Here is a 56,752-nt window from a genome sequence, read left to right on the forward strand (position 1 = left end):
TTCCGTGACACCCATCAGTCCTTTCTCAACCAGCTGATGGAATCCGTCGGCATCGTTCTCAACACCATTGCCGCAACGATGCGCACCGAGGGGCTGCTCAAGCAGTCCCAGCTGCTGACCTCGGAATTGCAGGCGCGGCAGACCGAGCTGACCAAGAAACAGGAAGAGTTGCATGCCACGAACGAGGAGCTGCAAGAAAAGGCGCAGCTGCTCGAGAACGAAAAAAAGCAGGTGGAAAACAAGAATCTCGAAATCGAGATGGCACGGCGCGCCCTGGAGGAGAAAGCCGAACAGCTGGCGCTTACTTCCAAGTACAAGTCCGAGTTCCTGGCCAATATGAGCCACGAACTGCGTACACCGCTCAACTCATTGCTCATTCTCTCCAACCTCCTTGCGACCAACCAGCAGGGCAATCTGAATGAAAAACAGGTCGAGTTCGCGCGCACCATCAATTCTGCCGGAACCGACCTTCTCAGCCTCATCAACGACATCCTCGATCTGTCGAAGATCGAGTCCGGTACCGTCTCGATAGATATCAACGATATGCCGGTGACCCATCTGCGCCAGCATATGGAACGCACGTTCCGCCAGTTGGCCGCCGACAAGGGCCTCGGCTTCACTATTAAGGTCGATCCCGCACTGCCCGAGACGGTCCGAACGGACGAGAAGCGCCTGCAGCAGATTGTCCTCAATCTGCTTTCGAATGCATTCAAGTTCACATCGCAGGGCGAGGTCAGCTTGAATTTCCGGGTCGAGAAGGCGGGCGGCCGCAACCGTTCCGGGCATGCGACGAAGGCCTTGGCGATCGCAGTGACCGACACCGGCATCGGCATCCCGGAAGATAAGCAGAAACTTATCTTCGAAGCTTTCCAGCAGGCAGATGGAACCACCAGCCGCAAATATGGCGGCACCGGGCTCGGGCTGTCGATCAGCCGCGAGATCGCTCGCCTGCTTGGCGGTGAGCTACGGGTTGAAAGCACCCCGGGCAAGGGCTCAACCTTTACGCTGGTCATACCGTTCGCCGGTCCCCGTGTGGCGGCCGCCCAGTCGGCCTTGCCTGCGCCGACCGAGGTTGCGGCCGAGCCGGCATCGCTCGGCAGCTCGCCCTCGGCGGAGCTGGTCGACGATCGCGATTCCATCGCGCCGACCGATCGGGTCGTGCTCATTGTCGAGGACGACCCGACCTTTGGCGGGCTCCTGCTTGGTCTCGCTCGTTCGGCGGGCCTCAAAGGCGTCTTGTCGAATGCGGGGTCCGGCACCCTGGCCCTGGCTCGCAAACTGGTTCCCGATGCCATTACGCTTGATCTAGGGCTTTCGGACATCGATGGATGGGTTCTTTTCGATCTGTTGCGCCATGATCAGAAGACGAAGGGAATTCCCATTCACGTCATCTCGGGTGCCGAAGCCATAGACAGTCTCGCCCGCAAGGGGGCATCCAGTATTTCCACCAAGCCTGTTTCATCCGACGACCTCATGCAGGTGTTTCAGGATATCCATTCCAGGAAGCTGCGCATTCAGCGGCGCGTGCTGGTCGCGGACCCCGACCCGGAGCGCCGGCTATCGCTAGTCGAAGCGATCCGCGACGGCGTGACCTCGGTCACTGCGGTCGGCCGTTTCGCGGCAAATGCCGACGATATCGGCACGGCTTCATATGATGCCATCGTGCTCGGTTTCGGGCGCTCGGCCAAGGACAATGCACAGTCGCTGGACGAGCTCGCCGACCAGTTCGACGGAACCCTTCCGCAGCTGTTGTTCTTTGCCCCTCATCCTGATGCGCTTGAACAGGTGTTGGCCTTGAATCCGGCGCTTGCGAATACGCCGCGGGCCGAGAATTTCGCTCAGCTGGCGCTTCATATGTCGGCGACGCTGCCAGGAGAGGACCGTGAGGAGCGCGCAACGGAAACCGAGCATGCGGGCAAGTCCGACCTGGCTGGGGCGAAAGTTCTCATCGTCGACGACGATATCCGCAACATCTACTCGCTCACCAGTGTCCTGGAGACGTACGATATTCAGGTTCTCCATGCCGAGCGGGGCCGCGACGGCATCGCACTGCTGGAGCAGGTGCCCGATGTCGACGCCGCTTTGATCGATATAATGATGCCGGAGATGGACGGCTACGAGACGATGCGGCGTATTCGCGCGACGCCGGCGATCGCTCACATCCCGCTGATTTCCGTCACTGCCAAAGCGATGAAGGGCGATCGGCAGAAATGTCTCGACGCCGGTGCTTCGGATTATATCGCCAAGCCGGTCGATCTTGATCTGCTGCTGGCATTGCTTCGTGTCTGGATAGGCCGTTCCCGAGGACGCACGGAGAACCCGGAACAAATGCTCTTGGCAGTGAACTGACGGCCGGTCCATGCAAAAGCCTTCGAGAAACAGGGTAAGAAAACTTGAGGCCGGGCAATTGGCCGAGGGACCGGCAAGGGCACGGATCCTCGCCGTGGACGACGATGAACGCAACCTTCTGGCGATCAGCGAAGTCCTTGCTTCGACGGGAGACGTCATCTGCGCCCAATCGGGCGAAGAGGCATTGCGCTTTCTGCTGAAGGAGGACTTCGCCATCATCCTCCTGGACGTCCTCATGCCGGGAATAGACGGCTATGAAACGGCTGCGCTTATACGCCAGCGCGAACAATCCAAGCATACTCCCATCATCTTCCTTACAGCCATCAACAAGGAGCAGGCTCACATGCTGCGCGGCTATGATGCCGGCGCGGTCGACTATGTGTTTAAGCCATTCGATCCGATCATGCTGCGCTCGAAAGTCGCGGTCTTCGTCGAACTCCACGAAAAGACCCTGGAAATTCAGCGAAAGGCAGCGACCGAGAAGAGACTGCTGGCACAGGCACTCCAGGCGCAGAAGGACAAGCTTCAGGCCGAGCAGGCCCTGCGCAACGCGGAGGAACGGCAGGATGCTATTTTGGGTTCCCTGCCGGTCTGTTTCCATGCGCGGGCAGCCGCGCCGCCCTTCGCGACGCGCTTTGTCACCGACGGGGTCGAACGTCTAGCTGGCTTTACATCCAAGACATTGATCTCCGATCCGTCCTTTGGCCTTAGCCGGGTCCACCCGGACGATCGCGCCAGGTTGGAGCAAGCGCTTTTGGTGGCAAAAACGACCGGCTCCTACACCTGTGAATTCCGCTGGCTGTGCGCCAATGGCGAGTATCGGATCTTTCTCGACCAAGGTGTGATGTCGAATGGCGTAGATGGCCGCGAACCGGAAATCTTTGGGACGCTGCTTGACGTCACCGAGCGGCGGGCTCTTGAGGACCAGCTGCTTCAGTCGCAGCGACTTGATGCTATTGGCAAGCTGACCGGTGGCCTGGCTCATGACTTCAACAATCTGCTCGCCGCAATCTTGAGTGGGTTGGGACTGCTCGAACGCGGTGCAACCTTGGATGACCAGGCCCGGCAGGTCCTTGAGCTGATGCGGCGCTCGGCCAAACAAGGCGCCGATCTCGTCACTCGCATGCTCGCCTTTTCGCGTCGGCAAACGCTGAAGCCAGAAGCGGTGCGTCTTGCAGGGTTCGGCGACACCATGAACGGGTTGGTAGCGCCAGTCTTAGGGGGCTTGATACGCTTCGATTGGCAGATCGACGACACGGTATGGCCGGTACATGTCGATGCCGGGCAGCTTGAACTTGCGCTGATGAACCTTGTTTTCAACGCACGCGATGCCATGCCGTCGGGTGGGACTATCAGCGTGCTTGCGCAAAATCGCTCCCTCGAGACGACGTCGCAAGATCTGGCGCCTGGCGAATATGTCGTCGTAACGGTCAAGGATACGGGTTCGGGAATCCCTTCCGACATACTGGCGAAGGTCATTGAACCTTTCTTCACGACAAAACCGGTTGGAAAGGGAACGGGGCTCGGGCTCAGCACGGTTTATGGCTTCATGAAGCAGTCCGGGGGTTCTCTTCGCATAGAAAGCGCCCCTGGTCGCGGAACGGCAATGGAACTGTGGCTGCCACGTTCTTTTGATGATTCATTTAACGATGACACCGCGGCCAAAGAGGAACCAGTAACCTACAGCGGCAAAGAAAACCCGTCAGTCCTTCTGATCGACGACAGCAGCGTGTTGCGGCAACTGACTGCCGAGTCGCTTCGTCAGCAAGGTTTTCCGGTGACCTGCGCGTCTGGCGGCGCTGAGGCGCTGGCTGCCATTGAACGGGCCCCGCATGATTTTGATGTAATCGTCACTGACTTTGCCATGCCGCTGGTCACCGGGATCGACGTTATTCGATTCGCACGCAACCTCCGCAGCGATTGGCCGGCGGTGATAGTGACGGGCTACGCCGAAGCGGATACGATTTCGGATCGCCCGTCGGATGTCCCTCTGTTGAGCAAGCCCTTCCGAGAAAAGGACCTCGTAGAGGCTATCTTTCGAGCAATCGCACCAGCCCCTAAAGCAACAAAGACAGGATAGGGCGGCTAAGTCCGTTTGATCCGATAAAGCGATGGACGGGGCATGCGCATAAACGCCTGACCAAGAATTGAACGAGCCAGGCTCGAAGACTGCATTGCGCCTCAGTCTATCGATCGTTAAGCCTCCGTAGCGGACAGCGGGCCGCACGTGCCATCGCAGGGTCGCGCGGGCCCGACACACTCAATACCCCTCGGGACACCTGGCAACATAGACGCGCCCTTGGCGATCCCTATAACGGCACTGGCCAGCCTCGCTGGCGTGTCCGATCACCGCCCCTGCGATGGCACCAGCAGCTCCGCCGACGACCGCACCTTGCACTGGGTTACCAGCCACGGCCGCGCCGATTGCCGCCCCACCCAGTCCGCCGACGGCAGCACCCTGTTCAGTGCGGGAACATGCAACAAGCGGAATGAGAAGGCTTAATACGAGCATTGTCTTTTTCATCAGTCGTCCTCCAGCAGCCCAAAGCGGGCCGGATACTAAATGCGCAGTTCCCGCTTTTGATCCATATCTCTCTAATTTAGATTTAGCTGTTGACGGGATCACATGCATGCCGACAAAGCCGGCGTGCACGTCGGAGACCAGGAACTCTCTGAAAGGGACCGCCTGGCTCGGAGTTGCGCTTATTGGGGAACGCGCCGGCCCTCTTGCGAGTTCGTCCGTCACTTCAACTGCTTCTCGGCCAGCTTACCGCCGGTGGGCCGTTATTTCGCTTTGGTGTTGAATTGACGGTTTGCAGCAAATCGATGGTGAAGGTGCCTGGAGGAGCGCGAACGCCCTCCTTCACATTAGAGATAGTCACTGTCGTGATCTGCCCTCTTTCGTCGGTGAGGCTCCATCTGCGTAGATCCAACGATTTCTTGTCAAAGACCACCGTGATGTTCGAGTTTCCGAAAGCCGACTTGTCAGCCAGCTTAATGATAACCTGGGCACCATCGTCTCTGATGCCTTTGACGCGGTTACCGGAAAATTCGACCTCGTCGTCCAGGACGAGTTTAAGCGGCGTTTTGGAGAGAGCATAGAGGCGTGAGGTCTTGAGCTTCTTGTTGTAGATTACGACGGATCTTCCATCTGCAATCAAGCTGATCCCGGATTGGCCTGCATAGTCGAATCGGAGCTTGCCCGGGCGTTGCAGAAAAAATCTCCCGCTGGTCTTTTCCGCCCTAGGACCAGACTGGACGAAGTCCCCTGACATGGACTTTATGGCTGAGAAATGATCGGCAATCGTCGCTGCATCTGCCGGCGCGGCCGCGACGGCAGGAGTAAGTTCGGAATTGATCGCGGTAGCGCTGACAACTACAAACCAGAAAGCCAGCAGTCTTCTGATCTTTTCCATTTACTTTCCAGGTTCGAGCGGCGTGATTAAAGGAGGTGGCGCGCCTTTTGGCCCCGCGTAGCGCACAATCCAGCACGCGAATTTGCTGTCGCCGCTACCGTAGCAGGCTCGGCTGCGCTGGGGTCCCGAGCTCCGACCAACCGCCAATTCGGTTTAGCTTTCGCCGATCATACATCGTAATGCGTGCCCGGCTCTCCAAGTGAGAGCCGGGCAAAAAGGAGGCGGTCAATAACCGCCATTCTCCTGCTGAATAACAACGTGGCGGTGACGATGGTGGTGCGATCGATCCATCGGGCTTCGGACAACAACCGCATCGGAGCGATGGTGGCGACGACCGTGATCGAAGAAAGTGATATCACCATGATGGCGGTGATGGAGGCGATGTCCTTCACGATAGATAACGACACGATCATTGTTCCAGTGGTGGTGTCGGTGGTGTCTATGGGTCTGAACTACGATCGCGTCGGCCGAGGCGACGCAGGGTACGAGTAGGCACAGGGCCAAAGCAGTAACAATGGCGACTTTCATTTGAGATCCTCAACGATTTAAGATGGCCCTTCGCCTGCTTAACATCGTGCGATCGCTTTGGTTCCGTTACCGCGGGACCCGTCAGGGACATTGAGAGGTGACCAATTGTCGGCCGACGGCCAATACTCCGGCACTCGTCATCGGCCCAGCATTAGCAGGGCGAGTGCGGCGCAGTGATAGATGCAATTTCGAAGGTAAAACGGATTTCTTTTGCCACGCCCTCAAAAGGATCTCGGGCGTCTATCGGCCATTCCTAAGGCCGGCACTGACGCTGCGGCACAAGTTGCCAACCCGCTAAAGCCGGCCCAACGGCGACGTCCTAAAAATACGGCCCAAATATGGAACATTAGGCGGTCCGAAATGTTGATTTCGACGCAATAACCGTACGGTAGGCAAAAGAGCGTGGCCTGCCTATTATTTTGGAGTCCGATCGATGCACAGCATAATCTACATTGTTGGGCTAGTCGTCGTTGTTCTTGCGGTGCTGAGCTTTTTTGGCCTGAGGAGATAGGCACGGCAAGTGGGGAGGCATGACGTTGGTTTCCCGGGCTAGCCAAGCCATCAATGCCGGAACTGATGATGGCCGCGTGGCCGCAGCGATGAGCTGAGGAACGCTGGGCCAATGTTGATGGTCGGTATGTTTGCAAGCCCGCGCGCATCGGGTCATCGCATCGGACCCCGTCTTTCCACATTGCGTGTTCCTGCCGACCACATCGAAACTAGCAGCGGCGCCCATCCGGAATGCCGGCAAATACTACGGGCAAACGATTGTGCTGTAACGGACGCCGCCCGGCCTGGAAGCTGGCTCAGCTTAGATCCCGTCCCGGGTCGAGACGGCTCCGCACGGCCAGATGAGTGGTAGACGCTTCAACGACGCGGTGACCGGCTATTGGCGCAACTCACTCGACGCCTCCATCCAGGCGCGGCAATTTTATCGCCGAGACGTCGCGCCTTCTTACCAAAAGCGAGCCGCACCGCAAAGACAGCCAGCACCTAATCACCGCTCATTGCAATGCTCCCTTCGCGGGATTCGGTTCTTGTCGGGATTGGAGAATGGAAGTTCGTGCGGGATCCGGGTCAGGCTCTCGCACGTCGGATGTCCAGGCCGGCGCATCTAGCAGCGATTCTTTATTGGGCTCTGGTTTGGGCGGCATGTCTGCCGGTCAGCAGAGGGGTTTGCCGACCTGGGCTGCGCACCAGTTTGTCTGGCAGGGAATGGTCTTCCTGGCCAACCGACCAGCCGTAGAGAATGTTCCATCTGCAGCGGAACTGGCACTGACGGGGGCGGTTATCGTTGATCACGGAGGACCAAAGGCATGCGTGACAACGAAAACCATCGCGAAACCGGGGCCACAAAATATCCGGCAAAGACCGGCGTCGACTCTTCGAACGCGTCCTCTCAGGACGCGGCCGCAAACAAGAAGCCCAAGCCTGGCGGTGGCCTGACGCGCCCCGTGAATGAGGTGGAAGACAAGACTCACCAATCAGACGGGCGGCAACCATCAGAAGAGGAAACCGATTCCAGGCCCTGATCCTCGCCATCCGGTGGGCGCGTTAACCCTTCGCAGAGAATTCGTGGCAAGGCAGAAAAGTGATGCCAGTCATTTTGCGGTCTTGCCCAAAGTGTCCGCTACGACCGCGCCACGTTTGCCCATGGGCAGGGGCAGGCCGGTAGTGGAATCAATCGCTGTCTGATGCTCCATCTCGGCATTGATCGCGGCGCCGGCGATAAGGATGATGACGGAAATCCACGTCCACATCATTAAACCGACTACGGCGCCGAGCGATCCGTATGTGGCGTTGTAGTTGGCGAAATGCTGCAAATAGAATGAAAACAGCCACGACGCCGCGATCCACGCAACGGTCGCAATCAAAGAGCCCCAACTCAGCCAACGCCATTTGGCACGTTCGCGGCTTGGTCCGAAGCGATAAAGCAGAGAAATTCCGGTCAGCATCGCGCAGACCAAGACCGGCCACCGGGCTGCTGCTATTAACGTCTCCGTCCACGCATCCAGATAGAAATAGCGCAAAAGCGCGGGAACGACGCCCACCGTGAGCAACAGCACGATGCCGATCAACAACGCGCCGACAGTAAACAGGATCGACATTAGGTTGAGCGTGATGAAGCTGCGTTTTTCCCGTTCCTCGTAGGCGATATTCATGGCATCAAAGAGTGCCTTCATGCCGCTGTTGGAACTCCAAAGCGCGATACCAAGGCCGATGAAGAAACCGATGCCGAGAGCGCCGGGTTTTTGCCTGGCCAAGGCTTGAAGCTGTTCGCGAATGAGGTCTAGCCCGCCCGACGGAAGCAATCCGCCGAGATAGGCAATATGGTCGGCAACCGAAACCGGGTCCGCGACAAAGCCGTAAATTGAAATGAAAGCGGCCAAGGCCGGAAACAGTGCCAGAAGCAGGTAGAACGTGGCGCCGGCCGCAACGAGCAAAACCCGGTCCTTGTTGAATTCTTCCCATAAGCGCCAGAAGATATCTTTCCAACCAAGCGCAGGTATCTGGGATGGCCAAGCCGCGTCGCGTCCGCGGTCTCCCTCCTCCGATCTCAGAGCTGCCTTACTCTCTTCCGTTGTTAAGGCCGCGCGACTGGCCGCTTCTTCATCGATTAAAGACGCCTCTGTGGCGGGCAGCTTCTGACTCCGTCTCGCTTTCGAAGTCACAGGGCTAACCCCATCGCTGTCCACCACATTCGACTACGCTCCAATGTGCGGCCAATGCTTCCCTTGACCGCTGTGGGTTGCCGACGAACGCTTCCGCAATGCGCTTCCTCATGCCCGGGCTTGAACCTCTCAACGCCTTGAACGGCGTAGCTGTTCCGTTGCCCCTGCGAGCTGGCAAGCCAGCCGAAAACCTGTCCATGGTTTCGACTGGCGCAAAAACCGCTCGAAACTGCCAGCCTATTTGGCGACGCGACACATCGCCGACATTCATCCAAAATCGGCGGCCTCACGAAGGTGCCAAGCAGACCTATCGGGACCCTTGATCGTGCAGGGACCGGCGTAGCCTCAGGCGCGGCATGAGTAACGAAAAGCACGGAGAACAGAACCCCCAAAGCAACGCGATACCAATAATCAAAGCCATTCCTGGACCTCCACCCACTCGAACGCGGAGAACGTGTTGCGAAATCAGCGTGCCCCAGCCCTGCGTCTAGTTCCTCCAGCGGTGATTTGATCGCGCGGCCAACGGCGAGGACCGCTATCGAGACGCCCGACGCTTTCACCAATCCTGAACGCTGCATATACGATGCCGATCTGGATCAACAATTTGAGCATGAATAGTCTCCTTGGCAGCAAAAACTTGGTCGCTGGCCACTGGTTCCGCTGGCGATTCCGTCACCAATTCATCTCCGCAATGTGGTTCGAGCCGTTACCCGGATCATCGATCGCTGCCTCAGTCTGAGAAAGCACTGCCCGACCTTGACCACCTGGCGCTATTCCGCGGATCCGTTGTTGGTAAATGGTGAAGCGCTGGGGATGCACTGCAAGGTCCAGCCCGACGGCGTCGGCTGCCTCTGGTATTCGGCGATGGCCGCCATGCATTGTTCACGCTTGTCGAAACTGCCAGGCAAGATTGCCATGCCACCCTGCGGACCGGCTATTACCAGGTACCAGATTAACGCTGCTGTCGAAGCCATGGTGTTTCCTCGTTGCAAGCGAAGCTATAAAAGCGGGCGGCTGGACCGCTTTATGACAGTGGCAGGAATGAGCTAGCGGCAAGCTGGTGAACATCGTCGTGCTCTGCCTACGGTTCGCAACGCGCGCTTTCAGAGCATGGGATTTTGCGAGATCTTGCATTTTGAAGCCCGCCGCCACGAGACGACGGGCTTGAGCCAGGAAGGTCAGTCGTAGACCTTGACGATCTTGTGGGTGCCTGGATCGACCAGAACAGTCCGGTTGTCGATCACGACATAACGGTATTTGACGTTGGGGACTTCGCGAAGCTCGACTGTATCGGGTAGAGCCGTGCCGATATTGAGTTCCACTCCGGGGACCTTTACCGACGCGAGCGGCTGCTTCTTCACATATTCGCGGATCACCGTGTCCTGCTCGGGCTGAATGATGATATCCTCGGCCGCCGCGACGCCGACGCCTGTGAGCAGAAGAAATGCCGCGGCTGCAGCAGACAGATGCAATTCCATATTGGGCTCCTCGTGAGAGTGGCTCCGACTGGTGGTGTCGAAGCTCAATAGCCAACTTGGCGCTGACGCAATCGTTCCCCTTGGTGGACTTCGGTCTGGGGTTCGGTTGGACATATGTCTGGCCACGTTCGGCAATGGTCTTGCAGACGGTGCGGCTTGGAACGGTCCCCTTTTGCGGAAGTTGTGAGCCGGAACTGAAGGAAAAATCTATTGATAGGAGCGTTGGTCAAGCGCGTTCTGTTGGCCATTATCTCCCTCGTGATCGGAATATCTCTTGGCTGAAGTCAACCATCGCGACTTTCCGAATCGGCGCAGTTATGTCCCTTCCTGCGCTGATAAGGGTTCGCTCGTCTCCCCGGGGGCGAGCGAACCCGTGGACTTCAGCTTGGCGCCGGAAGATTGGATGTTCAACGAGAAAGAAAATCGGTTCATTGAAGCTGGCTTGCTCCTGGCCGTGCCCATTTCCGTCGCCATCACCTCACTGATAGCGGTTTTCGCCTTGTGATTTCGACGGCGGGCTTGTTCAGACAGGCTTCCACGTTCATTAGGTTGCAATAGTGTTGTTCACCGCGCTGATGCGGTCGGTAACCTAGCACCGAATTGAGATCGCCGGGACTCCAAGCGGGCTGGGGCCGATTTTCTGAGAGGCGCGGGCGTGCATTCCTTCAAGGAAATGTCTCAACGCCTTGTGCAGTCTCAGGGTTGCATCTTCGATCAGTGCGCTTTCCGGGCTCCAAACAGCCGCTTTCTGACAGGTTATTGCCGCACCGCTGTGGCGCAAATCCCGCTATCGAACTGTGTGGCGGCAGCGCATGCCTCCAACGGAACATTCTTCGCCAACTGAAGTTCTGAATTTGCCTTGGTTTTGATCCCCGTGGGCCAAGGCGAGGAGGCTGTCTCCATCAGCTTCCAACCAGCCCGCCTCGGATGGGGGCAAAACTGTCCGGGGCGGGCTTCGGTCAGGCCTAAAGCGAGCATGGTTTTCCACCGTTAACTCTTTGGATCGAGTTTTCTTGCTGGCGCTTCGGCGACTCGCTTATTAGAGACTCCTTATGGAGAGGCGGCACGCAATCCGAAGGGTCAGTGATGGGCTCTGGGAGGTCTACGACATAGACAACAACAAGGTTGTGCGCGTGGGTGGAGTGCCCTTGACAAACTTGTTGGATGAAGACGCGCTCGACGCGTTGGACCTGATAAGGGATGGCTTCCTCGCCCCGGGCCGGTCCAGGAGGACAAAGGCCTAAGCAAGGTGCCAGGTCAGGGCGCCTGGCAGCATGGCATAAGCGCGCAAAAGGCCCCGGCGAAGCGGGGAGCGCCGAGGCCTTGGCCATGTACGAGCTACTTGCATTTCCGCTGATCATGATGCGCCAAACATGCTCAATTATCTGTAAATCCGCTTCACAACCTGGAGCTGATGGCAGGCAAGCGAAGGACATAATCCGCGCAGTTGCGGGGAGCCCTCAAAACGGAGACACCCAATGGCCAGAGATCGAGCGTTTTCTGATGCCGGCGGATGCCCTCCGCGAGACCATAGAAGCTCATGTCGCCAACCGGCGATACCACGGGCAATGATGCTCCGTTCATCGGATGGAACGGGCGACTTGGGCAGGCAAACATGCGCCCGAGGCCACCGCAAGGGCAGGTGCGGTCCTTGAGTAACGCTTTCACCGGCAATGCGGCCCGGCGCCTACCAGTAGGACGCCGGGCCTAAACGACGGGACGCCGGCTGGCTATACGCTAGTGCTAGTATAGCTGCATTCGACCTTTCGTGCAGGCTCAAAGGGCCCCCTGCAACCAGATCAGGGCTCGCGGGTTCTTAGTCTCATTAAACAGCGCCTCGTTTTCCTCCGAATTTGGTCAATCCATGAACGTCTCGGTTACGCCAACAACGGCCGACAGAATCAAAGCCGGTAAGAGTGGCCTGCTTATGATCTCTGACAATTACGATGCGTTCGCCGCGCGTGTCTTAGCGGCAAGGAGTGCGGCTCGCACTCTCGATCTCATGTATTATCTCTGGCATGACGACCTTACTGGGCGCTTGCTTCTACAGGAAGTTGTCCGCGCCGCGCAGCGGGGCGTACGCGTCAGAATGCTGCTCGACGACGTCAATCCGCGCAAGAGCGATGCAGCTTATTTGGCGCTGAGCAACCATCCAAACATCGAACTCAAATTGTTCAACCCGAGCGGCATCAGAGCACGCGGCGTGATGCGAGGCGCGGAAGTCCTCTTGCGGATTTTTGCATTGACCAGGCGGATGCACAACAAGGCGTGGATCGCCGACGACAACATCGCCATCGTCGGTGGACGTAATATCGGCGATGCCTATTTTGACGCGGCGGAGACGAATTTTCGTGACCTCGACATGCTGCTCCTCGGTCCTGCCGTCCAGCAAACCGCACAGATCTTCCAGACTTTCTGGGCATGCCAGGACGCCAAGCCAATAGGTGAACTCGGTGCAACCGCTCCGGGTTCGTATTCCCCTTATTTCGAAGGAAGCGAGGAGGAAACCGAGTCGACGCTCCTGAGCGGTATCGGAGACAAGGGCTCCATCGCCGGGTTCATAGCGGCCAGCAGCGACGTTCATTGGGTCGAGGGCGCGCGCGTGATCTCTGACCCTCCGGAAAAGGTGCGAGGCTGGAGACCGTGTGGTTGGCTGATGAAGGAGTTGCTCCCAATCATTCAGTCGGCGCGCAAGCGTGTGGAAATCGTGTCGCCATATTTCATCCCCGGCAAGAAGGGTTCAAAAATCCTCGGCGACCTCGTGGACGACGGGGTGCAGGTCGCTGTTTTGACCAACTCCTTGGCCGCGACCGATGTCGCTGCCGCACACGGGGCCTACGCCAACTATCGCAAGCGCTTGCTCAGAAAGGGCGTGCAGCTCTTCGAGCTTCAGCCCTTTAGAAGGCAGCCCAAAATTTCTGTATTTGGATCAAAGGGTGCCAGCCTGCACACAAAAGCGTTCAGCGTCGATAACAGGATCGGTTTCGTGGGATCCTTCAACTTCGATCCGCGGTCCGTATCGTTGAATTCGGAAATGGGAGTGCTTTTTGAAGACGAGACGTTGGTCGCGGAACTCCGGCACCGGTTCAAATCCGAGATAGCGCCGGAAGCAAGCTACCGGCTCGAACTGAAGAACGAGGTTCTGCGCTGGCATGGCAGCGATGAAGGCAGACCTCAAACCTATACTCGCGAACCCGAGGCAGCATGGTCCCGCCGTATCCTGGCCGCCCTGGTCAGGTACCTACCCATCGAATCTCAGCTTTAGCGGTATGTCGATACTGGGAATGTTGGCGCTCTCCCCCAGCCGCCATTCAAGCAGGTTCCCACCCGCCTGGACCTTGCCGAAAGGAATAGCTGGCCGAGGTTTCGAACCCGGAACGCGAAGACTGCCATGCCCGGCATTCGACGGAGATCCTCGGATGCTCGACGCGAATGATGTTAAACGAATTTGCAGCATGGCGTACCCGGGACGAAACCGCCGTCCCCGCTTGAATAAGCAGTGCCGCATAGCCGTCGATTAGGTAGCGCCGTGCGCTCGAACCGGCGCGATGAAGATGCTGGTGGCCAGACAATATGACGTCTACGCCGCTGCGCGAGAAGGCATCCATTGCCAGATCCGCGCGGCCAACGATTCCGTCGTCGTTTTCCAGGTCCAGTCCTTCGAAAGGATGGTGCGTCACCACTATCCGGGTAACGTTATTGGACATATTTGCCAACTTGTCCCTCGCCGCCTCTAGCTGGCGGACGTTGATCCTGCCGTCCTTGATTGTCAGGGATCGTGCCGTGTTGATCCCGACGACAGCGACTTCGCTATCGGCGTAGAATGGGTCCGTGTCCGCCTCGATGTAGCGCCTGTAACGTGCCAGAGGTGTCACGGCACGCGCAAAGACATTCCAGAGCGGCACGTCGTGATTGCCGGGCACCACGATGCGGGGGCCGGGAAGAGAGTCAAGGAAAGCCCGCGCCTGCAGGAATTCGTCTTTCCGGGCGCGCTGCGTCAGATCTCCCGACACGACGAGCAAATCAAAATCGACGGCACGAACCTCAGCCGCGATCGCGTCCACGAGCTGGCTCTCTGTTTTTCCGAAGTGCAAATCCGAAAGGTGGACGAGGGTCTTCACTGAATTTCTCCGCTTTCAGTTATGGCCACTCGTCTTTGTCGTTTTGGTCAGGCGCAAGGACCTGCAAGGCCGCCGGTCGAATCCGAAAATTCAGGGGCATGTCCATACGGACGGCTTCGCCGTCCAGAGAAACCAGCATGGCGCGGCGATGCGATGTGATTTGAAGTGAAGTAGCCCTATAGGTTTCCAGATCTCGGGTCGAATCTATCACGCCGAATGCGATTTTGAACGGAAGCAATGCCAGCCCAAACCAGGACTGTTGCTTAACGACATAAATGCATAGTTCTTTTGACGAGAGGCTGCGGCGGTGGCCAAGATTGGCGACGTCGTAGAAATTGTTGCCAACAAACACGCAAGGAGTCCGCAGTCTTTCGCGAGCGCCCTGGGCAGAAACGTGAACAGCCTGCCACGTGGCGAATCTCACCGTTCTCATGAGGGCGGGGCCGATGGCGGCAAGCTTGCCAAATCCGCGGTGCCGCTGCTCGGCTGAGCGCTTTGCCACAAAGAACGGATAGATCCCGATCGATGAATTGTTGAGAAACACGCGGCCGTTGACCTCGGCGACATCGACTGCGACAGGTGTGCCTGTCGCGATTGTATCGATCGCCGCCGTCAGATCGAGCGGCACACCCAAATCCTTGGCAAAGTGGTTCAATGTGCCGAGCGGAAGAACACCGAGAACCAGATTCGTCCCCGCCAGCGCCGAGGCAGCGGTGCCGAGAGTGCCGTCGCCACCGCCCACCACCAATCTCGATCCATGATCGGAAGTCGACTTATTGTCGGCAACGAAACGCCGAGCGAGTTCTCCAACCTCTCGCCCGTCTACCAATCGCACATCCACCTCGACGCCACGTTCGGCGAACGCATCCCGCACGGCTCTCGCTATGTCGCCCTTGCGCACCGCAGCGCCGGCACCCTTGTTGATGAGCGCCATAACCTTCAAGTCTTTGGTCCCCGCTTTGGTCTTTCCTGAAACCACAAAGCGACTATCCAACACAGGATCGCCCAGCCAGAGCCAACGCACCACCCTGCCAATACATCCGTTGGATAGTGGACTGCGAGGTAGACCCGGCTTATGCCAACGGCCACCGTCAGAAACAAGGCGAGCGCCATGAAATACACTTTGAGGCGCAGATCCTGACTTGCATGTGAAAGCAGAGCCCCTACGGTCAGGAACGTGATCGCCGAAAGCATTGCATGTCCACTCGGGAAGCTTGCCGTGAATACTCGCGTGACATGAGGGATCTCCGGCCTGGGCCGGTTGAAGCTCAGCTTGAGGATCGTGCCAAGCAGTTCGCCGCCGCCCACCGCTACCGCCATCCAAATGGCCAGAGCCCGCTTGTGGACCAGAAGCAGATAAACAGCCGCTCCCAGCAACACGAAGCCAAGAAACACCACGCTGCCGAGTGAGGTCACATCCCTGGCCGCTTCCTGAAGCCAGGGCGGACCGATCGGATAGGCGGGATCGGCTGCGCGAAGGGCCGACATAATGGCCAGATCAAATTTGGTTGTGTCGCCTTCCAGGACTTCCTCGGCGAGCAGCCCAAAGCCGAGAACGAGGCAGGCGACTAGCATGCCCGCAATAAGCCTGTTCTTGCCTTGTGCGGAAGCACTGCCGATCCGAGGCGGCGTGGGAGGGCAGTGATTCCCGAGGGGCCCGCGCTCGATGTCTGGAATTGGTTCTCTCAAGCCTGGGACCTCATTGGTGAGGCATAACGGGCTCGCGAGAACGAGGTTCCCCAGCCATCACCGCGCTGAGAACGTAAGAATTTGCAGCCGCACTGCGCTACAGCCCCGACAACATGACGGGTGGGAAAGGGGCCGTCACCCTCTCTTTTCAAGAGGGAACTATTGAAAATGCTATCCGTTAAGGAGGTCACCAAAGGCGTGTGGGGACAACGTGGATCAAGAGGACGCTTCACCAATATCATCTGGCGTGGAAGGCCTCGACTACGTCCTGCGAGGCGGCTATGCAAAATTCCGCTCACATCTTGTAGAGGGCAGGCCTGGTTCAGGAAAGACCACACTTGGTCTGCAGTTTCTGATCAAAGGCGCGACAGATGGCGAGAAATGCCTCTACATAACGCTGTCCGAAAGCAAGCGTGAACTGCACTCGGTCGCGCAACGGCATGGGTTTTCTCTTGAAGGTGTCGAAATCCTCGAGCTGGTCCCGCCGGAGCTGAGCCTCGATCCGTCGCAGTTACAGACTCTGGTTCATTCCTCCGATCTGGAACTCGGTGAAACTGTGCAGTCCGCGCTTGCCGAGATCGAGCGCATAAAGCCGGATCGCGTGGTGTTCGATTCCCTGTCGGAAATACGTCTTTTGTCACAGGGATCGTTACGCTATCGACGGCAGGTCCTGGCGTTGAAAAGCTTTTTCCTGCTCAACAATGCAACGGTGCTTCTCCTTGACGATCTCACTGCCGAACATGACGATCTCAACCTGCATTCCATCAGTCATGGCGTCATCCGGATGGAACAGCTTTCGCCAATCTATGGCGGAGAGCGGCGGCGGCTGCGCGTCATCAAAATGCGCGGCGTTCAAATTCGCGGCGGCTTCCACGACTTCGTCATTCGACCCGGCGGCGTGACGGTATTTCCTCGCTTGGTTGCCTCCGAACATGAGCTGGCCGAGCCTGGAACGCCCGCCATCGGCAACAGTTCTGTCGACACGCTCTTGGGTGGCGGGCTTGACCGCGGCACCAGCACGCTTCTGATGGGACCTTCTGGTGTCGGCAAGTCAACCATCGCGTGCAGCTATTGCCATGCCGCTCTCAAGCGGGGCGAACATGTGTTGGTGCTTTTGTTCGATGAAACCAAGCGGATATTCCTGGCGCGCGCGTCGGGCCTCGGCATGGATCTGGGCCCGTTCGCCGACAATGGCAGTTTGCTGCTGGAACAGATCGATCCGGCGGAATTGTCGCCCGGTGAATTGTCGTCGCGCATCCAGTCGGCTGTCGAGCGGTCAAATGCGCGGATCGTCGTCATCGACAGCTTGACCGGGTACCTCAATGCGATGTCGGAGGAACAGCATCTTGTGCTGCAGATGCACGAGATCCTGACATATCTCAATCAGAAAGGCGTTGTGACGATCCTGCTGCTGGCCAATCATGGAGTGATCGGTCAAATGTCAGCCCCCGTAGACATGACCTATCTCTGCGATTCCTTAATGCTCCTGCGCTTCTTCGAAAGCGGCGGCCGTCTGAGACGGGCTATTTCCGTGGTCAAGAAACGCGCCGGGCCGCATGAGGACACCATTCGCGAATTCAAGATAAGCGCGACCGGGCTGGCCGTCGGTGAACCATTGGAGGAGTTTCGGGGGATCCTGACTGGCGTGCCCACCTACGAGGGAAAGCAAGGCAACCTGCTGCAAGACAAGGCCTCGTGATGCCTTCAGACTGCAGTGTGCTCGTATTGGCACCAGTCGGGCGCGACGCGAAGGTCGCGTCGACAATCCTCGCGGAGAACGGGATCAAGTCTCACATCTGCGCCACCCTCGACGAAGCAGTACCGCTGTTGGACCAAGCCCAGTGCTTTTTGGTTACCGAAGAAGCCTTGATCAGTTCTGATCGAAATCAGTTCGCATCCTGGCTCAATCTTCAACCGGCGTGGTCCGATTTTCCGATCGTGCTGCTGACGATGCGGGGAACGGAGATCGACAAGCGCCTGGCCTTTCTGGACCGCTATCTGATCGTTCTCGAGAGGCCTTTTCTGGCGTCGAGCCTGGCAAATTCGGTACGCTCGGCTCTGCGCGCCCGCGCCCGTCAGCTCGAGGTCAAGTCGTATATTGAAGAGAAGCAAGAGGTCGCTGACCGGCAGAAACTGCTGATCAGGGAGCTCCATCATCGCGTCAAGAACACGCTGGCAAATGTCCGAGCTATGATGGGTGCGACCGCCAAGTCGAGCGGAAGCGTCGATGATTTCGTGCGCGATTTCTCCGCCAGGATCGTCTCTCTCGCCGACACGCACTCGATGCTCACCGATGACTATTGGCAGATGGCCTCCTTGCACAAGCTGCTGGAGTCGGAGCTGCGCCACTACGATACGAGCGACAGGTCGCGTGTTGTGCTTGAAGGGCCAAACGTCGCCCTGGTCGCCGATATCGCCATCCCGATCGGGATGGCCTTTCATGAACTTGCGTCCAACTCATCGAAATATGGTGCGTTGTCCCGCCCCACCGGACGTCTCGAAGTCCGGTGGTCGTTGAGCAATTCGCAAGACGAGCGAATCCTCAATCTGGAGTGGCTTGAAATGGGCGGGCCGAAGGTCGAGCCCCCAAGAAGGCGCGGCTTCGGGACGACACTGCTGGAGAAAGTCGTGACTGTGCAGTGCCAAGCCAAGGTCGAGTTGAACTATCGCCCTGACGGTCTGCGGTTCACGATGGCCTTGCCGCTACGCGATACGAGGCTGGTCCCGGCATATTGACCTCTTCTAGGTGGCCGCGCTTCGGCGGTGGCCTATCTGCTCCATCGCTGATACTGATGACCTATCCTTACGGCGTAGGCGTTAAAATGACATCGGATACAGGGAAGCCCGAGGCGGTCGAGCAGCTGCTCGATACGCCAGAACTGGCCACGGCGCTGGAGAGCGAACAGTTCAAGAAGTTCCTCGACCAGGTGCCTATTGCGATCGCAGTTTCAGACCTGATCGAAACGGAACGCGTCGTCTATGCCAATCCGGAATTCGAAAAGCTCTCCGGCCTGAAGGCCGCCAGTCTGGCGCGAAAAAACTGGGCAGCGCTGTCGGGGACTGGTATCCGTCAGCAGAAAGACAAGGCGCTGGCCGAATGCGTTGTCAACGAAACGGATTTTGTCGGTACTTTCCGCCTTGAACGCGGCGCCGACGGACCAGCAGTCGTTGACGCCTATTCAAATTTGATAGTGGACGATGATGGCAAGACCTGTTTTCGGCTGGTCGCCTTGGTGGACGTATCCTCTCACGGCGAGGAGGCGCCCTCGATCGAGGAGCGTGTCCGCGAGAAGGATACATTGCTGCGGGAACTGCAGCATAGGGTAAAGAACAATCTCCAGATGATCACCGCACTCATCCGACTGGAGACCCGCAATGCGGCGGAGCCTGATCAGAAACGGTTCGAGAGGTTGGCCGGGCGCGTCGACGCTCTTGCGATACTCTACCAGGCGCTGTCGAACGACGAGCAGGAAGATGAGGTCGATCTCGGCATCTACCTCAGCCAGATAGCATCTGCGGTAATGGCTTCGCATGCCGTCGAAGGCATACGCTTGGACATGAAAGTGGATACCTATCCCGTCTCCGTCAACGTTGCGATGCCGACTGGCCTGGTGGTGAACGAACTGCTGACGAATTCGCTCAAACACGGCTTCAAGGGACGAGAAGGCGGCACGATAACGCTTCACAGCGTGGTCGATGGCGAAGGATGCCGCATCACTATCGCCGATGACGGAGTTGGCTTGCCGCAGGGTGAGACTTGGCCGAAGCCCGGCAAGCTTGGCGCACTCATCGCGCACTCCTTGACCGAAAACGCCAAAGCGCACTTCGAAGTGAAATCCAGCGCCGACGAAGGGACCAGGGTTACCATCGTTTTCAAACGGTCGGCGGCGACCTGACGACCACCCTAGAGGTTGCGCTCGACCGGGTCGCTGTCACGGCGACGCCGACCCACCGCTAGTGCCTAAGTCCGGGTCGGCCACCGTCCTCGGCCTGGGAGACGTAAGAAAGTTTCGCACCCAGCGCGAACGTGCGGATCCGGCCCCCCACCCCAAGTTGCCCGAGCGGATCCAGCCGATCACGTTTCTCGACAGCTGCTGGCACGGTGGTGTGGGCGGTGGCAACCCAGTTCCAAACGTTTCTACGACTGGCCGTCAACTAGCGGAGGTGGACGTTCAAACGTTCTGCCTTAGCGCACTGCGCACTGATGCTGGTGAGGACGAGCGATGCGACTGGCCGAAAAGGGCGGACGAGCGCCGGTGATCGCGTCCAGCGACTGCGGTAATCCGGTTAGCGGCGAATGCACGATAGGCTTTTTTGTCGGGGGCAGGAACCGCTTCATGGTGGCGAAGTTCAATTCCTAGGAACACAGGAGTGAAATATCATGGACACGCCAACCACAGACGACTTTCCGGGACCAGGTAACGCCAACGAGAACGGCTGGGGCAATGAGGACGCCGAGCGTGCCGAGACCAGGAAAGAAGCTCTCGGCAAGCTTAAGACAAGTGCGGCGGAGACCGCGTCGCATCTGAAGAATGCCGCCGCCTCCGTTTCGAGTGATGCCAAAGATTATGCAGGGTCTGTCGCCGCTGATGCCGCGGGCGCCTTCAAGGAAGCAGTCGAGTCCAACAAGACGGCGGGCGCCGATGCTATTGCCAATATCGCCCATTCCGTGAAGGACGCGGCAGACGGCATCGAAAAGCAATCGCCCCAGGTCGCAAGCATGGTGCGCACGGCGGCCGAAGGTGTCGAGCGTATCTCTACCGATATCAGGGACCGCAACGTCGGCGAGTTGCTCGATTCCGTCACGAAATTCGCGCAGCGCCAGCCTGCCGCCTTTTTCGGGATCGGCATTCTAGCCGGCGTGGTCCTGACGCGGATCATGCGAAGTTCCGATCGGTCCTGAGAAGGATCATTGGCATGGATGATGGAACGGACCACCGGCCCTTCGGAAGCGTGTTCGGCCAAGCGGTAAGCCAATTTGGCTCGTTGATGCGCCTAGACTTGCGCCTCCTCGAGGCGGAAATGCGAGCGAAGTCCACCACGCTGGTTTCTTCGGGCGCATGTGGAATGGCGGCGGCCGTGTTTTTTGCGCTGGCGGCGTTCGCTCTGGTTCAGTGTCTCATCCTTGCGATGATCTCCTTCGGGGTAGGTCCGATGCTCGCCTGTCTGATCGTCGGCCTTGTTTTGATCGCGGGAGGTTTGATCTCCCTTTATCTGGCCAAGCGCGCGCTGACCGGATGGACCATTACGCCCGTCGAGACAGTCAATCAGGTGCGGACTGACCTCGCGGCCTTGAAGCAGGGAATACGCTATGGCTCAACCCAGCAATGAGATTAGGGACATCCTGGTGCAGAGCCGAACTGAACGGCAAGCACTGTTCGGCCCTGTAAGCGAGGTGAGCCGCCGGCTGCAACCCAGACATTTGGCCGACGTTTCCACACACTACGCCAAACAGAAAGTTGCCACGGCGCTCGGGGGCATCTCGGATGCGGTCCAGGAGAATGGCGGAATAGCGGCCGCCGTTGCATTGGGCGCAGTCGCCGTTTTTGATGCGGGACGAAGGAGTGCTGACGGAAAAGTCGCTGCTGGGCGTGTCGAAGTAACCACGGCGACGGTGACAAGCGACGGAGATGCCGATGCAAGGTCAAGCGGTTATCATGCTGGCAAGCGTCGCGCCGTTGCCAATCTCGATCGAGCCAAGATGATCGCCGGCTCGGCGGTAGGGGTGTTGGTTGGCCATATCATTGGCCGGGCCTTTCCGCCGACTGCCAAAGAGCACGCGCTGTTCGGCGAGGCTGCCGACGAAATTCGGGACGCGGCGGCCCAATTTGTCAGTGAGCATAAGCGCGGCGCAAAGATTGCCGCGGCTGAGGCCTTCGGCTTCGCGCGATATGGCGCCACCTTCCTGGCCGTGCTTGCGGTGGCAAGCGACTATTTCGTCAGCAAGGAAGACATCCGGGACCCTTCCGAGAAGTAATTGTCAGACAGTCAGGCGCACTTCTTATCTTCCGCGACCTCGACGCGAGCCGGAACGCCTGGCCGCCTGCCTAGGAGCGGGCGTAACTTTCAGCCTCGAATGGAATGTCAGTGTATTGCCGGATGCCGTTCCGCGAACGTTCCATTTCTTCCCTCGAATGCTTTCGACCGCATGGTCGGGCGATCCCATCATATCCTCACGATCACGAGGGTGAGGATGCGAAGATCGCGTCGCAAATCGTTTGAATGCAACAATTCGACATGGCCGTGTGCCGCTGCGTCTGAAACCGGCGGCGCTATCCTAAAAAAGCGCAAGGACAAATGGCTGTCCAACAAGCGCGACGCGCATTGCCGGCATCTGGCGCGAGACGACGGATGAGGGCGAAGCATTCTCGGCCCAGACATTGTCTCCAATCATGACCGGCAGATCGTCATCCTCGGCCGGAAAGACTGGGCTGCCTGGCTCGATCCATCGGTCTCCGCCAAATCTCTTGTCAAGCCTTTACCGGCGCGTACGCATTCCGTCGAGCAGGTCGGCTAATCCGACTTCAGGGCATACCCCTTTGCTCGCTGATAGTGGCGATGCGCCTTCGCACGATTTCCACAATCTCCCATCGAGCACCATCGGCGATTCTGCGCTCTGCTCTCGTCGACAAAAAGCCAGCCGCACCCTCTCTCATCCTGACACTGCCTGATTTTGCCAGAGCGGATCCCGGTCAGGAGCTCAGCAGCCGACAGGGTTATCGGAGTTAGAAGGCTCCCCACTCCCTTCGTCGCGCGCCAAGCGTAGTCGCCTGCCCGCCAAGCGAGGGTTGCGCCTACCCCACCAGCGGTCAGGAAATGGTTGAAGGCCTCAAGGTCCTTGGTGCGAGGCGTCTGGCCATCGATCCGCGCAATCAGCAGATTGTAGATCAGTTCGCGCAAAGCGATCGCGCTCTCATAAAGGGAGTTGGCAGCCTCGACATCGGATTTCCACGCCCGCTGCAACGCCGTTCGTTCGCCACGGGAAACCAGGTCGTTGGCGTGAAACCAGTCCAGCAGAGCTTCCGGGCTGGGGAGCCGTTCTTCAACGTCCGAACGCAACCTCCAGGCCGCCGTGTTCACGAAGCGGATCGCCAGATCCTCGTTCGCCAGATGGCGCTCCGCAACGCGCGTGGCACGTGGTTTTGGAGAGGTCGTGGAACCAATCGGGCTCATGCCGCTTAACCTTACCTAACCTATTAGATGGTTATAAGTTCGATGACCGCTTCTTCAAGAGAAAAGCTTACGATCGTATGCGGTTTTGCCGCCATATATCTCATATGGGGCTCGACATATCTCGCCCTTGCGGTCGCTGTCCAAACCATCCCACCCTTTGCGTTGATGGGCACGCGCTCGATTGTCGGCGGAGTGATCTTGCTGGCGCATTCGAGGGCCAAAGCCGACGACGGCGGTTCGATCCGGTCCTGGCTCCGCGCAAGCCTCTGTGGGGTGCTGTTCTTCGTCGGCTGTCACGGTGTGTTGGCCTATGCCGAGCAGCGCATGCCGTCCGGCCTTGCAGCCTTGCTCCTGGCGACGATCCCATTCTGGATCATCGTCGGAAGAAGCATTCTCGGCAGATCGGACCAGCCTCTTGTCAGGACCATTTTACTGCTGCTTCCCGGCTTGCTCGGAGTCGTCCTTGTTGCATGGCGAAGCGTTGCCGGTCCCGCAGGGCTCCAACTGTCCGACATCCTGCTTTTGCTGATGGCGTCCGCTTCTTGGGCGCTTGGCACGCTCATTGCCGAAGGCCACAACAACAAGGGTTCCTCGGTGGCACTTGCCGGCCGCGAATTGGTCACCGGCGGCGCAGCACTGATGCTGTTGAGCGCGGCGCGAGGCGAACCGATTGGAGCCGTGGCGCAGATTTCCCTGTCATCCTTCCTTGGCTGGAGCTACCTCACGCTCGCCGGCACGGTGATGGCGTTCGGTTCGTACATCTGGCTGCTCAAGAAGATCTCGCCCGCCCTTGTCGCGACCTACACGTTCGTCAATCCCGTGATTGCGATGTTCCTCGGCTCGGCATTTCTTGGCGAGGAGATCACCGCAACCACCCTGATCGGAGGCTTTCTGGTTGTTGCCTCCGTGGCCTGCCTGCTGGTTGCCAACCGCAATTCCACTCACAAGGAGGTAACTCATGGTCGACGCCACGAAAAACAGCAACGGCGATCGCAAAAGGGTAAGGATCGGGGTCGTCGCCCCGCTTACGGGACGTCCTGCTTATCTCGGGATCGAGATGGCGCAGGCAGTTGAACTGGCGGTCGAGGATGCCAACGAAAGGGCTGAGGGTATCTTGTTGGAGGCGATCCGGCGCGACGACAAAGGCGACGAGGCCGAGGGCGCCAAGGTGGCGTCAAGCTTGATCGCTGATCAGGGCGTGCTGGGCATTGTTGGGCACTACAACAGCAACGTCACGCTCGCCGTGGCGCAGCGCTATTGCGATGCGTCGATGGCGCTGATTTCACCCATCGTTTCCAACCCGAAGCTAACGGATTCGGGCTGGAACAATGTGTTTCGGTTCACAAACCGCGACGACGTTACCGCGTCCGCCATATCCAACCATCTGACCGCCGAAATGGGGAAACGGTGCGCTGTCGTGGTCAGAACCAACACCGTCTACGGACAAAGTATGACCGACGAGTTTGTCCACGCCTTTCGGCGCCGCGGAGGCGGTGTTGTGCAGGACATCGCTGTAGAGGAAGGAACCACCGAGTTCGGCGCGTTGGTCGGCAGCTTTCCCAAAAATATCGACCTGGTGTTCTACGGCGGCACATTCGAGGGCGCGCCGTTGCTAAAGGCAATGCGGGCGGCGAGGGTACGGCATTTGCTCGCGACCGGGGACGGTTGCTGGGATGGTTGGAATTTCCTAGAGCCCGCCGGCCAGGCGGCCGAGCAGGATGAGGGCGTCCTCGTCCTCTCAGCCTGTCCGGAAATTGGTGTCGTCCAAGGGTCGCGGGAATTTGCTCAACGCTATACGGATCGCTTCGGTCCCCTCAAGAACTATGCCGTAAACTGCTATGACGCTGCGGCACAGTTGCTTGAGGCCATAAGGCTGGCCAAGCGCGCAAATCAGCTTAGCCGACAGGGCGTGATATCGGCGCTCCGGAAAAGCCAATATCGTGGCATTGCATACCCAGACGTCGTCAACTGGGATGCCAAGCAGGACGACATCGCCGCGGTGACGGCTTTGCACGTGGTTGAGAAAGGCCGGTTCAAGCAGATCAGAATGCTTGCTCGAACGACCGAGAAGTCGGCCTTTTGAGCAATCAGTAGCGGACGTTTGTAAGCGAATTGATGCGGCCGGTTGCCTGGGGTTCATTCCACGCCGGTAGTTCCTAGCCGCTCGCCGCGCCTCCCCAATGCCTGCGAACCGGGACTGTGGGACCGAAATTTGGTTCGCAATGTTCGCCTTGCCGTAGGGCCGGTAGCAAGCTCTTTGCTTTAGAGGAGCGATCAGGGAACCCCGCATCGAACTCCACAGCAAGACCCGCGTCGATCGCGCTTCGAGCTATGTAGTCCCCCCGTTCCCAATCCGTTAGCTCGCAGAGCTCCTTTCTCCGACGGCGTGGATGACCACGTCTATCGAACGCTCGGATTTTTGACATTATCAAGCAGGTAACGGACAACCGTTTGGCGAACGTCCGATGAAGTAAGCGTCGGAGCGACGTCTGCCATTGCAGGGCCTATGAATGAAGCCGTGTTTCAGAGCGATCGGCAGTCATTGCGTCGAAAGCGACAGGAATGCTGTGGAGGATGCATGCCGCAGCCAGTATCTCTTCCAGCTCGGGGTCCGTGGCCTTACACGCCGGAAGCAGTGTTCGAATGGCACGAATTGCCTGTGCGATGGAAAGGAAGCGGGCCTTGCCTCTGGAACGGACATAGGCGTCGGCCGCCCTTTCAACCGTGACGGTGTGAAAACTGTTGGTCATGTGAGTTCCTCCCTGAACCCAAACGAACACGATTTATGGCACCAATTCGTCAACCCGTAAGGGTGTGTCCGATTCCGGACAATCAGCTGGAATCACTGCCGAAGTGACGTTGCTCTTCGTCGCCATAGGCGCCGTGCGTCAGCTTTATCATTCCGGGCCGGTCGACAATGGTGATCTCACCGCGTTTGGCGTGGATCAGCCCCCGATATTCAAGCATTTGCAGGGCTATCGTCACGCCAGGGCGCCGGGCGCCAAGCATGGTGGCCAGAAACTCGTGCGTCAGGTAAGATCCTGTTGCCCTCCATACGATCATCGACCATAAGCAACCACCGGGCCAGCCGTTCCTCGATTTTCGAATGGCCGTTGACAAGTGCCGTGCGGGACAACTGGACCAGGAACGCGTGCGCGTAGCGAAGCAGCGAGCCGCGAAGGGACTGGCTTTCTTCAATCGCGTCGCGAAGGCTTTCGACCGGGAGCAACCAACCTTTGCCGGCGACCTGGATGTAGGTTTCGTTGGGGGAACTGTCCCGGCCGAGAACAACCGCAACCCCCATCATGCCGTCATGGCCAATGATGCCCACTTCGCTTTGCCGGCCGCCCGTCATGGCCGCGACCACCGAAGCGATTCCCGCCTCCGGAAAATAAACATGCTCGATTAGTTGATATGGGACTTCCAGTCGGTCTTTGACGCCCAGTTCGACGTGATGCATTGACGGCTGTAAGAGCGCAAAATCCTCAGGCGAGAGGGCTTGCAATACATGGTTGCGAAGAAGGGATTGGGGCACGGCGCTCTCCCTGACGGGCAAGAGCATGTACCTCTCACTGTCGGCTGCATCCGAAAACACTGGCGGCCGATACAAGCAGAGTAGACCTCATGGGCGCGATTAGCAAATTGGCGTGTACCTCAGTTGGAAAGCGCTTGTTGCGATTCAGGCCTAACTCCTCGCAAACGCATGGTGGCGCGTGCGGAACCCAGCCGGCGAACCGCGCTGCTACGGCCCTTGTTGGGTGGAAGGCGCCCATCTGGCGGACTAGACTGAGCGACCATGCTGGAAACCGCTGGGATCGAACTTATGGATTGCGGAAGGTGGAATCATCTTCCTGAAGTTCGCCGGATCCTCCACGGCTGCGGCAAAGGCGGTGGCTGTGGCGCCTACACTGGGCACTAACATGAGCAGACGGCAGTGCTGTTCCTCACGTGCCATCGCGGCCAGCTGTTTGCTCAATTCCGCTGTTTGGTATCGGATATCACTCCATACCTTTAGGCACAACGAGGCCGAACGCTTCATCAACCCGCGAATCTGATTGGATATGTGCAAACACATCTTGAAAAGCTAGCGCCGCGCACCGATGAGCGTGCGGAATGGCATGCTGTCGGAACCTTTAACCCGAGCGATAGAAGCCGACTTCGGCCAGATGGTTGTAGCGATGCCAAAAGCTCCTTCAGGTACCCGAGTGGTGCGTGCGGCCCAATATCTGGGCACGTCGAAAGAGCACCAGACCTACTGGATCGGCAACCAGGAAGATGCCATCCGCGACTATGCGATGTAATGGGCTACGAGATCGGCGCCACTTACGAGGACGATGGTCGGCCAATGGCCGCCCAAATTAAGGCCACTGCGGAGACCATCGTTGTCTATGATGATAGCCGCTGGGGGCGATTTCAGAACATAGATGGAAGCGCCGGCGTGCGGATAGAATTGTGCGTCGAGCGGTTCATGAACAACGGCAGCGTCGGCTCCGATACCGCCCCGGTTCGATCTGGCCGAAGCGCACGGCCGCCAGATTGACCTCGCCGATTGGCGCAGTTGTGACCCGCGAACCGTCGGAAGCCTCCAGCGCGAACGCTAAGGCACCGTCGTGGTTATGGACGAGCGTCGTAGATCTGCTCGCAACTCCTGAGCTTGCGGATCTCGACCATTGCCGAAGGTTCGCTCTCGCAAACTAAGCGGTTTTCTGGAAATGCCACGACGCTGGAACCTCCATGTCGATGGCTAGTTCATCCCTGACTCATGACATGGGAGAAAACGACATGACAACCTCGGACGAGAACCCCCTAGCCCCACAATCCAAGTCTCCATCACAGCCTGCAACGCCATCACCGTCCACCCAGAAGGTCTCCGGCGCCGGGCCCGCTCTTTCCGAACATTCCAAGGACGCCAAGGCTCCGAAGAGCGGGCGACAGCCGGGGGCGTACGTCAAGGACTGAGCCGAAAGACCAATAAGCCTTGGAGTCATCCCATGCAGATTCTTGAAACGGTCGTCGAAAACGGACCCTTCCCTACAGTGCGGTTCCTGGGCGAAGGCGGCGAGGCGATTTCCGTTTCGCTCGCCTATGACAACGCCCTCGATGACGTGCAACTGATTGCGAAGGCAAAGGTGCTGCTATTACACGCGGCCACGTTCGATGAAACCAGCGCCGCCGACGACGCGAGGATGCGAAGTCAGCCGGAATCGGGCCGCGACGCGTCTTATATCCTCGAGTATCAGGACAAGGGTCACGTGCAGGAGCTCGCAGGCCTTTCGTTTCCCACGCTACAAGCGGTCTTGGCCGAATGCCGGCGTTCTGCGGCCGACCTGTGGCAGGACGCGCTCTCGCGGTGAAGCGCCGGTCGGCTGGGCGGTGCGAGCTAAGGATGCAAGCGGTGCGGTCGTCGCGACAGTGGATTATGAGGATTTTCGCACATCAGACGCGGACGTGACTGACGTAGGCGAGCCCAACTCATCGAACTCCTAGACATGTCGTGCCGAGGCCCGCGTTATGGGCGGCAATGATCACGTGGAGTCCTCGATGATCACCCGCAGAAAGCGGGCGTTCAACGCTACAGCTGATCGAAATAAGCAAGCCCGAGACGTATTCGCTGGCCCTCTGCGTAGGCCAGGGCGAATGCCTCCAATTCGAATGATCGGAATATCTCTTCGTCGCCGTTGACCACGCGGACGAACCATTCTCCGCAGACTTCGATCACTTCAACGCAAGGGCCGACCTGATCATTGGCGCTTACGGTCACGTTATCCATCGCAAGATCCTTAGAAAGCAATGGCGAAAACATGATTTATAAGGGTCGCTCGCAGCCGGGCTCAATATCAAATGTGTGTCGGTGCGTAGGCAGGGGATCGGCGATAAAGCTCGGATCGAGGGGACAATGCTGACCCCGAAGAAGCGTGGAGCGGGCGTATCTCCCGGAAATGTGAATCCAGTACACAGGCGGAACATTCGCATTGCCTGGCAGTTCTAGTTGTATGTCCGCGTTGGCGTTCGAATTGGTCTATTTTGCCGGTCTGTCGAGCCACGACCTGCTAGGCGGTGTCGTGTCCCTGCTGGCATGCGTTGTACTCGTCAACGTCATGGCAAAGGATAGGCCGAATCAATAGAAACTCGCGCTCGGCAAGGGCGTTTGATCGTAATGAAAGCTCGCGGCAGAAGCCTGTGTGAAGTGATTTTCGAGGCGATCAGGCCTCGCAAGAGGTCAGACCAGCCTTCAGGTTGACCACAGGATGCCTAGCTGGGCCGCGCCGGCCGCTTGAGAAGCCGGCGTTCCTGTTGTCTGCTCTCAATAGAATTCGAGGATTCGAAGCGCCCCAATGCCGGGTTGGACCGCATTTTGGTGAAGGTTTCAAGTTTGCCTGAACACCTAGCGGCTTGGCCTACGGGGCTCGAGCCGACCGAGGCCTTGTGTGCGATTACCCGGTGTCCGACCGCCAGTCGTTTATCGTAGTTCGGGAACATATTAGTAATTCGAAAGTTTGCGGCGTGGGGAGCAGCCCTCGCATGCGCGTCGGCCTCTCGTCGATTCTTAAGTTGCGGACGCACTTACAAAATGAAGATCGCCCAGATTGCTCCTCTAATGGAGTCCGTTCCTCCCAAGCTCTATGGTGGCACAGAGCGCATCGTCTCGTATCTGACCGAGGAGCTGGTTCGACAGGGCCACGAGGTGACACTGTTCGCCAGCGGCGACTCAAGGACGTCGGCCGAACTTGTGGCGTGTTGCGACGTTGCGCTACGCCTGAGCCCAGAGGCAAGGGACCCTGTCCCCTGTCACGTTTCGATGCTTGAGCAGGTGCGCAGATGGGCAGAAGCCTTCGATGTACTGCATTTTCATGTCGACGTTCTCCACTTTCCGGTCATTAGAGAGTTTAGCAGCCGAACCGTTACGACACTTCATGGCCGCCTTGACCTCCCGGATCTCGCACGGCTTTACGCGATGTTCGACGACGTTCCACTGATCTCGATCTCCGATGATCAGCGCCGACCGATGCCGCCGGTTAATTGGCTCGGAACGGTTTATCACGGCTTGCCGGCTGGTATTCTACCCTTGCGTCAGAAGGCCTCGAGCTATCTGGCGTTCCTGGGCCGCATCTCACCGGAAAAGGGCCCGCTGGCCGCGATAGAAATCGCCGCCCGCGCAAGAATGCCGCTGAAAATTGCGGCCAAAATCGACTCGGTCGATCGGGCGTTTTGGCGAGAACGCGTCGAACCACAGGTGCTGCGAAATTCAAACGTTGAGTTCATCGGCGAGATCAATGAAAGGCAGAAGGCGGAGTTCTTGGGCAATGCGGCAGCGTTGCTGTTCCCGATTGACTGGCCGGAACCGTTCGGCCTCGTGACCATTGAGGCGATGGCCTGCGGAACTCCTGTGGTGGCGTTCAACCGCGGAGCCGTTCCTGAAGTCATCGATGATGGGGTGTCGGGATTTATCGTGGACAATATCGCAGAGGCTGTGAGGGCCGTGCATCGGATAGGTGACCTCGACCGCTCTCGGGTGAGGAGAACTTTTGAAAAGCGGTTCACCGCCGAGCGCATGTGCGCCGACTATATGGCGATCTATCGCTCGCTCACGGGCGACAAGCGATGTCCCTCCGAAAAAATAGCTATGCTGGAAACATAGCTGGCCAGGCGGCCGAACCGGCATAAAGCGATCGGCTTGACAAGTTTGATTGCTCAAAATCCAAAATTGGCCAATCATACGACACGGAGTCGAAAGAGCCTCTTTGCGGTCAAAGCATGTGCCTGCCGAGGCGGGGCGCTGGTGACGATTCGACGTCGGCGACGATCGACAAGCATGTGGGCTAAGTCTCTTTCGAACGGGAGAGCTGACATGAGCGCTGAAATCGAAGATCGCAAGCTAGACCCAGCTGTGGCGCTGCCGGCGATGGATGAATCGGCACCACGCGAGCCTCATAGACAATTTGCGCTCAAGCATGAGGACTGCTTCATCGTCGCGGACAGCTACGGCGACATACGTGGCACCGGCGATGGCCTTTTCCGCGACGACACGCGCGTACTATCGCGCTTCCGTCTGTTCATCGGCGGGCGCATTCCATCCCTGCTAGGCGCCTCGCTTTCCCAGGACAACATACTGTTCACTGCCAACCTCACGAACTTGGCCACTACGGGGCCCGACGGCCGTGAAACGCTGCCGGGTGTCGTGCACGTCGATCGAACACGGTTCATCTGGCAAAATCGTATGTTCGAGCGGGTCACCTTCACGAATTACTCTGGGCGCGAAGTGCTCCTACCCGTGAGATTCGACTTCGACGCCGATTTTCGTGATATGTTCGAGGTTCGTGGCACTACGCGCAGCCGCCGCGGTCACGCTCATGACGCGCTGATCGGCGAAGCAAGCGTCATGTTTCGCTACGAAGGGCTCGACAATTTGGCGCGCCAGTCGATTATCTCGTTCTCGACGCCGCCTGACCAGATCCAATCCAACCACGCCGTGTTCTTCATCGTAGTGGGCAGGCGTGACGCAAGAGCGCTGTTTGTAGAGGTCGGTCACGACGAAGAAGTCCCCTCGAGCGACCGCTTTCGCGCCGCGGCGGCCCGAGCACGTTTTGCCATGCGCTCGAAGCGGCGTCAGGGAGCCACCGTCTTCAGTTCGGGCCGCGTGTTCAATGACTGGCTTACGCGCACGCGCGCCGACATAGCACTGCTGACCACCGATCTTGAGACCGGACCGTATCCTTACGCCGGCATTCCATGGTTCTCGACCGCTTTCGGTCGCGACGGCGTCATTTCGGCCCTTCAGATGCTGTGGCTCAACCCAGAACTTGCCCGCGGGGTCCTGGCATTCCTTGCCCGATATCAGTCCACCGAGACTTCGATATTCGATGATTCCGAACCCGGCAAGATCATGCATGAAACGCGAAAGGGGGAAATGGCGGTGCTGCGCGAGCTGCCGTTCGGCCGCTATTATGGCGGTGTCGATACGACCCCGCTCTATGTTTACCTAGCCTGTTCCTACGCCGATCGCACTGCCGATGAGGTGTTTGTCAATCGCATGTGGGATTCGCTGTGTGCGGCCGTGGGATGGATAGAGGACGTTGGAAGGCGTAACGGCGAGGGCTTCGTGACCTACAGCAGGGCGGCGGACACCGGGCTTTTCAACCAAGGCTGGAAGGATAGTGCCGACGCCATATTCCATGCCGACGGCACGATTCCGCGGGGACCGATCGCCCTGGTTGAGGTACAAGGCTATGTCTTTGCAGCCTACCAGGGCATGGCTACACTGGCAGCCAGACGCGGCGACACGGCCAAAGCAGCGCGCTGGAGCGCGCTGGCAGAAAGTATCCGCAGCGCAGTGGAGAGGCATTTCTGGATGCCGGACCACAATTTCTACGCCTTGGCCATAGACGGGGAAGGCAAGCAATGCGCGGTGCGCGCCTCGAACGCTGGTCATCTGCTTTATGTCGGGCTGGCATCGGCGGAGCGGGCGTCATCAATAGCCGAACAGCTCTTTTCGGGTCATCTCAACAGCGGTTGGGGCGTGCGCACCTTGGCCGACGACGAGGTGCCATTCAATCCGATGTCCTATCATAACGGCTCGATCTGGCCGCATGACACTGCCATCTGTGCCGCTGGGCTCGCCCGCTACCAAGAGCGTGCCGGTGTCGTGAAGCTCATGAGCAGCATGTTCGAGGCCGCGGTTCGGTTTAATATGCGGCTTCCCGAACTATTCTGCGGGTTCACCCGGGCAATTGGCGATGCACCGGTTGCCTACCCTGTCGCTTGTCTGCCGCAGGCTTGGTCGGCGGGGTCGGCCTTCATGATGCTGCAAGCCTGTCTGGGAATTCGGATCGACGGGTGGAACCGTACCATCGAGGTCGACCGTCCACGGTTGCCAATAGGCATCGACAATATCGTCATTCGTCACCTGGCCGTAGGGGAGGAGAAAGTCGATCTCACTTTCGAGCGCGTGGGTGACCACATTGTTTGTTATCTCGATGAGCGGCATGAAGGGCTCGTGCCGCTGGAGGTGCGCTCCTAGCTTGCCGGTCGCTGAAATTCTTTTGTACTCCGACATTCGAACTGAGCCAAGGTGAAGAAACCAAGAGCCGCGACTGTCGAGAGGGTCAAGGAAATCGAGCGTCGCCTAGTCCTCGATGATCTGCTTCCGCCGTGATCGCGACGATAGCCGAAATCGCTCGGGATCTCCTGAGCTAAGACGTGAGCAAAGCTGGGCGGGATCCTCAGAGTTCCCAGCACCAGCCGAACGCAGAACAGGTTCTTCGTAGACATGCTGAACCTCCTGCCGGCCACGCTGGCGTCATTGCGCCCATGGCAGCTCCAAACATGGCTCCTTGAACCGCGCCTTGTTTGTTCGACTTGCCGCTATGCCCGTGTCGTGTCGATGTCCAGCGCCACTGGAAGGGCGCCTGACGTCATCCTATTCGCGGAGATCAAGAATGTGGGCAACGGGCTTGAGGCTTCGCAAAAGGATGGCGGCAAGGGCTCAGACGCGGTCGATTTGGGCGTTAACGGCCTAAGAAAATTCGAGAGGCCCGGCATGGGTGGGACTGAACGAATTGCTCGCCATCGACTCTGCGCGGCCCACGGACAGTCAAGGACGAGCGTTCACAGCGCCGCCAATGAAAGCGGCCGGATCAACGAGCCCTGCCATTCACCTGCAGCTGGCCAATTTTATCGCTGATCCGCACCGGGCCCGGCTCTTGTCAGGACGTCGGTGCGCGATAGTTTGTGCAGGGTGGGGACTTCAATCGACGGGAGCCTACCATGAAACATCAAACGCTAGACCAACTGCAGACAATCGCGAAGGTTCAGCCTTTGTCGACGTATCCGTTCATGACTCGCCAACAGCGCATAGAACGTTGGGCAGCGCTGCTGGAAAAAGACCCAGATCGGTGCCTGGGTGCCCTTACCGGGACCGAGCATCTGAAGCGGGAGGCCCGTGATTCTTCACGCTGTCAGGGCTCGCCTATCACTGTGGCCTTTGATGATCCGGTGTTGCGGGAGCTGGGCCTGCGGGATGATTCTTATGGAGAAGCCAAGCGGTTCTTCGAACTGACCGACTGGCAATTGCATAGCATCGTCTGCAGTTGCCACGTCGGCACAACATTTAAGGCTCAGTGGGCCGCCGCACGGGTTCGCAAAACGATCGGTGGCAATAAGTTCCTTGAATGGCTGAGCGAGAAACTGTGGCACTAAAGCCTTTTGATAGTCAGGTGATGCTAAGGTCGATGGTGCCGCTTGGGGTTGGAGATACATCGTCTTCCCGGTCATTACATAGCTGGGAATCCATCGAGTACCCACATCAGGACTAATGTAATGTGATCCGCACAGTTGCAGTCCGCCGCGAAAAATCGCTTCCCTAGAAGACTTGCCCGCTATCCCTCGGGAGCGGGCTTTTTCTTCTGACACTGGCCCGGCAGTTGAAGCAGGACGCTGGCGAACCAAGTGGCACGTGCGCGAACAAGAGCTTGGCCACGTCCCAAGACGCCACCCAATGCGCGCTCGATCAGGCTGGCAAGAGACGCGGGCAGACGTTCGGGACGCGAATTCGTTCGCTCCTGTGACCGCTGCCTTGGAGATCGCTCTCAAATGACCACGAAAATTAGCAGCTGAGACCTACTGAGGCAGCTAATTATCGATTAGCGCGCCTGCGAATCCTTGGCGATCCAGCCAGAGGTCAAAATGAGGGATGCTTCAAACACCTTTGCCCCATTTTCGCCCCGCACTTTGACCGTCAGCTTGAAAAGATCGCGGTCGGGCATCTCGTCGCGCGCGACATCCTGGAGGACGCGTAAGGCCTCGTCCCTGGCACTTTCCTTGGAGGCAAATAACTGGCCATTCTCGTCCAGCACCGGCCCCTCACTATTGTAGACGTCAAAAAAATACCGGTCCATTCAACGCTCATCTGCAAAGCACCTTAGCTCAATACCTCTCCTTCGATCTGGTTCCTCTTCATACTGGCATTTAGGTGAAATGCAGGCAGATTTGGACTGTCTGCCGTCGGGAATAAAATCAGGCTGCGGGCATTGAGAATAGTTGAACCCCTGTACTTGCAGCTCGGCCAGCACAATGGTCTTTCTGATGCCCGAAGGTCGATGCTGGCAGAGGTTCGTATTAGGCGGAAAGAGATTTTCCGTCGGGCACATGGTGTCGGTGGGGCTCGACCAATCTACAGCACGTTGCTCGTTGGGGGGCCAGCAGCGCGCTACAAAGTTATCGAGAACGGTGGCAGGCAATTCACGTCCTTGCAGGTACCCGGAGACGGCGCGGTCGAACCCATAGCGATCCACGCGGTCTTTGATCAATTGTCGGCGCCCGGCTTCAGCTGGGCCTGATGTGTATATCGTCTTCATCATCGTGCTCGATCAGGTCGATCAACCCTGCGACCCGTGTTCCTGGCAATGCGCGTCCCTGGCTTATCAACGCCTCATCCCCGACCGTCCATGCCAATGCCTCTCTCAACTCCTCCAGCGAGGCACCGGACGCGATGATTTCCGCAATCGTTGAGTCGTCGATAGGTCCAAGGACCGAGACGACGTCTTGGCGTGTCATGGTCATACTTACCTCCACTTGAAATCCCAACAGAGCAAATGGGTAGTGGTCGGGGCGCTTGCCACCAGCTCTTCGAAATGGTCGGCGAAAATTGGGCGTTGACGACGCCTCTTGACACGGCGGAAATCGATTCCCAACTCATCTTTGTCGGTCGCCGTGCAAGGGGCCGACGTGTCAGGGAGCGCCAGGCTTCTTGGCGTTCCCGGAGAGGCCTGGCAAGCATTTGTCAGGGCCAGAATGGCAGGGGTGCTGGCACAATCCGATCGTTCCGCATCGGCTGAGCTGATGAGGAGAAGTCGGTTGCTGCGCGCGAATCATGATCTGCCACGCCCGCCGGTTTGACCGGTATGAACACGAGACAGGCCGTCAGCTGTCCTCCGCCCTAGCCCTGACCAGCTGGAGCACGGGGCGAGGGGCCTGCTCCTCGCCCACTTCAACAATCGGCAGCGCGACAAACTCGGGTGGACTTGTCAACCGTGGCTGCAAGAAAACCGGATGCAACCCCTCTCCACGTGGCGCTGCAAGTTCATGAAACTGCAACAGCGAAATCTTCATGGCGCTATTCCCGTATATCTTCGACTTTAGCGTCAACGTCACAAGATGGCGCTCGTTTCATGCCTCTGAAGAAAATCTCGCCAGTAAGGCTGAAAACCTGTGCGCGATGAGATATCCGGTCGGTCACTGCCAGGCCAGGCTAGCTCCTATTCGCCAGCGCCTCGAGAAATGACTTCCGCCATTGTGCGGCGTCATTGCGCCGGATGCTCTCAATCAGGGCACCGTGCCTGGCCATTCTTTCCTCGAGCGGCATGGCCAGCGCTTTTGCTATCGCGTCAGCAACCTCGTCGACCACATAGGGGTTAACGATCAAGGATTGCGCAAGCTCTTCAGCCGCGCCTGCAAACCGCGACAATACGAGTACCCCGGGATCGGCTGGGTCCTGGGCGGCTATATATTCTTTTGCGACAAGGTTCATTCCATCACGAAGGGGTGTGACCAGCCCGACCTGACTGGCCCGCAACAGACCGGCCAGCCGCGAGCGCGGAACGGTGCGGTGGATGTAGCGGATCGGCGTCCAGGTCAGATCCGCGTATTTTCCGTTCACGGAGCCCGCGGTTGCCTCGAGCTGAGCGCGTATTTCCGCATACGCTCCCACCTCTTCTCGCGTGGGCGATGCTATTTGAAGATAGGTTACCGCGCGCTCGAGTTCGGGGTGCCGTTCGAGAAGGCGCGCAAAGGCCTGCATGCGGCCGGGCAGTCCCTTGGAGTAATCCAGCCGGTCGACTCCGATAATCTGCTTGAGACCAAGAATCTGGCGGCGCATGGAATCGATCTGGACATCCGCGGCCGCTTCGTTAGCCATGCGTGCGAAGGCATCGACATCGATGCCTATCGGAAAGCTGCTCGACAGGACGGTTCGGCCATTGCTTTTGGCCACGCCGCCGATGTCGAAGGTGGTCGAACCCGTCGCCCAAACAGAACGCCGAAAATTCGTCACGTCCGTCCCGGTCTGGAAACCCAGCACGTCGTATTGGAGCAGATCAGCGATGAGTTCTCCATGGTCCGGCGTGGCGACAAACAGCTCCGGCGGCGGGAACGGTATATGGAGGAAAAAACCGATGCGATTTCCGAATCCGAGCCGGCGCAACTCCGCAGCCAGTGGGATAAGATGGTAGTCGTGAACCCAGATCAGGTCATCATTGCCTGATAACAGTCGTGAGAGCGCCTTGGCAAAGCGCGCATTGATCTGCCTGTACGCATGCCGAAACTCGCTGCGATGTTGTACAAGGTCGAGCCGGTAATGAAAAAGCGGCCACAGCGTACTGTTGGCATAGCCGTTATAGTACAGCGAATACTCCTGCTGCGGTAGCGTCAGTGCGGCCGTCTCGATCTTGCCCACGCATTCGAGGTGGATGAGCGGTTCGTCGCTCGCGGCTGAATCATGGTGCCCGACGCTTGCCCCTAGCCACAGCCCTCCACGCTCGGCCAAGGCATCGACGATGCCCACTGCAAGCCCCCCCGCTTGTGCCAGATCGCGTACGTTCCCCAGTCGATTTGAGACGACAACCAGACGTCGCGATATGGTATTATTGGTGGTCTGTCGATCGCCCAACGTGGCCTCACGCTCGGCGAAATCGCAAACCGTCTGCGAAGCTTCGTTCTGGGTTTCGTTCGTTGCCTGCAACACGAGAAATCCTAAGCCTGAAGATCGCCTGAGAACGGTCCGCCCATGCGATTGTTCCACGCAATTTGTTCCATCTCTTCGATTGAGCGCCACACCAGTACCCGGCTCAATTCTGCCGGTCACGGAACGCTGACCGCAGCTGGCCTTGCATTAGCCGCCGACCTGGCCGCGGACTGTGATCGTCTGAAGCAGTTCTTGCCCGCCTGGATGGCCTATGACATGCGCCTGATGGGCGAGCGCTTCTTCCCCGAAGCCATAATGCCTGAGGCCGGCGACGTCTGGCACCGTACTGCTCCTTAGGGCCGCGCGCTGCGCCCATATCGCGACTTCGCCTCAGCGATCGCTGCTGCCGCCTGATGGAAGACGAGGGGACTTCGAGAGGATCATTCCACGGATCTTTTCGACAGACCCGTCCGGATAAAATCCGAAGACGAACCTCGCGTTGACGCGCTAGCCGCATCGATCCAGCAAGGTGCGAATGGCCAAACACTTGAAACGTTCGACCGCCCTGCGGGGCCATACCCAGACACTGGCGGACCTCACGGGCCTACTTCGATCTCAACGAATGACCCCGGAAGTTCGCCACGGAGGACGGAACAAACTTTCCCCAAACTGGTTGGAAAAGCCAGGTGGGAATCAGGAAATGAATGCCTCCAGCATCATCACGCAAGCCGGTACGCTGACAGCGAGGCCATGGGCATTTCTGATCCTGGTGGTCTACGCTGTGCTGTGGATCGTTTTCGAACGCAGCAGCTTTGATTGGCACGGCGCCGCGACATTGGCCACCTGGGCGATGACCCTTTTTATACAAAGAGCCGAGCATCGAGACACGCAGGCCATACAGTCAAAATTGGACGAACTGCTGCGCGCCAACAGCGCGGCTAGAGACGAACTGACACAGATCGACAAGAAGGAACCAGAAGAGATCGAGCGCCAGCGGGAGGCCGAGCGCCCCCAAGCCGGAGATTGAAGATTGGCTTGCAAGGCTCCAATCTGGTTACCTCGCCAAGGAAAATCCCGGCACAGCCATCCGGCGCTGCCGATGGGCTGCCCTTTAGGCTTTGTAGGCCCGCACCACTGGCGAAGCGATGCGGGCCTGGCCAAGGCTTCCCGCCCATGGCCAGCAGCGCGAGGGGACGCTGCCGCTATATGTAACTGGTTGTGGAAAATCAGGTTCCGCCACCCACCTGAAAAAGGCCCGCCACCAATTGGCAGCGGGCAGGGTCTGGAGTGGCTAGGGATCAATCCAGCATGACGTTAACGGGCGGCGGAGGGTTTCGTTGCGTCTGTATGCTGGAAGGGGCAGGGGAGGGGTAAGCGCCAGAGAGCAGGAAGTTCTCCCGGCGGAGAGTGAGAGTCGGGTCGAATTTTCGGCGACGGGTTGAAAGAGGAAGGAGAGGCCTTGGGCGCCGGTCGCGGAGAACCATGATGACTTTCCAAAGCAATCGGGGCCATGCTGTCGCCCAGCGTTCGAACCTCTATGATCGGATCAAATCACCGAGGAGACAATTCCCATGAAAGCGATCGTAGTGACGGACCAGGCTGCAGGAACGGCCGGGATGAAGCTGGTGGAGCGGCCCGAGCCGCAGGCGGCAATAAACGACGTCGTCGTACAGGTTCATGCAGCGGGATTCGTCAACACCGAACTGGAATGGCCTTCGACCTGGGCCGATCGAGCCTTCCGAGACCGGACGCCGTCGATCCTCGGCCATGAGCTGGCCGGTGTGGTCACTGCACTGGGTTATGGCACAACGGGGCTGACGGTCGGGCAGCGGGTGTTCGGCCTTGCGGATTGGCATCGCGACGGCACGCTCGCGGAGTATGTGGCCATGGAGGCACGCAACCTCGCGCCGCTGCCGGGCGATTTCGACTTTACGGTGGGCGCGAGCCTGCCGATCTCGGGCCTGACCACGTGGCAGGGGCTGTTCCAGCATGGCCGCCTTCAGGCGGGGCAGAGCGTTCTCGCGCATGGCGCGGCCGGCGCAGTCGGATCGATGGTGACGCAGCTTGCGCGAGAAGCCGGCGCTTATGTCATCGGCACCGGACGCGCCGCAGACCGCCAGAAGGCGCTCGACTTCGGCGCAAATGAATTCGTCGACCTCGGGAACGACACCCTGGAAGACGTCGGCGGCGTTGATCTGGTATTCGACGTCATCGGCGGCGACATCCAGAAACGGTCTGCAACGCTGGTCCGGGCAGGAGGAACGCTTGTGACTGTCGTAGGACCAACGGATATTCGACCTGCAGATGGCCTGACGGTTGACTTCGTCGTCGAGGCTGATCGAAACCAGCTTTTTGAGATAGTTCAGCGGATCCGGGATGGACGACTGCGGACGAATATCGGCAAGCTCTCGACCCTCGACGACGCTGTTGCGACCTTTAACTCGACCGAGCGCCGCACGGGCAAGACGGTTATCCGCGTCCGTCCGTGAGCACTCTTGGGGAGATAGGACGGTTCGTTTCTCCCCGATTATCGTATCACCAAACAAGCAACGAGGACATGGGAAGCAGAAGGCGCTTTCACGCTCCAGTGCGAGCGCGGCCAGACAACCCGGACCCGACGATCGCCCGGCCGCTCAATCAGGAAGGCATAAGTGAACGACCCGACTAGATCGCGTTGGAGCCTGCTCGCAACATCTTCAGGCTGCCGGGAAGAACCTGCCGACGCATCAGGAATATCTTCCTTATTCTTGTTGCGGGCGGAGCCACTTCCAAATGCAAACCGCATTGAGGGCTCGCTCCGGAAGAGGTCTCGAGCCCGAACTAAACGCCGGTCGCTTCTCAACGTCCGCAATGATACCGTCCAACTCGTCTGGAATTCTCAAATTCGCCTCTTGTCATCCCGCATTCGAAGAGTAGGCGAAAACCAGCATTGGGGGCAGCCGAACGAACTGCACACCCAATCGCAAAACGATATGTTAGAATTCGAGACGCAGTTGATGCTGTTCGGAGGGCGGTGCTTCGCCAAGCGATGAAAGGGTGACACCGAGCAATCGGATCCCTTCTGCGTGGGGAAAAAACAGGGTTATCAAAAGGCTTGCGGCTAGCTGCTCGACATCAGCCAGGGCATGCATTGGCAATTCAGCGGTGCGACTATGGGTAATCTGCTGAAAATCGGCAAACTTGACCTTCAAGGTAACGGGTCCTGCCACAAATGCCCTTGGCCTCACAATAATTCCAGACCTTGGCGACAAGCGGTCCCAGTTCTGCACCGCCGCATCGAGCTCAAATGTATCGGAGGTAAAAGTATCCTCGGCGCCGACGGACTGCGCGGCCGACCGGGTTCGACAAAGCGCTCATCGATGCCGCGTGCGATCTTGTAGTACCAAAGCCCCGGTTTTCCGAAATGCGGCTGCAGGAAGGCGAGGGGCTTCGTCTTGAGATCGGCGCCAGTCTCGATGCCTAGACCTTGCATCTTCGCCGCGATCGCCGGTCCGACACCGTGGAATTTCCTGACCGGCAAGGCTTCGAGAAAGCGGGCCCCAGGCGAGGCGTGATCCGATGCCATTTTGCATGGAATTTGTTGTAGGAGTTACCGGCGGACGCGGTCAGCCCGATCACTACAGGGATCTTCGCCCTGATTATTTCAGCGCCGGTCGTCGCCCGGCAATGCCGTGCCGGTTCTCAGTCACATCGAGATAGGCTTCATCGAGCGAGCGCGGCTTAATCCGATAGGTATGCTCGGCGAAAAATCCCCGAATCTGAGCCGAGACCGCTGCGGGCATTGCCGCTTTACGGTGACCGGAGGATCGCCGATCGGACGCCAAACACGCGCGCCTCGCAGCTCGGCAGCCACCACGGCATGGGACGAGTTTCACCACAGCTCGCCAACGCTCGACCCACGCGGTTTGCCGAGGGCGCCTCGTCCACGCGACATCATCGACCCGCTGAGCGGCTTATGCCGCTTGCTCTGCAAGCACCGACGGGCCGATATCACGTTTTCCATTTATGAGGTTGAGAAGGTGAGCTGCGGCGCGTGCGTCGCAGAGTGCCCGGTGATGATCTTTGAGGTTGATGTCGTACGCCTCGCAGAGGCTGCCGAGGCCGTAAGACTTGTGACCCGGGAACTGCCTTCGCATCGTCGCGCAGGTACAGAGTTTTGGGAACCGGAAGCGACGTTCGAGCCGCTCGTATTCGCTGGAGAGGAAGCCGTAGTCAAAATTCACATTGTGGGCGACAAAAATTCCCTCACCCATGAACTGCATGAACTCGTCAGCGACTTCCGCAAACAGGGGCGCGTTTCTTACCATGTCGTTCGTGATGCCGGTGAGCCGAGTGATCATAGCCGGGATCAACCGCTGCGGATTGATCAGCGAACTCCATTCGTCGACAATTTCATGATTGCGGATTTTTACCGCGCCAATCTCCGTGACGCGGTCGCCGTTCGACCAGCTTCCCGTGGTTTCGATGTCGACGACGACATACTCCTGCTCGGGATCGAACCGAAAATCGACACGCGCGATATCCGCCTTGATGCCTGCGCCGCCAAGCTGTCGCAGCCGCGTCAGCTGACTGCGGCGGACAGCATCCCCTTCTGCCTTCACCTCAAGGAACGCGACTTCGCCATTAAGCTCGGTCATGAGGTCCGGAAAACCGTCGCGCATGGCGCGAAAATCTTCGCACATGAGCCGCAACATGGTGCTTACGCCGCCTGGATGGGCGGCGAGCAGCGGCCGTATCGCGTCCATGTCGACATAGTCCCAAGCGAAGATCCCGTTCGGCGTCCCCCACTTTCCGGCAATGGTGCGCAGAACAAGTGTGAGCGCGGATTGTGATGCAACTGCTGCCAGTTTTTCGCCGATCTCTTTTGCGAACAGGCGCGCGAAGGTCCTGTCCTTCAGACAATGAGGCATCCAGTCGAAGCTCGAGTGCAGCTGGCCTGACTCGAAGAGCTCATCCCAAAACAGCAAACCGAAAAGGCAGTGCCAGAGGGTATTCTCCGCGTAGAAGACCTTGCAGCCCTGCCGGCGCATCACACCGGCGACGCCGGCCTCCGGGTTGCCCCGCCAGCTATCGTCGACTGTGATCGTGCGGCCGGCCCGCAGCAGCTCGGTGCAAAGCCCAGTCCTTCGGCCGTTGAACTTGCGGGCATAGAAATCATTCGCAAACACGAACTCGTCGTCACTGGCGGGATCATCGATCATCCGCCGCAGGAGCTCTTCCGACCCCTTCTTGTCGCCGGTCGAATAGAGCAGACGCGCGAGGCGCTCATTGCAGTCGAAGGAGCTACCGGCGCGATAGAGCTGTATCGCCAACTCCTTCTCGTCGCTCTTTTCGAAGTACTGGCCGGCTTTGTGCGCTGCCTTGCTTTTCAGGTCCGCGGCATAGTCAGTTGTGCATTGAGGACCGCCGAGGATTGCGGATATGGCGGCCCGGTAGGTGGGCTCGGATTTGACCTCAAGGCCATCAAGAAGGCGGCTGAAATGGAAGCTCGCATGGGCCTCATCGGCGTCCGTGAAGCGAGCGCTCAGATTTGCATTCTTGTTGGTGCGCAGGATGCCGAGGTCCCGCAAGGCAAAGTTCTTCAGATCCTGCTCGGTCTTGCCGAAATAAAGGTAGAGCAGGAATTCAATCGGTGCCGTGTCGCCAAGGGCGATAAAGTCATCTCCACCACAATATTGATAGGCTGTCTCGAAGGTGACGTTCGCAAGATAGTAGTCAACGAGCTTGCCCTTCGCCCAGGATGTGCGCAGCTCGGCCAGGCCCGCATTCTTTGCGCCTTGGATGAGCGCATCTTTGGGATGGCAAACGATGAAGGGGGCGTAGTCGCTCTCTGCGAGCGAGCGCACATATCCAAGAGTGCGGAGTTCCGCAACAGCGCGTTTCGCGTTCGAAATCTCGGCATAGCGGAAAGCAGACTGACGAAAAATGACACCGCGCCGGTTTATCATCCGGATCAAAAGGCACTGGGCGTCTTTCGAGATGGTCGCAAAAGTCTCGATGAAGGCCCGGTGACGATGCGTCAACACAGCACCATAGGTCTCGCTGACGAAGCCGAGCATTTCTGTGAAATGGTCGTGATAATAATAAACCGGGAGAACAGGCAGCTTCATTTGCTCCACTCGTTCAGGTCACTCTGCGGCCCTGTGAAGCGCCGTTCCGCCACGTCGTTCCCCGTTGGCATCAAAAGGCCTGAGCGGTCTCTCTCGCGGGAGACAGTCGTGTTGATTCGAGAATTTCCATGTTCTATATTTGTTCCGACGCCAGGCAAAATGTCAACTGCATGGGTAGCGCCGGCTTAGGTTCCTGGGCTGGGATTGCGCACTGCGGTCCTCGTGAAGCTCGGACTCCAGCTCGTCGCCGATCGGGTTAATTTGACTGGCGCCGCCGAGAGGCACGCCGTCGAAGTCTTGCAGCCAGGTGTCAGTATAATCGAGCCAAAACGGAACTCCTCGCCGGGGGTCGTCGGCCCCGCGTCCCGCCTGCGGCGGCGCTATGCTGACGCTCCTTCGGCTGCCCTCTTGACGCGGTCTCGTCATTGCAGTCGGTCCCGCGTCGCGCCTTCAGCGCCGCTATGCTGACGCTCCTACGGCTGCGTTTTTTCCTAAAGGGAGCCCGGCACTCCGCCATCTCCGCACAAACTCAATTGCATACGGCAAAGGCCAGGCAACAGAAGGGCGACAGCCTCACACGAGGGAAGAAATGGTCTTGGCCATCCCCCCACGCGAATGCCGTCTGCGCAGAGCGGGGCCGCTTGCTCGCAAGGCGGCGCCGACCTGTGTCTGCCGGGAAGCCTCCGAGCCAATGCGCTCGACTACCGCATTGATCTACTCAGTCTTGCCAGTGCGACCGCTGGATCTTTGCGCGTAGCCAATTGCTAAAGCTCCGGGGCGCTGGTCGCTGGTCGCCTTCGCGGATCAGGGCGAAGTACCAGTCAGGCCCCTTCAAAACAGTGGGTAGAGGCGCAACAAGTTGTCCATCTCCATGAGCGGGCGAAAGAGCGTCGGCGAAAGCTCCGAGACCCCTGACCTGCTGGTGGACGATATCCGCAAATTCTTCGGGAAGCTGATTGCCGCCTAAAGCAATCTGACGACAAGTGCTAGCTGTTTTCCATCCGGAAAATCTAACAAAAAGGTAAAGCGTTTCGCCGTTCATGAAACGATGCTGCTTTCGCCATTTTCTTTTCCTCGTTTGCGATGATCCGCGAAAAGAGGACATTGTTCCTGTGCCCGGGTTTACGAAAATGGCTTCCGTTCTCCCAGGCCACGTGCCTTTCGCAAATTGACGTCGAGACGCGCCTTCAACGTGCTCCAGCGCTTCTCCTCGTCGTCCGCGCGGCGCTGGACGGCCGCCTGATCGTTGTCGATTTCGGTGATTATTTCCGCGTGCTCGCGCTCCGCGTCGGCCAGCGCTAGCTCCGCCTTTTCCACTGCCGCCCTGCGCCGCTCCTTAGCCTTCGCCGCGGACGCCTCCTCCTTTCGGCGCTCGCTGTCACGCCGCTGCCGCTCCTTTTCGTATTCGGCTGCCGCACGGCGCTCGGCCTTCTCGTCCGCGGCCTTGGACTTGCCAGTGCTGGGTTTTTTCGCGTGTGGCTTTCTGCTTTGCTCCGGCGCATCGTCGAGGGTGGCTGGCAGGTCAGCGTGCTCACTGAACGGCCCGTTCGTCCCCAGCGTCCGCCGCAAGACGACGCCCGGCTTCTTCATCGCCGCCGCGATGACTTTGGGATCGTCGGACACGGTCGCGAATCCCAGGTGGAATAGGTTGATGCCAGACCCCCAGGCTTCGAGCGCCGCCTTCATGGAGGGCGCCGCGATGGCGAGATCGTAGAAGCCCTGAGAGGTCTGAAAGACTTTGAGCTTGCGCGGCATGCAGCTTCGGTACCTCTTTCGTTCAAGCTGAAGCGCCGGTTAGTCCATTTCCTTTTCCGCCTTTGGCAGCCAGCGCCAGACTCCAAGCACGTTGACAACCAGGAGGATCACATTCTGGACAATCAGCGAGGCCTTGCTTTCCAGCCATCCGTCCGCTGACCAGGCAATGGCAGCGACGATGAATATCACAAACCCCGCGAAAGTGATGCGCGCGTTCCAATTCACGGCGACGAGCGCCGCAGCCAGGATCGTCGTCGCGGCTGCAAATGCTCTCAGCACCATCATCGGGTCCATCGCTATCCCTTCTGCCGAAAGACCGCCCGCTAGAGCGGACAGCCCATTCTTTCGTCGCGGCCTCAGGCCGCCTTCTGGTTCATGCTGTCCAGCGCCATCTTGTTCAGCTTCTGGTCCGTCGCCTTTTCCTCGTCGAGGTTCTGCTCGAGCACGGAAGCGCAATCGTTGCGGCCTAGCTTCTTCGCCCATGCAATCAGCGTGCCGTAACGTGTGACCTCATTGTGCTCGACGGCCTGTGCGGCGGCGGTGGGCGCTGCGTCAAGGATCTGGTTGTCGTCGACGTCGCCGGCGACCTCGCTTGCTTCCTTGCGAATGCCGTCGATCACAGGACAATCGACGCCCTTGGCCTGGACGCCATTCTTCTTAAAGATCTTCTCCAGGCGCACGACCTGGTTCTTTGTCTCGGCAAGGTGAGTTTCGAAACCGTTTTTCAGGGACGGCTCGGTTGCCTTCTCGATCATGTCCGGCAGTTTCTTCGCGATCTGCCGTTCTGCGTAGCAGATATCCTGCAGGGTGTGTACGAAGAGGTCGTTCAGCGTTTTGATGTCTTTAGTGAAAAAGCCCAAGATGTCCTCCGAGGTGTCTTTGACACCAAACTAGCAGGCAGGCGGTGAGTTCCTTCGTGAGGAATTTCCCGATGTAGCCGGCCACCCATCTGGCAATCCGCCGCCGCGAACGCTCAGGACGCCCTGCGCTCCAGCTTTGTGCCGGGCCATGCTTCCAGCAAGGCGTCCACTCCACCTGCTCGCCGAACCTGTTGAGGTAGGCGCCCATCATGGCATCATGAGTTTCGTCGGCGGAGCTGCAGAGAGCATCTGTCAGGAGGATGACCCGAAAGCCCCAGTCGATCGCACAAAGGATCGGTGCCAGACACAACTAGAACGGCCCAAGTCTCTCCCGACTATGCAGCGCGATTTGAGAGGTGCCGCCTGCTCGACAGATAGCGGAGCAGTGCTGGCAGCTTCATGGCATTCAAAACACTCTTTGCCGGCACGCCGCCCTTCCGGGCCGTCTCCACGCCCCAATGCATATGATCGAGTTCGCCGATTGAATGGGCGTCGGGATTGATGCTGAAGATGCAGCCATGGGCGAGGGCTTTCTCATGCCAGCGCCAATCGAGATCCAGCCGCCAGGGATGAGCGTTGATTTCAACGGCGACGCCGAATTTTGCGCAAGCCCTCAGTATCTTGTCGATGTCGATCTCGTAACCTGGTCGACGGGTGAGTTGCCGGCCCGTCATGTGGCCTAGAATGGTCGTGTAAGGGTTCTGAACCGCCCGTATGATTCGATCGCTCTGGTCCTTCTTCGTCATCCTGAAGCGGCTGTGGACACTGGCGACAACGAAATCAAAGGTCGCAAGAATCTCATCGGGATAATCGAGAGAACCGTCCGCCAAGATGTCGGTCTCAATGCCTTTGAGAATCCGAAATTCTTTCCCGTAGAGCCTGTTCAACCGGTCCGCCTCACGGTGCTGCTCTTTGATCTCCTCGATGGACAGGCCGCCGGCGTAGTGCGCGGACCGCGAGTGGTCGGCCACCCCGAAATACTCGAAGCCACGATCGCGCGTGGCATTCGCCATGGCCTCCAAGGTTTCGGCGCCATCCGAGGCATCGGTGTGGCAGTGAACGATGCCGTGCAGGTCAGCATCGCTGACAAGCTTCGGAAGCTTGTTCCTCTCTGCTTTCTCAATCTCATTGCGGCCCTCGCGCAGTTCCGGCTCGATGAATTGCAGGCGCAGCGACTCGTAGATGTCCGCTTCGGTTGCCGACGCGATCAGCTTCTTTCCACGATAGAGACCGTCCGGCCGCAGCTCCATTCCCAGCTCTTTTGCGCGTTCGTGCAACAACCTGACATGCTCAGCCGAGCCCGTCGCATTGAGCAACTGTGCGCCAAAATGCCTTTTGTCGGTAATGACGAGGTTCAAGCCGCCGCTTGGCTTGTTCTCGGCTGGTTGCTTGGCTTCCGCGACAACCGCCAGATCGGAGACAAGTTCGCTGCCGCGGCGGAAATCGCCGGCGACCTGAAGCTTTACAAATTCAGGATGCCGCCGCCTGAGGATCTCCACGGCATGCTCAAGCAGGGCAGCTGCCTTGTGCAGATGCAGCTGCGTTTCGGCGGATCGCGCAATCGCAAGATTTTGCAGCACCTTTGTCTGCAGCGAGGCGCCGAGACCCTTTGTCTTGGCGATCAGGCCGTCCTTGGCCGCGGCCTCCAAGTCCTCAAGCGATGAAACGCCGAGCGACTGGTGAAGCTTGAGGATCTTGTCAGGACGCAGTCCCGGAATCGAGAACAGTTCGAGCACACCTTCAGGCACATCCTTGCGGAGCTTTTCGAGGCTTGGATGCGAACCGGTCTGGTGAAGCGTCGTAATAATATCGGCGATCGCATCGCCGATCCCTCGCAGCTCCGTCAGCCCGCCCTCCGCGATGATTTGCTCCAGGGGTTCCGACAACGCGCGGAGGCTGTCGGCCGCACGCAGATACGCCTTCGCCCGGTAAGGATTTCCACCCCGCAGGGAGGAACGCTGAGCATACTCCCGGAGCAAACGGGCTACGGACTGGGTATCGAGCCTTGCCATGACACGAAAACGATCTGGCTACGATCGCGTTCCAGCCGTGTGGCTAGCGGGCCGATGATTATCACACCCGAAGTCATTCATCCGCTCGGATACTTTCATGGCGCGCCTACGAAGGCCGCGTGGGGCGCGATCGCCGACGAAGGTAGCTACCGATGACGCGCGAAAACGCATGGCGGACCTTTCTCGGTTTTCTTGGTGAGTTTGATGCTCTGCCTGGCCTTGGCCGGACATTCCGCCGTCTCTACACAATCGAAATTCCATATGGCAGGGGCCATTGGCAACTGAGGGCGACAACCTCAAAGGAGAGAGAGATGGTCTTGGCCATCTCTCCCCCGCGATTGTCGCCTGCGACAGAGCGAGGCCGCCCGCTCGCAAGGCGGCGCTGACCAGTCATCCGCCGAATTGACCCGATCCGTCCCGCTCGACGCGCAGCCCAGCTCCGCTCGCCGGCATTCGCCCCCCTCTCTGCCGCGCGCTCACGCGCCCCCGGAAGGCATGCCGAGGGGCATGCCTTCGGCATTTACGGGAAAGGACCAGAACCATGACCATCCATGCAAGGAGTGCGGAAACCACGATTGCCGGCGTAAGCGGCTCGGAGGTTTTCATTCCGCTGAACAGGTTGAAGAAGTCCCCGCGCAATGTGCGCAAGACGCCGCATAGCGAGGCGATCATTGAAGCCTATGCGGCAAGCATCTCCGCCAAAGGCATGCTGCAAAACCTTGTGGTCGAGCCTGAGCTTGACGGTGAGTGCATTGAAACGGGCTTCTATCTCGTCACCATCGGCGAAGGCCGCAGGCTGGCGCAGCTTTTGCGCGTGAAGCGCAAGCAGATCAAGAAGAACGAACCGATCCGCTGCGTCATCGACACCAGGAACGATCCGCATGAGATCAGCCTGGACGAGAATGTCACGCGCGAGAACATGTCGCCTGCCGATCAGTTCGAAGCGTTCCGGCGGCTCAGCGAGGAACGTGGCTGGGGTGCCGAAGAAATCGCCGCCCGCTTTGGCATCACCGCCCATGTCGTGCGCCAGCGTCTGCGGCTTGGTGCCATCAGCCCCAGGCTGATGCGGGTCTATCGAGATGGCGATCTGACGCTCGACCAACTGATGGCTTTTGCCATCACCGACGATGCCGCCCGGCAGGAGCAGGTTTTCGAAAACCTCCCCTACAATCGCGAGCCCTACCTCATCCGCCGCGAACTGACGCGAACCCATGTCGCGGCTGGCGACCGTCGCGCTGTCTTCATCGGTGCGGCGGATTATGTCGACGCGGGCGGCATGATCATCCGCGATCTGTTCACCGATGATCGCGGCGGCTTCTACGACGATCCGGCTTTGCTCGACCGCATGGTTATCGAGAAGCTGCAAGGCATCGCCGAAACGGTCAGGCAAGCCGAGGGCTGGAAATGGGCTGACGTCCATATCGACTTTCCGCATGAACATGGTCTGCGTCGTCATTACCCGCAGCCCGTGGTTTTGTCGGAAGAAGATGAAGCCGCCTATCGAACGGCATTCGATATGTTCACCCAACTGACGGAAGAATGGAGGAGCGCGGAGGAATTGCCCGACGATGTCGATCAGCGTTTCGGCGAGCTTGAAACCGAGATGGAGCGCGTCGATGCACGCGCCACGCCTACGACCCGGAGGTCGTCGAGCGCGGCGGTGTGTTCGTTGTGCTCTCCCATGACGGAACGGCGCGCATCGAACGAGGCTTCATTCGTGCCGAAGACGAATTGCCCGCACCGGAAGCAGGCGGCGAAGGCTACACCATCAATGGTGATGGCGAGATCATCGAGGCGGATGCCACTTCGGACCCCAATCATGGAAATGATGAAGACGCGGAGGAGGACGGCAACCCGCTTTCCGATCTTCTCGTCCGCGACCTGACTGCCCACCGCACGCTCGGCCTTCGCCTTGCGCTCGGCGAGCAGCCGGACATTGCCCTCATCGCTGTAACGCATACGCTTGCCGCGCAGGCCTTCTATCAGGGCATGGAAGTCCATTGCCTGGAAATCCGGCCGACGAGCACGTATCTCGGCGGCCATGCCGATGGCATCGAAGACACCGCAGCGGCCAAGGCGCTGGCGGATCGTCATGCCGGCTGGGCAGCGGACATCCCGGCCAATGTGGCAGACCTGTGGGGCTTCATCGGCGCGCTTGATCCTGCCAGCGTCATGGCCCTGTTTGCGTACTGCGCCTCGCTCACCGTCAATGCCGTCAAGCAGCCCTGGGATCGCCGGCCGCGCGCCCACGAGACAGCGGATAGGCTGGCGGCAGCGCTTGGGCTCGACATGACGGCACATTGGACGCCGACGGTGCGCACCTATCTCGGGCGGATCACCAAGGCGAACATCCTCACGGCAGTCGAGGAGGCTGCGGGCAGTGAAGCGGCGGAAAGGCTTGCGGCGTTGAAGAAGCAGCCGATGGCCGAAGCTGGCGAGCAGTTGCTGGCCGGGACCGGCTGGCTGCCCGTGCTGCTGCGGACCGTGGAGCCCGCGCCGGTTGCTGACCCGCTAGATATCGAAGCAGGGGACACTATCGCGGGCGAGGCTTCCGCAGCCGACCAAGTATCCTTGGACGATGCACATGCGGCTTATTCCGAGCGCGACGACGCGAGCGAGGCAGGTGAGGGCTTCGACGTCGCTGCCGAATGAATGACAGAATCCGGAGCCGCAAAAGCGGCTCTGGTCACCCGTTAGAATTCTCCGGCCCCGCTGTTCAGCGTGGCCGGGGACCTCGAGCGCACAACATCGAGGACAAGGCAAGGCGGTGGCGGCTCCTCTCATGGCGATGCCTCGTCCACCACGTTTCTGTTCCTGCTTGACGAATGGCACGACGGTCCATCGGTTCAGCTTGACGCGTATTCCCCCGGTTTGATCTCGACCATGCCCGCATTGCATCATGCGGATAAGTCCCCTGGGTCGTTGAGAGGCTCGGGGTGTGATCGTCTGACCCTCAGGGATGCCGTGTCTGCATCCATGCCGCACTGACGACGTAACGCCAGCGCGAGCGTCCTGACTTGATTTCCATTGAACGGCGGCGGCAATCGCCGCCTTGCCGCCAAGAATGAGCGGGGTTTCAGATCGGCCCAGGAGCGTGCGCGGTCCAGATGAGAAGCGCGACCCCATGACCATTGCGGCGGTTCCTCCTCATATGGCGGCGGGCCACACCCACTGCGTCCTCGAATGGATTGGGTCTGACCGAAGACCCGGCTTCGCCTCGATCGTCTTCCTGCAACGTCCAACGTTGGCTTTTTTCCGCCGCCGGCCCAAAAGGCCGGCTTTGCATCGCGAAACAAAAAAGCCAGCGCTGGCCGCCTTCCACTCCGTTCCAGCCCGAAGGACCACCCCATTGCGCAGGCGCAACGGGGCCCCCGGTGGGTGCAGACCGATCGTCTCCGGTCTCAAGACCTCCATCGAGGACGCGATAGGCGCGGCCCGATCAAACGGAAGGAACCACCACAATGGCTACCATCGGCACGTTCACTAGTACCGCCAAGGGCTTCAAGGGCGCGGTCAAGACCCTCAACCTCAACGTCATGGCAGTCGATTTCGTCCCCGCCGAAGGCGACAACGAAAAGGGTCCAGACTACCGCATCTTCGCCGGCGCCACCGAATTCGGTGCGGCATGGAAGAAGACCTCGCGAGAGGGTCGCGACTACCACTCCGTCAAGCTCGACGATCCGAGCTTCCCCGCTCCGATCTACGCGAGTCTGGTCGAGACCGAAACGCAGGGCGAATTCTCCCTCATCTGGTCCCGCCGCGCCGCCGAGTGAAATCGGCACCAAGCAAAAGAGAAGCCCCGTCCGGCGGCCGGGGCTTCTCCATGCTCAGATCCGCCACCGCCCAAGAGATAGGCGGTGCAACGGGGCCGACTAGGTCTTGGCAGGACTTTTGCGCGGTTTCTTGACGGGCGACTTCGCGATCGCCGCCTTGGTCGCCGCAGTCACCGCGCGCGCAGCCCGTTTCAGCTTGGGGGTCCCGGCCGGTGTGGGCTCCGCCGGCTTGCGCCCGAGCCCGGCAGCCTTTGCCAGCGCCGAGCGGGCGGCAGCGTAGTTCGGCGCCACCATCGGATAATCGACGGGCAGGCTCCACTTCGCCCGGTATTCGTCAGGGCTGAGATTGTAGTGCGTGCTGATGTGTCGCTTGAGGGATTTGAATTTTTTCCCGTCCTCCAGGCAGATGATGTAGTCCGGCGTCACCGACTTCCTGATCGATACGGCAGGCTCCAGTTTCACCACGGGCTCGGCCGCAGGCGCACCGATCCCCTGCAATGCAGCATGAATGTCGCCGATCAGCTTTGGCAGTTCAGCAACCGGCACCGGGTTGTTCGCCACGTACGCGGCGACGATATCAGCAGCGATGGAGACGAAATCAGCTTTGTCCTGCTGCTCGTTTGAAATGGTCATGGATACTTTTCCTCTGGTCATCGGATCGGCAAACGTGTTGGCGAAAAGTCTTTTTCAGCAAACAAGAAAACAAATCGTTAGTCTCGCAACACTGCTCGCCGCATTGTGAAATTTCAAGACACCAAGCTTAGCTTCCTTCGTGCTGATCGGCAGTGGAGAAATCTTGCCCATAGCCTTCAGGGAAGCGAGGGGACTTTCCCTCGCTTCCCCGCCATTGCCGTCTGTTGCAGAGCAGGGCCGCCGGCTCGCAAAGCGGCTGACTGATCAAACCGATCCAACCATCCAAATGAGTTGCATCCGCCTCGCTCGACCGCGCAGCCCGGCTCCGCGCGACCGCATTGGCCCCCATCACTCCCGCGCGCTCACGCGCCCCCGGAAGGCATGCCGGGGACATGCCTTAGGCTTTGACGAAAAAGGAGTGAGCAAAATGAACATCATCACGAACACCAGCGGCACCAACAACGGCCAGCAGCAGTCTGTTACCAGCGGCTTTCGCGTGGACATCTCGCGCGGCGAGCGCGTTGGACGCGTTTCGTCGGAATGGTTTTCGCGCCCCGACGATGAGCGGTATCTGTCGCTGACCGAGCTTTACGACGCCGTGCGCGCCCGTGCGGACCGCGCCACCGCCCGGACCGTCGAGAGCCGGGCAGTAAGGGTTGAGGCAAGCCGCGAAAATGCGGAAAGACTTTCGCTGATTGTTCCTGGACAGGACCAGCCGATCGCACCCACGCATTGGAGCTTCGGCCAGTTGTGCAGCCTTATCGGTGCACCCGCAACCTACATGCGCCAGCTACCGGCGCCGCTCGCTGGCATCAACCTGCAGCACGGCCTGCTTTCCCATCGAGCCGAGCTTGTGAAACCTTGGAGGCGGAAGACGGACGTATCGAGCTTCGCGCCGTCACCGGCCCGGACTATGGCCGCATCTGGGACCATGAACTTGTTGCAGCGGTCATGAAGATCGCGGGGAACGGCACAGGCGACACCATGTGGAAGGTGCCGGGCGTGCTGGACTGGGCGACCATGACGCATAACCCCTTGGTCGACATCACCAAGGACACCACCACGCTTTACGCCAGCGACCGCGACGTGTTCCTGTTTCTGGTGGATGACACCCATCCCATCGAGGCGGGACGCCTGCCGAACGGAGAACCAGATTTATATTTCCGTGGCTTCTATTGCTGGAATAGCGAAGTGGGATCAAAGACGCTCGGCATAGCGTCATTCTATCTCCGCGCGGTCTGCATGAACCGCAACCTTTGGGGTGTCGAAGGTTTCGAAGAAATCAGCATCCGGCATTCGAAATTTGCTGCGCAGCGTTTTGCCCACGAGGCAGCGCCGGCCTTGACCAGTTTCGCGAACTCTTCGCCCGAGCCGTTCATCGCCGGCATCAAGGCCGCACGCGAGAAGATCGTCGCCCGTAGCGATGACGACCGCGAAACGTTTCTGCGCAAGCGTGGTTTCTCCAAGGTGGAAACGGGCAAGATCATCGAAGCAGTTTTGCAGGAGGAAGGCAGGCCACCGGAAAGCATCTTTGATTTCGTGCAAGGGATGACCGCGCACGCTCGCACCAAATCCCATCAGGACAGCCGGCTCGAGCTTGAAGGAAAGGCGAAGGCGTTGCTGGAAAAGGCGATCTGACCGTCCGACATTGCGCGGCCGAAATTCGGCCGCGCAGGCTTCATGCCGGAATTTTCAGCCCATCCGCCGTCTTGTTCGACGGCGGCGGCCGCACGTGGTTGGCGGCCGCCGGGGGGGGGGGGGGGGGGGGCGGCGGCCGCTCGCCGGGCTCCGCCCGGCTCGCGACGCGACTGCGGTCACATCAACCTCAGAGAAAACGTGCAATCCACTCGATCGTCAACAACGCCAAAGTCCAATACCCCGGTAAGAGCAGCTTTCCAGTCTTCCTGGGCAACTTTGTGATCACGGCGTCTGCCCGCCCGTCACGGCTGCGTTGTGACGGAAAAGGCAGCGCCCAACCTGTTCTGTTGGCGATGCCGACACAGCATCGCGTGATGCTTGCTGACCCTCCTTCGCGGGGTCCCCCCTGGTGGATCCAGCCGTGCTGACCCTCACGCCTTCGCCAGATTTCCTGCCAGTCGAACCTTCTGCGGTGCTCGTCGAACTCGGCACGCATCGTCCTAGCCCGCAAGGATCCCATGCCGTCCATGACAATCGGATCGCCACACAGCTTCTCCTCCTTCCTGGCAGCAAGGCAAACCGGTCGCTTGCAGCCCTGATCCCGCTGGATTCGCAAACGCTCGGGCGCGTCGAAGCGCTCGTCTGTTTCTGGCGTGGCTATGACAAGAGGCCGGTGCCGCCGGATACGCGAATGACAATCCCGCAGCGACACGAACGGCGCCAGCTACCGTGAAATCGCCACCGCCTTTTATGGCAAAGAGCGTGTCGCCTCCAATCCATGGAAAACCTCGTCACTGCGCGAAGCCGTGATTGGTCTCGTGAGGGCGGCCGCCATGATTGGCGGCGGCTTGCGCTCCAACGAAGGTCGCGACTATCTCGGCCTCAAGCTTGACGATCCGAGCTTCACCGCTCCGATCTTCGCCGACGAGGAAGGCGACGATCACAGCCTCATCTGGTCCCGCCCGAACCGCCGCATCGGCGAGTAAATTGGTAGACGCCTCGCTCGCTTGCGGGCGGGGCGTCTTCAGATCCCGCAAACTGAAACGTTTCCTCCAAAGCTAATCGGACCGGTTGGTCAGGCGAACGCCGGCACCCCCGCCGTTCTCTGGGATAAACTGGATACCCGCCAATTCGAATGCGCGGCGCAATGCCTCAACAGTAACTTTGTTTGCCCTTATTGGTCCGGTCAACGGCTCTAATCGTTTAATTGTAGCGAGTGAAACCTTCGACCGTTCTGCAAGCGTTTTCTGATCCCATTGAAGCAAAGCACGCGCAGCTCGCACTTGGCCACTTGTAATTACCTCTATACCAAAAGTATCATTTGATGCCATGGGACTTGATTTTTCGCTCGAGTTCATCTAAATCGTCACTGCTACCGCTGCGTGCGCCCGAGGAGGGATACCTCTAAAGCACACGACGCAGGGGCTAACGGTCGAGCAGGGTGGTGGAACACCCTTGCCCGACCTGACCAGCGCCAAGCTGTGTGGAGCTCGGATCATGGCTGATTCCGACAATACCACGACTTTGTCTTCCGTCATGCAGGGACGGGAGTTAGTCAGTTCGTTGACCGCCGTCGACACACAAGGTTTGGCGGACTGCCTGGTCGTTGGTCAGCCTCTAGCCGATCCTGCGCTCACCCTGTCCCTTGCTTGGTTGGATGCGCACACTGCGACGCTGGCGTCCTGCGTCCGCCAGCAGCGTGCAGAGGGCGGGCTCTGGGAAAGAGGGGTGTTTTCGACCGCAGGCGAAGTCGTCGAGTGCGCGGAGAGGACCGACGCCGAACGCGTCTATCTCGACACCCGGCAGGTGGAGCAGGACGATGCTGAAAAGGCGGACGCCTTGCTGGCTGAGATTGCGGCGACGGCTGC

Annotated in this window: 53 protein-coding genes and 6 pseudogenes (2 of these 59 only partly in view); 31 read left to right on the forward strand and 28 right to left on the reverse strand. The window is 59.0% G+C overall.

Annotation, left to right across the window (positions count from 1 at the left end; translation table 11 throughout):
- A protein-coding gene (locus FJV80_RS22960) for a HAMP domain-containing protein (protein ID WP_246689023.1) crosses the window boundary here: on the forward strand, window positions 1–2,349 show its end. 3,072 nt of this gene lie to the left of the window's left edge; 2,349 of the gene's 5,421 nt are visible here — the last part of the coding sequence; its start codon lies off the left edge, out of view; the stop codon is at window positions 2,347–2,349.
- Window positions 2,350–2,443: 94 nt separating this feature from the next.
- The gene (locus FJV80_RS22965; protein ID WP_246689024.1) at window positions 2,444–4,429 is read left to right on the forward strand and encodes a response regulator; all 1,986 of its coding nucleotides are present in this window, start codon (window positions 2,444–2,446) and stop codon (window positions 4,427–4,429) included.
- A 180-nt stretch (window positions 4,430–4,609) separates the two neighbouring features.
- On the opposite strand, the gene FJV80_RS35200 is transcribed toward FJV80_RS22965, so the two are convergent.
- Window positions 4,610–4,873 carry a YMGG-like glycine zipper-containing protein gene (locus tag FJV80_RS35200; RefSeq protein WP_095774620.1) on the reverse strand — a complete coding sequence of 88 codons (264 nt, stop codon included), beginning with the start codon at window positions 4,871–4,873 and terminating at the stop codon, window positions 4,610–4,612.
- A 223-nt stretch (window positions 4,874–5,096) separates the two neighbouring features.
- Window positions 5,097–5,765 (reverse strand): outer membrane lipoprotein carrier protein LolA, encoded by a 669-nt coding sequence (locus FJV80_RS22975; protein ID WP_246689025.1) that lies wholly within the window; start codon window positions 5,763–5,765, stop codon window positions 5,097–5,099.
- A gap of 258 nt (window positions 5,766–6,023) precedes the next feature.
- Between FJV80_RS22975 and FJV80_RS35720 the strand changes: the two genes are divergently transcribed.
- The gene (locus tag FJV80_RS35720; protein ID WP_179296076.1) at window positions 6,024–6,257 is read left to right on the forward strand and encodes a hypothetical protein; all 234 of its coding nucleotides are present in this window, start codon (window positions 6,024–6,026) and stop codon (window positions 6,255–6,257) included.
- A 1,352-nt stretch (window positions 6,258–7,609) separates the two neighbouring features.
- Window positions 7,610–7,825 carry a hypothetical protein gene (locus tag FJV80_RS22985; protein ID WP_095790014.1) on the forward strand — a complete coding sequence of 72 codons (216 nt, stop codon included), beginning with the start codon at window positions 7,610–7,612 and terminating at the stop codon, window positions 7,823–7,825.
- Between the two features lie 69 nt (window positions 7,826–7,894).
- Here the strand turns inward: FJV80_RS22985 and FJV80_RS22990 are convergent, their stop codons facing one another.
- From FJV80_RS22990 to FJV80_RS23000, 3 genes are all read right to left on the reverse strand, one after another.
- Window positions 7,895–8,965: a YihY/virulence factor BrkB family protein gene (locus tag FJV80_RS22990; protein ID WP_095774691.1), complete on the reverse strand. Its 1,071-nt coding sequence runs from the start codon at window positions 8,963–8,965 to the stop codon at window positions 7,895–7,897.
- Window positions 8,966–9,735: 770 nt separating this feature from the next.
- A complete protein-coding gene (locus FJV80_RS22995) occupies window positions 9,736–9,939 on the reverse strand; it encodes a hypothetical protein (RefSeq protein WP_095774617.1) in 204 nt (67 codons plus the stop codon).
- Between the two features lie 204 nt (window positions 9,940–10,143).
- Window positions 10,144–10,443 (reverse strand): DUF1236 domain-containing protein, encoded by a 300-nt coding sequence (locus tag FJV80_RS23000; RefSeq protein ID WP_142877479.1) that lies wholly within the window; start codon window positions 10,441–10,443, stop codon window positions 10,144–10,146.
- A 274-nt stretch (window positions 10,444–10,717) separates the two neighbouring features.
- On the opposite strand from FJV80_RS23000, the gene FJV80_RS23005 reads away from it, so the two are divergent.
- Window positions 10,718–10,948 (forward strand): hypothetical protein, encoded by a 231-nt coding sequence (locus tag FJV80_RS23005; protein WP_142877480.1) that lies wholly within the window; start codon window positions 10,718–10,720, stop codon window positions 10,946–10,948.
- A gap of 1,359 nt (window positions 10,949–12,307) precedes the next feature.
- Entirely contained in the window at window positions 12,308–13,708 is a 1,401-nt protein-coding gene (locus FJV80_RS23015) for a phospholipase D family protein (protein WP_142877481.1), read from the forward strand.
- A 46-nt stretch (window positions 13,709–13,754) separates the two neighbouring features.
- Here FJV80_RS23015 and FJV80_RS23020 read toward each other — a convergent pair whose 3' ends face one another.
- The 3 genes from FJV80_RS23020 to FJV80_RS23030 are packed head-to-tail and all read right to left on the reverse strand — an operon-like array spanning window position 13,755 to window position 16,139.
- Complete coding sequence (locus tag FJV80_RS23020) at window positions 13,755–14,564, reverse strand: metallophosphoesterase (RefSeq protein WP_142877482.1); 810 nt, start codon at window positions 14,562–14,564, stop codon at window positions 13,755–13,757.
- Between the two features lie 19 nt (window positions 14,565–14,583).
- Window positions 14,584–15,498 (reverse strand): diacylglycerol kinase family protein, encoded by a 915-nt coding sequence (locus tag FJV80_RS23025; protein ID WP_246689026.1) that lies wholly within the window; start codon window positions 15,496–15,498, stop codon window positions 14,584–14,586.
- 5 nt (window positions 15,499–15,503) lie between these two features.
- Window positions 15,504–16,139, reverse strand: a complete 636-nt coding sequence (locus FJV80_RS23030) for a phosphatase PAP2 family protein (protein WP_245318236.1) — start codon at window positions 16,137–16,139, stop codon at window positions 15,504–15,506.
- A 325-nt stretch (window positions 16,140–16,464) separates the two neighbouring features.
- Here FJV80_RS23030 and FJV80_RS23035 point away from each other — a divergent pair, with 325 nt between their 5' ends.
- The 7 genes and pseudogenes from FJV80_RS23035 to FJV80_RS35210 form a co-directional block, all read left to right on the forward strand.
- A complete protein-coding gene (locus FJV80_RS23035; RefSeq protein WP_095790020.1) occupies window positions 16,465–17,952 on the forward strand; it encodes an ATPase domain-containing protein in 1,488 nt (495 codons plus the stop codon).
- Window positions 17,949–18,989, forward strand: coding sequence for a sensor histidine kinase (locus FJV80_RS23040; protein WP_142877484.1), 1,041 nt, complete (start codon window positions 17,949–17,951; stop codon window positions 18,987–18,989). The genes FJV80_RS23035 and FJV80_RS23040 overlap by 4 nt, the downstream gene beginning before the upstream one ends.
- Window positions 18,990–19,075: 86 nt before the next feature.
- Complete coding sequence (locus FJV80_RS23045) at window positions 19,076–20,149, forward strand: histidine kinase dimerization/phosphoacceptor domain -containing protein (protein WP_142877506.1); 1,074 nt, start codon at window positions 19,076–19,078, stop codon at window positions 20,147–20,149.
- A 485-nt stretch (window positions 20,150–20,634) separates the two neighbouring features.
- On the forward strand, window positions 20,635–21,156 hold the full coding sequence (locus FJV80_RS23050; RefSeq protein ID WP_142877485.1) for a hypothetical protein: 522 nt from the start codon (window positions 20,635–20,637) through the stop codon (window positions 21,154–21,156).
- Window positions 21,157–21,170: 14 nt separating this feature from the next.
- A complete protein-coding gene (locus tag FJV80_RS23055) occupies window positions 21,171–21,584 on the forward strand; it encodes a phage holin family protein (protein ID WP_095790024.1) in 414 nt (137 codons plus the stop codon).
- Complete coding sequence (locus FJV80_RS23060) at window positions 21,565–22,230, forward strand: hypothetical protein (RefSeq protein WP_142877486.1); 666 nt, start codon at window positions 21,565–21,567, stop codon at window positions 22,228–22,230. The genes FJV80_RS23055 and FJV80_RS23060 overlap by 20 nt, the downstream gene beginning before the upstream one ends.
- A gap of 303 nt (window positions 22,231–22,533) precedes the next feature.
- Window positions 22,534–22,770: pseudogene (locus FJV80_RS35210) on the forward strand (SOS response-associated peptidase); the annotation flags it as partial.
- Here the strand turns inward: FJV80_RS35210 and FJV80_RS23070 are convergent.
- Entirely contained in the window at window positions 22,767–23,426 is a 660-nt protein-coding gene (locus FJV80_RS23070; protein WP_245437850.1) for an ABATE domain-containing protein, read from the reverse strand. The pseudogene FJV80_RS35210 and the gene FJV80_RS23070 overlap by 4 nt on opposite strands.
- A 42-nt stretch (window positions 23,427–23,468) precedes the next feature.
- Here FJV80_RS23070 and FJV80_RS23075 point away from each other — a divergent pair, with 42 nt between their 5' ends.
- Window positions 23,469–24,500, forward strand: a complete 1,032-nt coding sequence (locus FJV80_RS23075) for an EamA family transporter (protein ID WP_142877487.1) — start codon at window positions 23,469–23,471, stop codon at window positions 24,498–24,500.
- Window positions 24,385–25,509, forward strand: a complete 1,125-nt coding sequence (locus FJV80_RS23080) for a branched-chain amino acid ABC transporter substrate-binding protein (RefSeq protein ID WP_246689027.1) — start codon at window positions 24,385–24,387, stop codon at window positions 25,507–25,509. The genes FJV80_RS23075 and FJV80_RS23080 overlap by 116 nt, the downstream gene beginning before the upstream one ends.
- Window positions 25,510–25,930: 421 nt before the next feature.
- Here the strand turns inward: FJV80_RS23080 and FJV80_RS23090 are convergent, their stop codons facing one another.
- From FJV80_RS23090 to FJV80_RS23095, 3 genes are all read right to left on the reverse strand, one after another.
- Window positions 25,931–26,176 carry a hypothetical protein gene (locus FJV80_RS23090; RefSeq protein ID WP_142877488.1) on the reverse strand — a complete coding sequence of 82 codons (246 nt, stop codon included), beginning with the start codon at window positions 26,174–26,176 and terminating at the stop codon, window positions 25,931–25,933.
- An 82-nt stretch (window positions 26,177–26,258) separates the two neighbouring features.
- Window positions 26,259–26,489, reverse strand: a complete 231-nt coding sequence (locus FJV80_RS35725) for a helix-turn-helix domain-containing protein (RefSeq protein ID WP_348643987.1) — start codon at window positions 26,487–26,489, stop codon at window positions 26,259–26,261.
- A complete protein-coding gene (locus FJV80_RS23095) occupies window positions 26,386–26,988 on the reverse strand; it encodes a Crp/Fnr family transcriptional regulator (RefSeq protein ID WP_348643989.1) in 603 nt (200 codons plus the stop codon). The genes FJV80_RS35725 and FJV80_RS23095 overlap by 104 nt, the downstream gene beginning before the upstream one ends.
- A 538-nt stretch (window positions 26,989–27,526) precedes the next feature.
- Between FJV80_RS23095 and FJV80_RS35730 the strand changes: the two genes are divergently transcribed.
- The 3 genes from FJV80_RS35730 (at window position 27,527) to FJV80_RS23115 (ending at window position 28,780) form a co-directional block, all read left to right on the forward strand.
- Window positions 27,527–27,727 carry a hypothetical protein gene (locus tag FJV80_RS35730; RefSeq protein ID WP_179296077.1) on the forward strand — a complete coding sequence of 67 codons (201 nt, stop codon included), beginning with the start codon at window positions 27,527–27,529 and terminating at the stop codon, window positions 27,725–27,727.
- A complete protein-coding gene (locus FJV80_RS35735; RefSeq protein WP_179301131.1) occupies window positions 27,727–27,966 on the forward strand; it encodes a hypothetical protein in 240 nt (79 codons plus the stop codon). Before FJV80_RS35730 ends, FJV80_RS35735 begins: the two co-directional genes overlap by 1 nt.
- A gap of 451 nt (window positions 27,967–28,417) precedes the next feature.
- Entirely contained in the window at window positions 28,418–28,780 is a 363-nt protein-coding gene (locus FJV80_RS23115) for a hypothetical protein (RefSeq protein ID WP_142877489.1), read from the forward strand.
- A 218-nt stretch (window positions 28,781–28,998) separates the two neighbouring features.
- On the opposite strand, the gene FJV80_RS23120 is transcribed toward FJV80_RS23115, so the two are convergent.
- Window positions 28,999–29,196 (reverse strand): hypothetical protein, encoded by a 198-nt coding sequence (locus FJV80_RS23120; RefSeq protein ID WP_095790029.1) that lies wholly within the window; start codon window positions 29,194–29,196, stop codon window positions 28,999–29,001.
- A gap of 801 nt (window positions 29,197–29,997) precedes the next feature.
- Between FJV80_RS23120 and FJV80_RS23125 the strand changes: the two genes are divergently transcribed.
- From FJV80_RS23125 to FJV80_RS23135, 3 genes are all read left to right on the forward strand, one after another.
- Window positions 29,998–31,065: a glycosyltransferase family 4 protein gene (locus FJV80_RS23125; protein WP_142877491.1), complete on the forward strand. Its 1,068-nt coding sequence runs from the start codon at window positions 29,998–30,000 to the stop codon at window positions 31,063–31,065.
- A 210-nt stretch (window positions 31,066–31,275) separates the two neighbouring features.
- Entirely contained in the window at window positions 31,276–33,444 is a 2,169-nt protein-coding gene (locus FJV80_RS23130; protein WP_142877492.1) for an amylo-alpha-1,6-glucosidase, read from the forward strand.
- Window positions 33,445–34,190: 746 nt separating this feature from the next.
- The gene (locus FJV80_RS23135; protein ID WP_095774596.1) at window positions 34,191–34,622 is read left to right on the forward strand and encodes a hypothetical protein; all 432 of its coding nucleotides are present in this window, start codon (window positions 34,191–34,193) and stop codon (window positions 34,620–34,622) included.
- A gap of 443 nt (window positions 34,623–35,065) precedes the next feature.
- Here FJV80_RS23135 and FJV80_RS23140 read toward each other — a convergent pair whose 3' ends face one another.
- From FJV80_RS23140 to FJV80_RS23160, 5 genes are all read right to left on the reverse strand, one after another.
- Window positions 35,066–35,320 (reverse strand): hypothetical protein, encoded by a 255-nt coding sequence (locus FJV80_RS23140; protein ID WP_095790032.1) that lies wholly within the window; start codon window positions 35,318–35,320, stop codon window positions 35,066–35,068.
- Window positions 35,321–35,731, reverse strand: coding sequence for a hypothetical protein (locus FJV80_RS23145; protein ID WP_142877493.1), 411 nt, complete (start codon window positions 35,729–35,731; stop codon window positions 35,321–35,323).
- A 16-nt stretch (window positions 35,732–35,747) separates the two neighbouring features.
- The gene (locus FJV80_RS23150; RefSeq protein ID WP_142877494.1) at window positions 35,748–35,984 is read right to left on the reverse strand and encodes a hypothetical protein; all 237 of its coding nucleotides are present in this window, start codon (window positions 35,982–35,984) and stop codon (window positions 35,748–35,750) included.
- A gap of 360 nt (window positions 35,985–36,344) precedes the next feature.
- A complete protein-coding gene (locus FJV80_RS23155; protein WP_142877495.1) occupies window positions 36,345–36,533 on the reverse strand; it encodes a hypothetical protein in 189 nt (62 codons plus the stop codon).
- Window positions 36,534–36,672: 139 nt separating this feature from the next.
- Window positions 36,673–38,160, reverse strand: a complete 1,488-nt coding sequence (locus FJV80_RS23160; protein WP_246689028.1) for a trehalose-6-phosphate synthase — start codon at window positions 38,158–38,160, stop codon at window positions 36,673–36,675.
- A 45-nt stretch (window positions 38,161–38,205) separates the two neighbouring features.
- On the opposite strand from FJV80_RS23160, the gene FJV80_RS35220 reads away from it, so the two are divergent.
- The 3 genes from FJV80_RS35220 (at window position 38,206) to FJV80_RS23175 (ending at window position 40,592) form a co-directional block, all read left to right on the forward strand.
- Complete coding sequence (locus FJV80_RS35220) at window positions 38,206–38,460, forward strand: hypothetical protein (RefSeq protein WP_246689029.1); 255 nt, start codon at window positions 38,206–38,208, stop codon at window positions 38,458–38,460.
- 343 nt (window positions 38,461–38,803) lie between these two features.
- On the forward strand, window positions 38,804–39,130 hold the full coding sequence (locus FJV80_RS23170; RefSeq protein ID WP_095790647.1) for a low affinity iron permease family protein: 327 nt from the start codon (window positions 38,804–38,806) through the stop codon (window positions 39,128–39,130).
- A 544-nt stretch (window positions 39,131–39,674) separates the two neighbouring features.
- Complete coding sequence (locus FJV80_RS23175; protein WP_142877496.1) at window positions 39,675–40,592, forward strand: NADP-dependent oxidoreductase; 918 nt, start codon at window positions 39,675–39,677, stop codon at window positions 40,590–40,592.
- Window positions 40,593–41,078: 486 nt separating this feature from the next.
- Here the strand turns inward: FJV80_RS23175 and FJV80_RS35225 are convergent, their stop codons facing one another.
- The 9 genes and pseudogenes from FJV80_RS35225 to FJV80_RS23220 all read right to left on the reverse strand — a co-directional run bounded on the left by FJV80_RS35225 (window position 41,079) and on the right by FJV80_RS23220 (window position 48,840).
- The gene (locus FJV80_RS35225; protein ID WP_246689030.1) at window positions 41,079–41,372 is read right to left on the reverse strand and encodes a hypothetical protein; all 294 of its coding nucleotides are present in this window, start codon (window positions 41,370–41,372) and stop codon (window positions 41,079–41,081) included.
- Window positions 41,327–41,668 carry a hypothetical protein gene (locus FJV80_RS35230; protein WP_246689031.1) on the reverse strand — a complete coding sequence of 114 codons (342 nt, stop codon included), beginning with the start codon at window positions 41,666–41,668 and terminating at the stop codon, window positions 41,327–41,329. The genes FJV80_RS35225 and FJV80_RS35230 overlap by 46 nt, the downstream gene beginning before the upstream one ends.
- Window positions 41,669–42,056: 388 nt before the next feature.
- Window positions 42,057–44,213 carry an exonuclease domain-containing protein gene (locus FJV80_RS23190; RefSeq protein WP_142877497.1) on the reverse strand — a complete coding sequence of 719 codons (2,157 nt, stop codon included), beginning with the start codon at window positions 44,211–44,213 and terminating at the stop codon, window positions 42,057–42,059.
- Between the two features lie 718 nt (window positions 44,214–44,931).
- Window positions 44,932–45,255, reverse strand: a complete 324-nt coding sequence (locus FJV80_RS23195; protein WP_142877498.1) for a hypothetical protein — start codon at window positions 45,253–45,255, stop codon at window positions 44,932–44,934.
- An 80-nt stretch (window positions 45,256–45,335) separates the two neighbouring features.
- Window positions 45,336–45,968 carry a cell envelope biogenesis protein TolA gene (locus FJV80_RS23200; protein ID WP_142877499.1) on the reverse strand — a complete coding sequence of 211 codons (633 nt, stop codon included), beginning with the start codon at window positions 45,966–45,968 and terminating at the stop codon, window positions 45,336–45,338.
- 39 nt (window positions 45,969–46,007) lie between these two features.
- Entirely contained in the window at window positions 46,008–46,262 is a 255-nt protein-coding gene (locus FJV80_RS23205) for a hypothetical protein (protein WP_095789499.1), read from the reverse strand.
- A 62-nt stretch (window positions 46,263–46,324) separates the two neighbouring features.
- A complete protein-coding gene (locus FJV80_RS23210; RefSeq protein WP_142877500.1) occupies window positions 46,325–46,828 on the reverse strand; it encodes a DUF892 family protein in 504 nt (167 codons plus the stop codon).
- A 169-nt stretch (window positions 46,829–46,997) separates the two neighbouring features.
- A pseudogene (locus FJV80_RS35235) lies at window positions 46,998–47,132 on the reverse strand (cysteine hydrolase); the annotation flags it as partial.
- Window positions 47,133–47,163: 31 nt separating this feature from the next.
- Window positions 47,164–48,840, reverse strand: a complete 1,677-nt coding sequence (locus tag FJV80_RS23220; RefSeq protein WP_142877501.1) for a DNA polymerase/3'-5' exonuclease PolX — start codon at window positions 48,838–48,840, stop codon at window positions 47,164–47,166.
- A gap of 541 nt (window positions 48,841–49,381) precedes the next feature.
- Between FJV80_RS23220 and FJV80_RS23225 the strand changes: the two are divergent.
- A pseudogene (locus FJV80_RS23225) lies at window positions 49,382–51,492 on the forward strand (ParB N-terminal domain-containing protein).
- 809 nt (window positions 51,493–52,301) lie between these two features.
- The gene (locus tag FJV80_RS23230; RefSeq protein ID WP_095793401.1) at window positions 52,302–52,613 is read left to right on the forward strand and encodes a DUF736 domain-containing protein; all 312 of its coding nucleotides are present in this window, start codon (window positions 52,302–52,304) and stop codon (window positions 52,611–52,613) included.
- A gap of 99 nt (window positions 52,614–52,712) precedes the next feature.
- Here the strand turns inward: FJV80_RS23230 and FJV80_RS23235 are convergent, their stop codons facing one another.
- Window positions 52,713–53,246, reverse strand: a complete 534-nt coding sequence (locus FJV80_RS23235) for a MucR family transcriptional regulator (protein WP_142877502.1) — start codon at window positions 53,244–53,246, stop codon at window positions 52,713–52,715.
- Window positions 53,247–53,673: 427 nt separating this feature from the next.
- Here FJV80_RS23235 and FJV80_RS23240 point away from each other — a divergent pair.
- From FJV80_RS23240 to FJV80_RS23260, 5 genes and pseudogenes are all read left to right on the forward strand, one after another.
- Window positions 53,674–54,884: pseudogene (locus FJV80_RS23240) on the forward strand (DUF932 domain-containing protein).
- A 421-nt stretch (window positions 54,885–55,305) separates the two neighbouring features.
- A complete protein-coding gene (locus FJV80_RS23245) occupies window positions 55,306–55,617 on the forward strand; it encodes a hypothetical protein (protein WP_142877503.1) in 312 nt (103 codons plus the stop codon).
- 1 nt (window position 55,618) lies between these two features.
- Window positions 55,619–55,678: pseudogene (locus FJV80_RS35240) on the forward strand (hypothetical protein); the annotation flags it as partial.
- A gap of 57 nt (window positions 55,679–55,735) precedes the next feature.
- Window positions 55,736–55,870 (forward strand): annotated as a pseudogene (locus tag FJV80_RS34640) (DUF736 family protein); the annotation flags it as partial.
- A 511-nt stretch (window positions 55,871–56,381) separates the two neighbouring features.
- Window positions 56,382–56,752 carry the 5' portion of a hypothetical protein gene (locus FJV80_RS23260; protein ID WP_246689032.1) on the forward strand. The gene runs 310 nt beyond the window's last position, so only the first 371 of its 681 coding nucleotides appear in the window; it begins with the start codon at window positions 56,382–56,384; its stop codon lies off the right edge, out of view.

Source organism: Mesorhizobium sp. WSM4310 (assembly GCF_007003935.1).
Classification (GTDB): Bacteria; Pseudomonadota; Alphaproteobacteria; order Rhizobiales; family Rhizobiaceae; genus Mesorhizobium.

Excerpts from the sequence above, each read along its gene's own strand:
- FJV80_RS35200 (WP_095774620.1), bottom strand. The coding sequence starts at position 4,873 with ATGAAAAAGACAATGCTCGTATTAAGCCTTCTCATTCCGCTTGTTGCA.
- FJV80_RS22975 (WP_246689025.1), bottom strand. The coding sequence starts at position 5,765 with ATGGAAAAGATCAGAAGACTGCTGGCTTTCTGGTTTGTAGTTGTCAGC.
- FJV80_RS22985 (WP_095790014.1), top strand. The coding sequence starts at position 7,610 with ATGCGTGACAACGAAAACCATCGCGAAACCGGGGCCACAAAATATCCG.
- FJV80_RS22995 (WP_095774617.1), bottom strand. The coding sequence starts at position 9,939 with ATGGCTTCGACAGCAGCGTTAATCTGGTACCTGGTAATAGCCGGTCCG.
- FJV80_RS23000 (WP_142877479.1), bottom strand. The coding sequence starts at position 10,443 with ATGGAATTGCATCTGTCTGCTGCAGCCGCGGCATTTCTTCTGCTCACA.
- FJV80_RS23015 (WP_142877481.1), top strand. The coding sequence starts at position 12,308 with ATGAACGTCTCGGTTACGCCAACAACGGCCGACAGAATCAAAGCCGGT.
- FJV80_RS23025 (WP_246689026.1), bottom strand. The coding sequence starts at position 15,498 with ATGGCGCTCATCAACAAGGGTGCCGGCGCTGCGGTGCGCAAGGGCGAC.
- FJV80_RS23030 (WP_245318236.1), bottom strand. The coding sequence starts at position 16,139 with ATGCTAGTCGCCTGCCTCGTTCTCGGCTTTGGGCTGCTCGCCGAGGAA.
- FJV80_RS23045 (WP_142877506.1), top strand. The coding sequence starts at position 19,076 with ATGACATCGGATACAGGGAAGCCCGAGGCGGTCGAGCAGCTGCTCGAT.
- FJV80_RS23050 (WP_142877485.1), top strand. The coding sequence starts at position 20,635 with ATGGACACGCCAACCACAGACGACTTTCCGGGACCAGGTAACGCCAAC.
- FJV80_RS23055 (WP_095790024.1), top strand. The coding sequence starts at position 21,171 with ATGGATGATGGAACGGACCACCGGCCCTTCGGAAGCGTGTTCGGCCAA.
- FJV80_RS23060 (WP_142877486.1), top strand. The coding sequence starts at position 21,565 with ATGGCTCAACCCAGCAATGAGATTAGGGACATCCTGGTGCAGAGCCGA.
- FJV80_RS23070 (WP_245437850.1), bottom strand. The coding sequence starts at position 23,426 with ATGAGCCCGATTGGTTCCACGACCTCTCCAAAACCACGTGCCACGCGC.
- FJV80_RS23075 (WP_142877487.1), top strand. The coding sequence starts at position 23,469 with ATGACCGCTTCTTCAAGAGAAAAGCTTACGATCGTATGCGGTTTTGCC.
- FJV80_RS23080 (WP_246689027.1), top strand. The coding sequence starts at position 24,385 with ATGGTCGACGCCACGAAAAACAGCAACGGCGATCGCAAAAGGGTAAGG.
- FJV80_RS23090 (WP_142877488.1), bottom strand. The coding sequence starts at position 26,176 with ATGACCAACAGTTTTCACACCGTCACGGTTGAAAGGGCGGCCGACGCC.
- FJV80_RS35725 (WP_348643987.1), bottom strand. The coding sequence starts at position 26,489 with ATGATCGTATGGAGGGCAACAGGATCTTACCTGACGCACGAGTTTCTG.
- FJV80_RS23095 (WP_348643989.1), bottom strand. The coding sequence starts at position 26,988 with ATGCTCTTGCCCGTCAGGGAGAGCGCCGTGCCCCAATCCCTTCTTCGC.
- FJV80_RS35730 (WP_179296077.1), top strand. The coding sequence starts at position 27,527 with ATGAGCGTGCGGAATGGCATGCTGTCGGAACCTTTAACCCGAGCGATA.
- FJV80_RS35735 (WP_179301131.1), top strand. The coding sequence starts at position 27,727 with ATGGGCTACGAGATCGGCGCCACTTACGAGGACGATGGTCGGCCAATG.
- FJV80_RS23115 (WP_142877489.1), top strand. The coding sequence starts at position 28,418 with ATGCAGATTCTTGAAACGGTCGTCGAAAACGGACCCTTCCCTACAGTG.
- FJV80_RS23120 (WP_095790029.1), bottom strand. The coding sequence starts at position 29,196 with ATGGATAACGTGACCGTAAGCGCCAATGATCAGGTCGGCCCTTGCGTT.
- FJV80_RS23125 (WP_142877491.1), top strand. The coding sequence starts at position 29,998 with ATGAAGATCGCCCAGATTGCTCCTCTAATGGAGTCCGTTCCTCCCAAG.
- FJV80_RS23130 (WP_142877492.1), top strand. The coding sequence starts at position 31,276 with ATGAGCGCTGAAATCGAAGATCGCAAGCTAGACCCAGCTGTGGCGCTG.
- FJV80_RS23135 (WP_095774596.1), top strand. The coding sequence starts at position 34,191 with ATGAAACATCAAACGCTAGACCAACTGCAGACAATCGCGAAGGTTCAG.
- FJV80_RS23140 (WP_095790032.1), bottom strand. The coding sequence starts at position 35,320 with ATGGACCGGTATTTTTTTGACGTCTACAATAGTGAGGGGCCGGTGCTG.
- FJV80_RS23150 (WP_142877494.1), bottom strand. The coding sequence starts at position 35,984 with ATGACCATGACACGCCAAGACGTCGTCTCGGTCCTTGGACCTATCGAC.
- FJV80_RS23155 (WP_142877495.1), bottom strand. The coding sequence starts at position 36,533 with ATGAAGATTTCGCTGTTGCAGTTTCATGAACTTGCAGCGCCACGTGGA.
- FJV80_RS35220 (WP_246689029.1), top strand. The coding sequence starts at position 38,206 with ATGCGATTGTTCCACGCAATTTGTTCCATCTCTTCGATTGAGCGCCAC.
- FJV80_RS23170 (WP_095790647.1), top strand. The coding sequence starts at position 38,804 with ATGAATGCCTCCAGCATCATCACGCAAGCCGGTACGCTGACAGCGAGG.
- FJV80_RS23175 (WP_142877496.1), top strand. The coding sequence starts at position 39,675 with ATGAAAGCGATCGTAGTGACGGACCAGGCTGCAGGAACGGCCGGGATG.
- FJV80_RS35230 (WP_246689031.1), bottom strand. The coding sequence starts at position 41,668 with ATGGCATCGGATCACGCCTCGCCTGGGGCCCGCTTTCTCGAAGCCTTG.
- FJV80_RS23190 (WP_142877497.1), bottom strand. The coding sequence starts at position 44,213 with ATGAAGCTGCCTGTTCTCCCGGTTTATTATTATCACGACCATTTCACA.
- FJV80_RS23195 (WP_142877498.1), bottom strand. The coding sequence starts at position 45,255 with ATGAACGGCGAAACGCTTTACCTTTTTGTTAGATTTTCCGGATGGAAA.
- FJV80_RS23200 (WP_142877499.1), bottom strand. The coding sequence starts at position 45,968 with ATGCCGCGCAAGCTCAAAGTCTTTCAGACCTCTCAGGGCTTCTACGAT.
- FJV80_RS23205 (WP_095789499.1), bottom strand. The coding sequence starts at position 46,262 with ATGGACCCGATGATGGTGCTGAGAGCATTTGCAGCCGCGACGACGATC.
- FJV80_RS23220 (WP_142877501.1), bottom strand. The coding sequence starts at position 48,840 with ATGGCAAGGCTCGATACCCAGTCCGTAGCCCGTTTGCTCCGGGAGTAT.
- FJV80_RS23230 (WP_095793401.1), top strand. The coding sequence starts at position 52,302 with ATGGCTACCATCGGCACGTTCACTAGTACCGCCAAGGGCTTCAAGGGC.
- FJV80_RS23235 (WP_142877502.1), bottom strand. The coding sequence starts at position 53,246 with ATGACCATTTCAAACGAGCAGCAGGACAAAGCTGATTTCGTCTCCATC.